General features: G+C 71.4%; 55 protein-coding genes, 1 tRNA gene and 1 pseudogene (1 of these 57 running past the window's edge). 17 read left to right on the top strand and 40 right to left on the bottom strand.

What is annotated here, in order from left to right; all coding sequences use genetic code 11:
- The 3 genes from AB0N03_RS08800 to AB0N03_RS08790 form a co-directional block, all read left to right on the top strand.
- Positions 1–2,556: the 3' portion of a DEAD/DEAH box helicase gene (locus AB0N03_RS08800; RefSeq protein ID WP_364367549.1), read on the top strand. 30 nt of this gene lie to the left of the window's left edge; the window shows 2,556 of its 2,586 coding nt (coding positions 31–2,586); the start codon falls outside the window, past its left edge; it ends in the stop codon at positions 2,554–2,556.
- A 214-nt stretch (positions 2,557–2,770) separates the two neighbouring features.
- A complete protein-coding gene (locus tag AB0N03_RS08795) occupies positions 2,771–3,019 on the top strand; it encodes a hypothetical protein (protein ID WP_364367546.1) in 249 nt (82 codons plus the stop codon).
- A 289-nt stretch (positions 3,020–3,308) separates the two neighbouring features.
- Entirely contained in the window at positions 3,309–3,596 is a 288-nt protein-coding gene (locus tag AB0N03_RS08790; RefSeq protein ID WP_364367543.1) for a hypothetical protein, read from the top strand.
- A gap of 191 nt (positions 3,597–3,787) precedes the next feature.
- On the opposite strand, the gene AB0N03_RS08785 is transcribed toward AB0N03_RS08790, so the two are convergent.
- From AB0N03_RS08785 to AB0N03_RS08745, 9 genes are all read right to left on the bottom strand, one after another.
- Positions 3,788–4,378, bottom strand: coding sequence for a DUF2637 domain-containing protein (locus AB0N03_RS08785; RefSeq protein ID WP_364367540.1), 591 nt, complete (start codon positions 4,376–4,378; stop codon positions 3,788–3,790).
- A gap of 515 nt (positions 4,379–4,893) precedes the next feature.
- Positions 4,894–5,766 carry a hypothetical protein gene (locus AB0N03_RS08780; RefSeq protein ID WP_364367537.1) on the bottom strand — a complete coding sequence of 291 codons (873 nt, stop codon included), beginning with the start codon at positions 5,764–5,766 and terminating at the stop codon, positions 4,894–4,896.
- Positions 5,767–6,155: 389 nt separating this feature from the next.
- Complete coding sequence (locus AB0N03_RS08775) at positions 6,156–6,833, bottom strand: DUF2637 domain-containing protein (RefSeq protein ID WP_364367534.1); 678 nt, start codon at positions 6,831–6,833, stop codon at positions 6,156–6,158.
- Positions 6,830–7,864 (bottom strand): site-specific integrase, encoded by a 1,035-nt coding sequence (locus AB0N03_RS08770; RefSeq protein ID WP_364367531.1) that lies wholly within the window; start codon positions 7,862–7,864, stop codon positions 6,830–6,832. Before AB0N03_RS08770 ends, AB0N03_RS08775 begins: the two co-directional genes overlap by 4 nt.
- Positions 7,854–8,321: an AbrB/MazE/SpoVT family DNA-binding domain-containing protein gene (locus tag AB0N03_RS08765; protein WP_364367528.1), complete on the bottom strand. Its 468-nt coding sequence runs from the start codon at positions 8,319–8,321 to the stop codon at positions 7,854–7,856. The genes AB0N03_RS08770 and AB0N03_RS08765 overlap by 11 nt, the downstream gene beginning before the upstream one ends.
- A 98-nt stretch (positions 8,322–8,419) precedes the next feature.
- Positions 8,420–8,506: transfer RNA gene (locus AB0N03_RS08760), tRNA-Leu, on the bottom strand.
- A gap of 325 nt (positions 8,507–8,831) precedes the next feature.
- Complete coding sequence (locus AB0N03_RS08755; protein ID WP_364367525.1) at positions 8,832–9,431, bottom strand: hypothetical protein; 600 nt, start codon at positions 9,429–9,431, stop codon at positions 8,832–8,834.
- Positions 9,428–10,243, bottom strand: coding sequence for a BTAD domain-containing putative transcriptional regulator (locus AB0N03_RS08750; RefSeq protein WP_364367522.1), 816 nt, complete (start codon positions 10,241–10,243; stop codon positions 9,428–9,430). The genes AB0N03_RS08755 and AB0N03_RS08750 overlap by 4 nt, the downstream gene beginning before the upstream one ends.
- Positions 10,240–11,220, bottom strand: coding sequence for an NmrA/HSCARG family protein (locus AB0N03_RS08745; RefSeq protein ID WP_364367520.1), 981 nt, complete (start codon positions 11,218–11,220; stop codon positions 10,240–10,242). The genes AB0N03_RS08750 and AB0N03_RS08745 overlap by 4 nt, the downstream gene beginning before the upstream one ends.
- Positions 11,221–11,386: 166 nt before the next feature.
- Here AB0N03_RS08745 and AB0N03_RS08740 point away from each other — a divergent pair, with 166 nt between their 5' ends.
- On the top strand, positions 11,387–12,160 hold the full coding sequence (locus tag AB0N03_RS08740; protein ID WP_364367517.1) for a cellulose binding domain-containing protein: 774 nt from the start codon (positions 11,387–11,389) through the stop codon (positions 12,158–12,160).
- Here the strand turns inward: AB0N03_RS08740 and AB0N03_RS08735 are convergent.
- A complete protein-coding gene (locus tag AB0N03_RS08735; RefSeq protein ID WP_364367515.1) occupies positions 12,157–13,050 on the bottom strand; it encodes a LysR family transcriptional regulator in 894 nt (297 codons plus the stop codon). The genes AB0N03_RS08740 and AB0N03_RS08735 overlap by 4 nt on opposite strands.
- A 94-nt stretch (positions 13,051–13,144) precedes the next feature.
- Between AB0N03_RS08735 and mdlC the strand changes: the two genes are divergently transcribed.
- From mdlC to AB0N03_RS08720, 3 genes are read left to right on the top strand one after another with little or no spacing between them, the layout of a single operon-like run.
- Positions 13,145–14,719 carry a benzoylformate decarboxylase gene (mdlC, locus tag AB0N03_RS08730; RefSeq protein ID WP_364367512.1) on the top strand — a complete coding sequence of 525 codons (1,575 nt, stop codon included), beginning with the start codon at positions 13,145–13,147 and terminating at the stop codon, positions 14,717–14,719.
- Positions 14,720–14,721: 2 nt separating this feature from the next.
- Positions 14,722–16,149 (top strand): benzaldehyde dehydrogenase, encoded by a 1,428-nt coding sequence (locus AB0N03_RS08725; protein WP_364367509.1) that lies wholly within the window; start codon positions 14,722–14,724, stop codon positions 16,147–16,149.
- Between the two features lie 11 nt (positions 16,150–16,160).
- Positions 16,161–17,375, top strand: coding sequence for an aromatic acid/H+ symport family MFS transporter (locus tag AB0N03_RS08720; protein ID WP_364367506.1), 1,215 nt, complete (start codon positions 16,161–16,163; stop codon positions 17,373–17,375).
- Here AB0N03_RS08720 and AB0N03_RS08715 read toward each other — a convergent pair whose 3' ends face one another.
- The 3 genes from AB0N03_RS08715 to AB0N03_RS08705 all read right to left on the bottom strand — a co-directional run bounded on the left by AB0N03_RS08715 (position 17,376) and on the right by AB0N03_RS08705 (position 18,663).
- Complete coding sequence (locus AB0N03_RS08715) at positions 17,376–17,549, bottom strand: hypothetical protein (RefSeq protein WP_284742728.1); 174 nt, start codon at positions 17,547–17,549, stop codon at positions 17,376–17,378. It abuts the gene before it with no gap.
- A gap of 29 nt (positions 17,550–17,578) precedes the next feature.
- Entirely contained in the window at positions 17,579–17,812 is a 234-nt protein-coding gene (locus AB0N03_RS08710) for a DUF6480 family protein (protein WP_364367504.1), read from the bottom strand.
- Positions 17,813–18,054: 242 nt separating this feature from the next.
- Complete coding sequence (locus AB0N03_RS08705; protein WP_364368112.1) at positions 18,055–18,663, bottom strand: HSP18 transcriptional regulator; 609 nt, start codon at positions 18,661–18,663, stop codon at positions 18,055–18,057.
- Positions 18,664–18,834: 171 nt separating this feature from the next.
- On the opposite strand from AB0N03_RS08705, the gene AB0N03_RS08700 reads away from it, so the two are divergent.
- The gene (locus tag AB0N03_RS08700; protein WP_364367501.1) at positions 18,835–19,629 is read left to right on the top strand and encodes an ANTAR domain-containing protein; all 795 of its coding nucleotides are present in this window, start codon (positions 18,835–18,837) and stop codon (positions 19,627–19,629) included.
- Positions 19,630–19,667: 38 nt separating this feature from the next.
- Here the strand turns inward: AB0N03_RS08700 and AB0N03_RS08695 are convergent, their stop codons facing one another.
- Entirely contained in the window at positions 19,668–20,114 is a 447-nt protein-coding gene (locus AB0N03_RS08695; RefSeq protein ID WP_364367498.1) for a nitroreductase family deazaflavin-dependent oxidoreductase, read from the bottom strand.
- 52 nt (positions 20,115–20,166) lie between these two features.
- Positions 20,167–20,346 (bottom strand): hypothetical protein, encoded by a 180-nt coding sequence (locus tag AB0N03_RS08690; RefSeq protein WP_364367495.1) that lies wholly within the window; start codon positions 20,344–20,346, stop codon positions 20,167–20,169.
- 246 nt (positions 20,347–20,592) lie between these two features.
- On the opposite strand from AB0N03_RS08690, the gene AB0N03_RS08685 reads away from it, so the two are divergent.
- Both AB0N03_RS08685 and AB0N03_RS08680 read left to right on the top strand, forming a co-directional pair.
- A complete protein-coding gene (locus AB0N03_RS08685; protein WP_364367492.1) occupies positions 20,593–21,852 on the top strand; it encodes an amidase family protein in 1,260 nt (419 codons plus the stop codon).
- Positions 21,853–21,859: 7 nt separating this feature from the next.
- Entirely contained in the window at positions 21,860–22,663 is an 804-nt protein-coding gene (locus tag AB0N03_RS08680; protein WP_364367489.1) for a MerR family transcriptional regulator, read from the top strand.
- Here the strand turns inward: AB0N03_RS08680 and AB0N03_RS08675 are convergent.
- Positions 22,660–23,010, bottom strand: coding sequence for a metalloregulator ArsR/SmtB family transcription factor (locus tag AB0N03_RS08675; RefSeq protein WP_364367487.1), 351 nt, complete (start codon positions 23,008–23,010; stop codon positions 22,660–22,662). The genes AB0N03_RS08680 and AB0N03_RS08675 overlap by 4 nt on opposite strands.
- Before the next feature lie 54 nt (positions 23,011–23,064).
- Between AB0N03_RS08675 and AB0N03_RS08670 the strand changes: the two genes are divergently transcribed.
- Positions 23,065–23,988: a cation diffusion facilitator family transporter gene (locus tag AB0N03_RS08670; RefSeq protein WP_364367484.1), complete on the top strand. Its 924-nt coding sequence runs from the start codon at positions 23,065–23,067 to the stop codon at positions 23,986–23,988.
- Here the strand turns inward: AB0N03_RS08670 and AB0N03_RS08665 are convergent.
- The 7 genes from AB0N03_RS08665 to AB0N03_RS08635 are packed head-to-tail and all read right to left on the bottom strand — an operon-like array spanning position 23,985 to position 31,444.
- Positions 23,985–25,322, bottom strand: a complete 1,338-nt coding sequence (locus AB0N03_RS08665; protein WP_364367481.1) for a solute carrier family 23 protein — start codon at positions 25,320–25,322, stop codon at positions 23,985–23,987. The genes AB0N03_RS08670 and AB0N03_RS08665 overlap by 4 nt on opposite strands.
- Positions 25,323–25,343: 21 nt before the next feature.
- Positions 25,344–25,976 carry an SRPBCC family protein gene (locus AB0N03_RS08660; protein ID WP_364367478.1) on the bottom strand — a complete coding sequence of 211 codons (633 nt, stop codon included), beginning with the start codon at positions 25,974–25,976 and terminating at the stop codon, positions 25,344–25,346.
- Positions 25,976–28,336: a xanthine dehydrogenase family protein molybdopterin-binding subunit gene (locus tag AB0N03_RS08655; RefSeq protein ID WP_364367475.1), complete on the bottom strand. Its 2,361-nt coding sequence runs from the start codon at positions 28,334–28,336 to the stop codon at positions 25,976–25,978. Before AB0N03_RS08655 ends, AB0N03_RS08660 begins: the two co-directional genes overlap by 1 nt.
- On the bottom strand, positions 28,329–28,814 hold the full coding sequence (locus AB0N03_RS08650) for a (2Fe-2S)-binding protein (protein WP_364367473.1): 486 nt from the start codon (positions 28,812–28,814) through the stop codon (positions 28,329–28,331). The genes AB0N03_RS08655 and AB0N03_RS08650 overlap by 8 nt, the downstream gene beginning before the upstream one ends.
- Positions 28,807–29,676 (bottom strand): xanthine dehydrogenase family protein subunit M, encoded by an 870-nt coding sequence (locus AB0N03_RS08645; protein ID WP_364367470.1) that lies wholly within the window; start codon positions 29,674–29,676, stop codon positions 28,807–28,809. The genes AB0N03_RS08650 and AB0N03_RS08645 overlap by 8 nt, the downstream gene beginning before the upstream one ends.
- On the bottom strand, positions 29,673–30,449 hold the full coding sequence (locus tag AB0N03_RS08640) for an alpha/beta fold hydrolase (RefSeq protein ID WP_364367467.1): 777 nt from the start codon (positions 30,447–30,449) through the stop codon (positions 29,673–29,675). Before AB0N03_RS08640 ends, AB0N03_RS08645 begins: the two co-directional genes overlap by 4 nt.
- On the bottom strand, positions 30,446–31,444 hold the full coding sequence (locus AB0N03_RS08635; protein ID WP_364367464.1) for an amidohydrolase family protein: 999 nt from the start codon (positions 31,442–31,444) through the stop codon (positions 30,446–30,448). The genes AB0N03_RS08640 and AB0N03_RS08635 overlap by 4 nt, the downstream gene beginning before the upstream one ends.
- Positions 31,445–31,608: 164 nt before the next feature.
- Here AB0N03_RS08635 and AB0N03_RS08630 point away from each other — a divergent pair, with 164 nt between their 5' ends.
- From AB0N03_RS08630 to AB0N03_RS08620, 3 genes are read left to right on the top strand one after another with little or no spacing between them, the layout of a single operon-like run.
- Positions 31,609–32,217, top strand: a complete 609-nt coding sequence (locus AB0N03_RS08630) for a UbiX family flavin prenyltransferase (protein WP_364367461.1) — start codon at positions 31,609–31,611, stop codon at positions 32,215–32,217.
- Positions 32,214–33,146: a LysR family transcriptional regulator gene (locus AB0N03_RS08625; protein ID WP_364367458.1), complete on the top strand. Its 933-nt coding sequence runs from the start codon at positions 32,214–32,216 to the stop codon at positions 33,144–33,146. Before AB0N03_RS08630 ends, AB0N03_RS08625 begins: the two co-directional genes overlap by 4 nt.
- Positions 33,143–33,841 carry a GntR family transcriptional regulator gene (locus tag AB0N03_RS08620; protein ID WP_364367456.1) on the top strand — a complete coding sequence of 233 codons (699 nt, stop codon included), beginning with the start codon at positions 33,143–33,145 and terminating at the stop codon, positions 33,839–33,841. The genes AB0N03_RS08625 and AB0N03_RS08620 overlap by 4 nt, the downstream gene beginning before the upstream one ends.
- Position 33,842: 1 nt before the next feature.
- On the opposite strand, the gene AB0N03_RS08615 is transcribed toward AB0N03_RS08620, so the two are convergent.
- The 8 genes from AB0N03_RS08615 to AB0N03_RS08580 all read right to left on the bottom strand — a co-directional run bounded on the left by AB0N03_RS08615 (position 33,843) and on the right by AB0N03_RS08580 (position 41,498).
- Entirely contained in the window at positions 33,843–34,547 is a 705-nt protein-coding gene (locus AB0N03_RS08615; protein ID WP_364367453.1) for a GntR family transcriptional regulator, read from the bottom strand.
- A complete protein-coding gene (locus tag AB0N03_RS08610) occupies positions 34,547–35,971 on the bottom strand; it encodes a UbiD family decarboxylase (RefSeq protein WP_364367451.1) in 1,425 nt (474 codons plus the stop codon). Before AB0N03_RS08610 ends, AB0N03_RS08615 begins: the two co-directional genes overlap by 1 nt.
- Positions 35,968–36,672, bottom strand: a complete 705-nt coding sequence (locus AB0N03_RS08605; RefSeq protein ID WP_364367448.1) for an isochorismatase family protein — start codon at positions 36,670–36,672, stop codon at positions 35,968–35,970. Before AB0N03_RS08605 ends, AB0N03_RS08610 begins: the two co-directional genes overlap by 4 nt.
- Entirely contained in the window at positions 36,669–37,637 is a 969-nt protein-coding gene (locus tag AB0N03_RS08600) for an ABC transporter substrate-binding protein (RefSeq protein WP_364367445.1), read from the bottom strand. The genes AB0N03_RS08605 and AB0N03_RS08600 overlap by 4 nt, the downstream gene beginning before the upstream one ends.
- Positions 37,634–38,407 (bottom strand): ABC transporter permease, encoded by a 774-nt coding sequence (locus AB0N03_RS08595; RefSeq protein ID WP_364367442.1) that lies wholly within the window; start codon positions 38,405–38,407, stop codon positions 37,634–37,636. The genes AB0N03_RS08600 and AB0N03_RS08595 overlap by 4 nt, the downstream gene beginning before the upstream one ends.
- Complete coding sequence (locus tag AB0N03_RS08590; protein WP_364367439.1) at positions 38,376–39,269, bottom strand: ABC transporter ATP-binding protein; 894 nt, start codon at positions 39,267–39,269, stop codon at positions 38,376–38,378. Before AB0N03_RS08590 ends, AB0N03_RS08595 begins: the two co-directional genes overlap by 32 nt.
- A 262-nt stretch (positions 39,270–39,531) precedes the next feature.
- Positions 39,532–40,725, bottom strand: a complete 1,194-nt coding sequence (locus AB0N03_RS08585; RefSeq protein WP_364367436.1) for an MFS transporter — start codon at positions 40,723–40,725, stop codon at positions 39,532–39,534.
- Positions 40,722–41,498 carry a DeoR/GlpR family DNA-binding transcription regulator gene (locus AB0N03_RS08580; RefSeq protein WP_364367433.1) on the bottom strand — a complete coding sequence of 259 codons (777 nt, stop codon included), beginning with the start codon at positions 41,496–41,498 and terminating at the stop codon, positions 40,722–40,724. The genes AB0N03_RS08585 and AB0N03_RS08580 overlap by 4 nt, the downstream gene beginning before the upstream one ends.
- Before the next feature lie 123 nt (positions 41,499–41,621).
- On the opposite strand from AB0N03_RS08580, the gene AB0N03_RS08575 reads away from it, so the two are divergent.
- Positions 41,622–42,209, top strand: a complete 588-nt coding sequence (locus AB0N03_RS08575; RefSeq protein WP_364367430.1) for a TetR/AcrR family transcriptional regulator — start codon at positions 41,622–41,624, stop codon at positions 42,207–42,209.
- Here the strand turns inward: AB0N03_RS08575 and AB0N03_RS08570 are convergent.
- Both AB0N03_RS08570 and AB0N03_RS08565 read right to left on the bottom strand, forming a co-directional pair.
- Positions 42,206–43,309, bottom strand: coding sequence for a Gfo/Idh/MocA family oxidoreductase (locus tag AB0N03_RS08570; protein ID WP_364367427.1), 1,104 nt, complete (start codon positions 43,307–43,309; stop codon positions 42,206–42,208). The genes AB0N03_RS08575 and AB0N03_RS08570 overlap by 4 nt on opposite strands.
- Positions 43,306–44,040: a TIM barrel protein gene (locus AB0N03_RS08565; RefSeq protein WP_364367424.1), complete on the bottom strand. Its 735-nt coding sequence runs from the start codon at positions 44,038–44,040 to the stop codon at positions 43,306–43,308. The genes AB0N03_RS08570 and AB0N03_RS08565 overlap by 4 nt, the downstream gene beginning before the upstream one ends.
- 198 nt (positions 44,041–44,238) lie before the next feature.
- Here AB0N03_RS08565 and AB0N03_RS08560 point away from each other — a divergent pair, with 198 nt between their 5' ends.
- Both AB0N03_RS08560 and AB0N03_RS08555 read left to right on the top strand, forming a co-directional pair.
- The gene (locus AB0N03_RS08560) at positions 44,239–44,421 is read left to right on the top strand and encodes a hypothetical protein (RefSeq protein ID WP_364367421.1); all 183 of its coding nucleotides are present in this window, start codon (positions 44,239–44,241) and stop codon (positions 44,419–44,421) included.
- 77 nt (positions 44,422–44,498) lie between these two features.
- Positions 44,499–45,344: an SAM-dependent methyltransferase gene (locus AB0N03_RS08555; RefSeq protein ID WP_364367418.1), complete on the top strand. Its 846-nt coding sequence runs from the start codon at positions 44,499–44,501 to the stop codon at positions 45,342–45,344.
- Here the strand turns inward: AB0N03_RS08555 and AB0N03_RS08550 are convergent.
- The 7 genes and pseudogenes from AB0N03_RS08550 to AB0N03_RS08520 form a co-directional block, all read right to left on the bottom strand.
- Complete coding sequence (locus AB0N03_RS08550; protein WP_364367415.1) at positions 45,341–48,196, bottom strand: RICIN domain-containing protein; 2,856 nt, start codon at positions 48,194–48,196, stop codon at positions 45,341–45,343. The genes AB0N03_RS08555 and AB0N03_RS08550 overlap by 4 nt on opposite strands.
- Positions 48,197–48,415: 219 nt before the next feature.
- Positions 48,416–48,877 (bottom strand): CU044_2847 family protein, encoded by a 462-nt coding sequence (locus tag AB0N03_RS08545; RefSeq protein WP_364367412.1) that lies wholly within the window; start codon positions 48,875–48,877, stop codon positions 48,416–48,418.
- A 21-nt stretch (positions 48,878–48,898) separates the two neighbouring features.
- A complete protein-coding gene (locus tag AB0N03_RS08540; RefSeq protein WP_364367409.1) occupies positions 48,899–50,197 on the bottom strand; it encodes an ABC transporter substrate-binding protein in 1,299 nt (432 codons plus the stop codon).
- Positions 50,194–51,309 (bottom strand): hypothetical protein, encoded by a 1,116-nt coding sequence (locus AB0N03_RS08535; RefSeq protein WP_364367406.1) that lies wholly within the window; start codon positions 51,307–51,309, stop codon positions 50,194–50,196. The genes AB0N03_RS08540 and AB0N03_RS08535 overlap by 4 nt, the downstream gene beginning before the upstream one ends.
- Positions 51,306–52,730, bottom strand: coding sequence for a vWA domain-containing protein (locus AB0N03_RS08530; protein ID WP_364367403.1), 1,425 nt, complete (start codon positions 52,728–52,730; stop codon positions 51,306–51,308). Before AB0N03_RS08530 ends, AB0N03_RS08535 begins: the two co-directional genes overlap by 4 nt.
- A 4-nt stretch (positions 52,731–52,734) precedes the next feature.
- Positions 52,735–54,930, bottom strand: coding sequence for a tetratricopeptide repeat protein (locus AB0N03_RS08525; protein WP_364367400.1), 2,196 nt, complete (start codon positions 54,928–54,930; stop codon positions 52,735–52,737).
- Positions 54,927–55,263: pseudogene (locus AB0N03_RS08520) on the bottom strand (serine protease); the annotation flags it as partial. The gene AB0N03_RS08525 and the pseudogene AB0N03_RS08520, both read right to left, overlap by 4 nt.

The raw sequence follows: 55,263 nt of genomic DNA, 5'->3' as shown, positions 1-55,263 counted from the left end.
CCCCCACCCGCGTCGCCAGAGGCGCTGTACAGCGAGTTGATCCACACCCCTCTAGGCATCCCCGGACTATGGGGGCACCAAGTCGACATTCTGCGTGAGTACGAGGGCAAGCACGTCAACACGCCGGACCTGGCCTTGGAGTTGCCGACAGGCACCGGCAAAACCGTCACGGGACTGCTCATCGCCGACTGGGTACGGCGATATCGCCAGGTCCGCACGGCCTACGCATGTCCCACCCGGCAACTCGCCCGCTACGTCTCGCATACAGCGGGGAAAGAGGGCATCCCGGTCGCGCTCTTGATCGGCTCGCACCATGACTGGCCGTTGGAAGCCCAGATGAGCTACACGGGCGCAGAGGCCGTTGCGGTGACAACGTACAGCACCGTCTTCAACAGCAACCCCAAGCTGCCCCTCGCCGACCTGTTGCTGTTTGACGACGCTCACGCCGGTGAACAGTACGTCGGCGAGCAGTACGCGGTCACCGTGAAAAGGTCGAAAGACGAGGCGACGTACTTCGCCCTGCTGGATGCGGTGGCGTCGGCGTTGGACGGGATGCTCCTTCAGCGGCTGCGCGACCCGTCTCCCGATCCTGGTGCTCATCATCAGGTTCGAGTTGCTGTTCCCCTGGGCCAGCCGGGCATGGTAGAGGCAGTGGATGCCGCCCTCACCACGCTGGTCGGCAGCCAAGCATTCCGCCACTCGATGATCCGCCACGCCCTGAAGTCGTGCCTAGTCTACGTGACCTACAGCGGCATCTTGATCCGCCCGGTTGCGCCACCTACGGACCGCAATCCATTGTTCTCCAATGCAAGACAGCGCCTCTACCTATCGGCGACGTTGGGTAACGGCGGGGAACTGGAGCGCTCCTTCGGCCGTAGTGCCATCGCTCGGTTGGCACTACCCGCAGCGACGCCGTCACCACGCTCAGGACGCCGGTACTTCGTTTTCCCAGAGTTGGTGGGCAAAGCTGACCCCGTCGCATTGACCCGGGCGATCGTGCAGATGGCTGGGAAGGCTCTCGTGCTGGCTCCTGACGGGGACACCGCAGAAAGCCGGGCCACCGAACTCGCCACCGCGGGATGGCCCGTGATGACGATCGATCACGTCGAAGAGGGAATGGACCCGTTCGTCCAGGTCGCACATGCAACATGTGGTCTGGCCAATCGATACGACGGCCTCGACCTGCCGAACGACGCTTGTCGTGCTGTCGTCCTCGAAGGTGTACCCGACCACGACAGCCTACAGGAACGGTTTCTGTCGGAACGTGTGCGCGCGGGAACCGCTCTGGCTGAACGGATCAGAACTCGAGTCGTGCAGGGAGCTGGCAGGTGCACTCGCGGTCCCAATGACTGGGCACTGGTTGTTGTTCTCGGTACTGACCTGACTAAGTATTTGATGTTGCCTGAGACCCGTCGGGCGTTGGCTCCGGAGCTGCAAGCGGAGATCAGCTTCGGCTTGGTGAACAGCCGGGAGACCACTGAGGCGGACTTCCTAGAGAATGTGCGCGTCTTCCTCGAACAGGGCGATGCGTGGCGGAATAACGCCGAACCGTTGCTCGCCGAGCAACGCAAGTCGGCAGTGCGCAAGTTGCCCGATGGAACCGATGCGCTGTCGAAGGCTGTGGACGCTGAAATCGAGGCGTGCGAATCGGCCGCCCAGGAACGGTGGGCTGACGCTGCGCGGCGTGGCCAGGATGCTGCTCGCGATCTCGGCGGCGGAGGCGATGCGACTCGCGGCTATCGGGCGTTCTGGTTGTACCTCGCCGGCGTGTGGATGGACCAGGCTGCTGACGACAGCGGGGATGCCGCCACGCGCCGGACATCTCGGGCATTGATCACGCAGGCTGAAGCGGCGGCCAAGCCAGGAACATGGACCCGCGAACTCGCCTCCCTGCCTGACGCGCCCCGCGAAGCGCTTCCTCCGGAGGACGCCGTTGCCGTGCGAGTGATTGCTACCAAGCTCGCTGGCGGCGTCGCGAAAGGCAGGCATGACAAAGCTGTCGAGCAAATGGTCACTGGACTGGCTCAACGGAAGGCGGGCGCTTACGAGCCGGCACTCACTCAACTGGGCGGTCTCATCGGTGCAGAGTCGTACAAGCCAGACGGTAAAGGCCGCAGCGACTCCGTATGGTGCTGGGGCAACACCTTGTGGATCGCGGTCGAGGCCAAGAGTGACCATGAACCGACCGGAGAGATCGCGCACAAGGAGATCCGTCAGGCGAATGATCAGCTGCGTGTGCTGGCAAGCGACCGCGGTGAACCTGCACCTCCTGCAGGGAGCGTGACGGTGATGGTGTCACCGAAACCCGCTGTCAACGAAACAGGCATCGCGGGCGCAGAGCGTCATGTCCATGTTGTCGAACCACACGTAGTGACTGACTTGGCGCACGCCGCGAGAGCAGGTTGGGAAGATCTCCTCGCGATTCGCGCTGGCAACACGGCGGACGAATTGCGCGCGATCGTGGCGACGACGATGTTGCGCCACGGCCTGTTGCCGACCCAGATTCGGGAAAGGTTGACCGTGGCCCCGGTGTTCAATCTGCTGATCCATCGGTAATGACTGAGCAGAGCGCTGCGGTCACGTGAACAGGCTGGCATTCTATGATTACCTATCGGTCTGGCTAGTAGAGTGTCGCTATTTAGTTCTGGCATGCGTGGCTGGGATGCTGTTGCGTGCCGGTTCGTTCCCCTGCCGGATAAGGACGGCTGTGGTGCCCTAGCAGAAAAAGACCTGTCAGGTTGGCCGCGCGGATCGTGACGAGTTGGTCCGGGTGACCACGACGGGTGTTCATCCGGCGTCGATGGTGATGCGGGCGCGGGTGCTGCTCGCGCTGGACACCTCGGCCGGTGAGGTGGACACGAAAGAGGTGATCGCGGCCCGGTGCGAGGTCTCGGGTAAGGCGCTGCGGCTGGTCGCCAAGCGCTTCGCCGAGACTGGCGGCGGCATCTGGGCCACGATCGAGCGCAAGCAGCGCGAGTATCCACCGGTGCCGTCGCCGGTGAGATCGGGGCGCGGCTGATCGCCCTGGCGTGCTCGCAGCCGCCAGCGGGGTATGCCTGGTGGTCGTTGCGACTACTGGAGAGGCACGTCGCGCTCATCGAAGACATCCCCGACCTGGACCACTCCACCATCGGCCGGGTCCGAAAATGGAACTGCGTCCTCATCTGAAGAAATGCTGGATAACCCACCACGTCACCGCGGTCGTGCCCTTCACCAGTGCCGGACAGACGGACGCTGCCGAGCGACAACACTGGCCCGGTCGTGCGAGAAGACGGCGCCCAGAGTGCGCGCGTGGCGAAACAGTAGTCATGCCCCTGGAACTCGTCCTGATCTCGCTGGGAATCGCCGCTGCAGGCGCGCTACTCCTCTTCGCCTCCTTGGCGCGCGGCGGTCGAGACTGGACTGGTTCCGAGACGACATTCACCATGTCCGCTGCGGCCGCGGAATGGACAGTGCTGGCCGGCGTGTTCGCGGTCTGGTTGTCACGGCGGACGCGTAGCCGAACGATCTGGCTCGCCGGCTTGTCCTGCGTCGCGCTCGGCGCAGTTCCTACCGTCATCGTGGCGGTAGACCTTCTCTTCCTGCTCCCCCGCTGACGCTGTCAGAGATGAGGTCCAGACCGAGTCCCTGAACTCTACGCCGCGTCACCTACCGGGAAGACCAGCCACCAACCGGGGCGCATCAGGAACGACATTCTCACGCCCGAGGATCCGGCCGGGGGCCACGGACGGATCGCCGAGCCCGGTCGCTCGCGACCGCCTGACGGTAGTCAATCCAAGCTGGCCTATCACTCGGCGAGCCTCATCCCGACGGCCGCGTTGCAGGGAGTCCGCCGGTCTTGCTCAGCCCTCCACCTCCGGAGTACCCGCCGCCCGTAGTTGTGTGTACCAGCCACTCGATCCAGTTCGGCCCCCGTCGGCGTACGACCACAGGTCCGCTCACTGACGTAGTACTCCCACATCCGCTCTTCAGCTGTCCGATCAGCGTTCGCCGTGCCCAGCGACGAGACCGTCACCAAATCGACCGGCGCCACCGTCTCGCCGCCCGGCCCCGTCTCGGAAGCCTGACCGCTCGTCTCGGCAACCGCAGCGGCGGTCTCGGAGCCGGTCTCGCGAGACCGGTGCTTCAGCGCACCGTTCAGCAGCTCGACCGCCAGCAGCAAGACCAACGGGGGACACGCCGCCACCGTCACCTGCAGCACGCTCAACACCGGCGCCGAGCCGATGTTCGCCACCAACGACAGGCAGATGCCGAACACGAACGCCAGCCACGCCACCCACCGGCCCGACGCGGCACCGCTTCGGTGGGTCTTCCACAACTCGACCGTCGCGATCGTCAGCAGGTCGTCAACCAACAGGGGCCAGATCGACGCCGTCACCGCGTCGCGCCGAAACGCAGCGCGAACTCACGTCCATGGCGATACGACGCGTACGCCGCCCCGAGGGCGACCAGGCCGGTGCAGACGCACTGGATCGACAGAGCAAGGTCCTGAGCAAGCCGGTCCCTGAGCCGCGTCACCACCGGACCGCCGTGCTCGCCCGCTCGGCAGCCTCCGCGGTCTGGTCCGCCGGTCGATCAACTGGCGTTGGCGAGGGACTCGGACCGGGTGACACTGCCCGGCAGTTGCGAGCCCGAGGGGAGCCCGAGAACGCACGGACGCGACGACACCGAGCGGCATTTCCCGACACGCCCCGCCGCCATCGATCGAGGAAAACGACCTTGAACGGCATCACTCGACACAGGCAGGTGGGCACTCTTAATCAGCGGGTTGCCGGCCCGACGATGCCGTGGCACCTGCGACTCGCAACGCAGACGACTCGGGCGAGGACCGGTGCCGCCTCCTACTCCTAATGCTCCTTCGCCGCAGGTGGGAGGTGAGTTGTCCCGTGCTGTTCAGCTGGCCCAGCGTGACATACAGCCGGGGAATTCCGGTGCCGCCTTGGTGAGCTGCTCGAGTGCGCGTCGGCGGTGGCGGGTGATCGTCGGCTGGCTGAGGCCGATCAGTGTGCCGATCTGACGGTCGGTGGTGACGCCATCTCGGCCGATCGGGTCGCCGAAGTAGCGGGCGGTCAAGATGGTGGCGGCGTGCTCGTCGAGCCGCTCGTTTTCCACCGCCCACGCCAGCAGGGTCAGCAGCTCCTCGGATGCGTCCGGCTCGACCGGCGCCGCGGCCGGTGGTCGGTGGGTTACGTCGTCGTCCATGCTGATCACCTCGGCTGCCGCCTGGCTGTGGTCGATGCCGAAGTCTCGTTGGGCTGCTCGCTGGGTCTCGCGCATCAGGTTCGCTGCCACGTGGTGACGGCGTCGTAGGGGGTAGCAGCAAGACTGCTCCCACAGGTGACCGAGCACCGAGACCTGGATGTCTCGGCTGTCTTCCGCGGCCGAGACCCCGCCGCCGGTGACGCCGCGGCGGGCCCCGATGCTGCCGGCCGCGGTGCGGGCTGCGCGGACGATCCGGCCGACGATGCCCGGGACCACCGGCAGCATCGCGTTGACCACCATCTCGGCAGCGGTGATCCCCGAGGTCCCCGATGCCGCAGCTCGAGTGAGGAGTGCGTGAAGCACGTCGTCGTGGCGGTTGTAGTCCCGAGTGGACAACACCATGACCAGGTCCTCGTGGCATGCCACCTCTGACAGCGCCGAGTCTTCCGCCGACCAAGCGAGCAAAGCACGGTCGAATCGGGCAACGCAGTGTGGCTGCGCGAACTGCTGCTGCAGCAGGGTCAGTGGGCTGTTCGCAGTGGATCGACTCCGTGTTTCGGACATGGCGGCTTCCTTCGCTCGGCCGGCAGGACTGCAGGTCAGCGTCGGAGGTGCGGCTCGTTCTCTTGCTGTGTCCGATCCTTGCCCCGCCGCAGGAGCAAGCCAAGATCCACTCTTCGGAGTGATACCGACCCGCGACAAGCCCCTTGTCCAGGAGGCAGGAAGCAACGCTCGAGCTGTGTCTCAGCAGCTTGCGGTTGATTCACTGTGCGGTCTCGAGGGAGCGAGCCGCTGAATTCATTTCGATCGCAGCGCCGGTGTCAGTCGACGTGCGGGACCGCCGTGGGCTCGGCATGCCGAGCCCAGTTGCCCGACTTCGAACACTTGTTCTAGACTGTGAGGTGTCGGGCGGAGTGGGGAAGACTCCGCCCGACATCTCACAGCAGACCTGTCTAGGAGACGTCCCCGTCCGAAGTCAGGTCGCCTACCGAGACCAGACTTCGAGGCGGGGGCGGGTTTCCGAGGTCGTCGAGCCGGCCGGTCGCCTTCCACGTGCGCAAGACGCGGCGGCCGTAATTGCTGGTCTCAGCGATGCGGTCGAGCTCGGCGCCGCTGGGGATGCGGCCACGGGCGTGCTCGCCCAGGTAGTGCTCCCACATCCGCTGCTCGGCCGTAGGCTCAGTCGCGTCCGAGACTGGCTCCTCAGCTGGTATCGAGGGTGTCTCAGTGGTCTCGCCGGGGTCCCGGCTGCGACGCAGGGACCGGTTGAGCAACTCCACCGCCAAAAGCAACGCCAGGGGCGGGCTGGCCGCGACGATCACGCTGAAGACGGTGTGGTGTTCCGCAGAGCCGATGTTGCCGCACAGCGACAGGCAGATCCCGAACCCGAACGCCAGCCACGCAACCCGCCGGCCCGTGCCGTGACCGGTCCTCCACAACTCCACCGTCGCGATCGTCAACAGGCCGTCGACGATCAGCGGCCAGATCGCCGCCGTCGTCACGTCGCTGCCAAACCGCAGCGCGAAGACCCGGCCATGCCGGTAGGACGCATACGCCGCGCCGAGGGCGACCAACGCTGTACAGGCGCACTGCACCACCAAGCCCGGAGTCCATCGGTTCGCGCCGGTCATGACACACCTCCGCGGGCATGGTTGTGAGCAAGGGGATGCGGTTCCGCGGTCAGAGCGGCGAGGGCGGTGGCTACGTCGTGGACCGAGGCTTTGACGTAGGTGACCGTGGCGCTGTCGGACGCGTCGGAGTGGCCCGCGTAGGCATGGGCCACGCCGTAGCCGAAACGCCGCTCCACCCACGTCAAAGTCGTGTGGCGGAGCCAGTGGGTGGAGATGTTCTGCGTCCGCACCGCCGAAACCTGCCGGCCGATGCGGTCCCACAGGTGGTCGTAGCGGCGCTTGGTGATCGGCTCCCCCGACCGGTAGCGCAGCAACGGGGCGTCCGGGTGGGTGCCGCCGCGCTCGGTGGCATGGGCCAGCAGCAGGCCCATCAGTGTGGGCGAGACGGGTTGGAAGCGGCTGGTGCCGTCCTTCTCCCGGAGGTAGACGAGACACTGGGTCTCCTCCAGGTCTCGCCGCCGCAACCCCAGCGCTCCCCCACGCCGGCACGCGGTCTCGGTGTGCAACCGCAGCAACAGCGTGTCCAAGTGCGGGTCGTCGCCGGTGGTAGCAGCTGCGGTGTTGATGTCCACCATTTCGTGGTCGGCGAGTGCGCGGCGTGGGGACGGAAGCCGGCGGGGTTTGGCCACCTTCAGCGCCGGGTTCTGGGCCTCGGTCAGGAGTTCGTCAGCGACCGCGTGCCGGTACAGGCACCGGACCGCGGCGATGAAGTTCTCCGCCGCATTCCGCCCGCCGCGGGAGTTGCGGCGCACCACCGCGCTCGCCTTGCTCACCTCGGCCAGCTGCTTGATCTCCGATGACGACGGCTCATCCAGTCGCCGGTCGCCCCATGCTTCTTCCACGCGCCGCCAGTACGAACGGTAGGACCGCGCAGTGGCCGGGGACACCGCCTGCGCCACCACGGGGATGTACTCCGCGAACGTCGGCACTACTCGACGCCCGTGGGTCTCGGCGAGCAGATCGGCCGGGGCGATGCCCATCTTCGACAGCAGCAACCGCGCCGCATCCAGCTCCATCGGGTCAGCGGTCATCACGATCACCCGCCAGCGATGCGTGATAGCGCAGCACCATCTGATCCACGGCTTGCGCAGGGTGCACCACCAGGACTCCGCCGACAGGATCGGCCACCAGCAGCACTGCATCGCCAGTGGACATGCCGCACCGGCGCCGCAACGCGATCGGCAACACGACCATCCGTCGCTTGCCCAGGGTGAAGACGCCGCCGGGGTCCGGCCGCAGCAGAACTGACGACCCGATCACCGACGCGGTAAGGCGAACGGTGTCCGGCCAACCGAGCCGATCCAGCAACGGCCAGACACACACCCGGCCCGAGGAACTGATCCTGGCGACCGCGTACTCCAGGCCGCATCGAGCCTGGTCAGGCGGCGGTTTCGGCAACGGCAAAGCAGCAACGGGAGACTGGCTCTGGCCGAGGAGACCGTCCATAGCCGTGGCGGGGATGACAGGGGACACGATCACGCCGACCACCGCCCCGATCGGGCGATGTGGCTACAGAACGCAAAGTGCCGACCACCATGATCGGTGACCGGCTTGCTGTGAGAGAGTTGGTGAAAGTTCACCACGTTTGGTGTCCGAGGGGGGACTTGAACCCCCACGCCCGTTAAGGGCACTAGCACCTCAAGCTAGCGCGTCTGCCATTCCGCCACTCGGACCTGCTGAAGAAAGAGTATACGGCTGCCCCGCGCCCGGCTTCAGGGGGGTCTGGGTCCGCGCCGGTGTGGGCTCTGGCATGATCGGCGAGTTTTGGACCCTCTGCATCGATTCAGCGAAGATGCGGACCGGCTCTTGATAGCTGTAACGCTCCGGACCTGCCGGGTCCAGTAAGTGCACGTCCACTAGGGACTCCAGCAACGCCGACGTGTCGGCGAACCGTAGGTCCAGGACCTCGGACGCCGCCGTTGTCGAGAACGTCGGGAACGCTGACAGCCCGGGCCTGCCATCGGGACAGCTCGGCCAGCGCCGACTCGTACGGCTTCTCTATCGCCTTGCACTCCGGGGCGTTGCCGGGGAGCCCGGCGCTGGGCGGCCCACGCGGCGCAGGGCCTCCGCCATGGTCCACGCCGGGCGAGCCGCCATACGGGCGCCAATCGCCTGCAGCACCTGCGGGAGACCCGCCGTCCGGAACGCCAGCTCCCGGGCCTCCGCCGGCTGATGGCTGACGCGTTCCGGGCCCAGCAGGCGCGAGAGCAACGCCACCGAGTCCGCGAGACTCAAGCCGCCCAGTTTGGTCCAATGGGCGTGGACCACGTCGTACAGGCGCTGGCGCGCCGTGATCATCAGCGCCGGGCCGTCCGTGCCCGGGAGCAGGGCGCTGATGTCGTCGGACGGCCTCGCGTTGTCCAGGACCACCAGCAAGCGACGGCCCGTCGTCCGGGTTCGCCACAGGGAAGCGCGCTCGCTGGGTGACGGCGGGAGGTCCTTGACGCCGATGCCGCGCAGCAGCTCGGACAGTGGGTCCGCCGATGCCGACATGTCCAGGAACAGCCGGCCGTCCGGGAAGTTCGGGGTCATGGTGTGCCCTAAGTGGACCGCCAATGTCGTCTTGCCGATCGCCGCCAGGCCCTCGATGCCGATCACCGGCACCGAACCGTTCGACCGGGTGAGCGCTTCGGACAGCGTCGCGGTCTCAGCCGTGCGGCCGACGAATTCCGGGAGGTCCGGGGGCAGTGGGGAGGGGCGCGACACCGGCGCCAGCGACGGGTCCGACGCGAGGATTCGGCGCTGCATTCCTGCAGCTCGGGGCCGGGGTCGAGGCCGAGCTCGGCCTCGAGAAGGCGCTGCGTCCGGGCGTAGACGTCCAGGGCCTCGGCCTGGCGGCCCGAGCGGTACAGCGCCAGCATCTGCAGCTCGCGCGGCCGCTCGCGCAGCGGCTCCTCGGCGATCAGGTCCGTCAGGGCCGCCACCGCCTGGGCGGCCCGGCCGGCGGCGATGTCGGCCGCAGCCAGGTCTTCGCGGGCGGTCAGGTGCAGCTGCACCAGGCGGACGCGCGCCGCCTCCGCATAATCGCCGTTCACCCCCGCGAGGGGCGTGCTGTGCCATAAAAGAAGCGCCGCGCCCAAGGCATCCGGGCGGACCGACGACTGCAGGCGCTGGAACTCCGTGAGGTCCAAGGACACCGGCCGGATCGCGTAGCCGCCGCCGGTCGACTCGATCGGGACGCCCGCGTGCCGCAGGCGGGACACGTACGAGCGCACCACGCCGACCGCCGCCCTCGGCTCCGCGCCGCCCCACAACGCCGAGACCAGCTGGGACGGCGACAGCGGCGTGCCTTCCTGCAGGAGGAGCACCGCCAGGGCCGTCCGCTGCTGGGGCGGCCCCAGCTCGATCTCGACGTCGCCGCGCCACGCCCGGACCGGGCCGAGGACTTCGAACCGCATCGCATCGGTCACGCAGAGCGCAAGCGGCGGCCGTAGAGCGGTATTCCGTCACAGCCCCGGAAGGCTTCGCGGTGCCCGGCGAGCCAGGTGGCGAAGTCCTGCAGCCGCGGGTTCAGCTGCCGCACCGCTTCCGGGTCGCGCGCGCCGGCGAACGCGCTTTCGTGCTCGGCGTAGTAGAAGAACATGTTCGCCAGGTCGTCGGCGCCGGGGACGCCCGACGTCCGCAGCGCCTCGACGCTCATCGGCCGGTAGGCGACGACCGCGTCGAGCTCCTTCGCGAACGCCGCCGCGTACTCCTCGCCGGTCAGGTTCTCGCCGGAGATACTGATGGTCTCCCCCGCCAGTTCGGGGCCGCGCGCGAAGACGCCGAACGCCGTCCGGCCGCTGTCCTCCGCCGCGATGCCCGGCAGCCGTCCTTCGGCCATCGGCAGGTGCAGCGCGAGGATGCCGTCGTCGTCGCGGACCGGGCGGAAGAAGTCGACGAACGCCTCGAAGTAGAAGGTCGTCGAGAGGAACATCGTCGGCACGCCCGCCTCGACGAAGTGCTTCTCCGCCTCGGCCTTTCTGTCGAAATGCGGGACTTTGTACCGCTCGTGGAGCGTCGGCACGCGGTCGTCGCGCAGGTGCAGGCGTGTGTCCGGCAGCGTCGACCAGATCACGTGCCGCAGCCCGGTGGCCTTCGCGGCCGCCGCCATCGCGCGGGCCTGCCGCTGCTCGCGGTCGACCGAGTGGTACTCCCAGAACGCGGTGACCAGGTAGGCGCCGTACGCGCCGTCGAGGGCCCTGGTCAGGCTCGATTCGTCGTCGAGGTCGGCGGCGGCGACTTCGGCGCCACGCGCGGCCAGTGCCTGCGCGACCGCGGAGTCCGGGTTGCGCGTGAGCGCGCGCAGGGCGAATCGCTGCTCCGGGTCGTCGAGGATCGCGCGGGCCAGGCCGCCGCCCTGCTGGCCGGTCGCGCCGACGACGGCGATGATCTTCTTTTCGGACATCGGAAACCTCCCGGGATCGGGCCGGGGTGGTCCGGCCACCGGTCCAGGGAACCGCCGCGGCATCAGCGTCTCGTGCACGGCGGGTGCACGCGGCGTGCACCCGGTTTACAAGGTCGCCGCGGCTTCCTAGGATTCGCCGGTCGGGCCGCAGAACGGGAGGTTCCGGATGGCGCGCGCCGATCGGCGGCGGGACGACGACGAGATCTCCGTCGCCGAACTGCTCCGGGAGACCGGGGCGACGCCGCGCTCGCTCGGCGGGCCTCACCCGGCAGCGCCGGCTCGCGAGGAGGACACCGGCGACGGCTACCGCGAGCGGCTCGAACAGCGGGCGCGCGAGGCCGCCGCGGACCAGCAGCGGGCCGGGCGGCGGATCCGGTGGATCTCCGCGATCGTCGGCGCCGTCGTAGTGCTCGGCAGCCTGGTGGTCATCGCCGTCACGTCCGAAAGCCCGCCCCAGCGGCAGGCGGCCGCGCCGCCCGGCCCGCTCGCGCCGGCGACGACGCCGCGTCCGGCGACGCCGACTCCGGCGAAACCGAGCCCCACGCCGATCCCGACCGTGCTGCGGCAAACCGCGACGTCGTCAGCCGAGCCCAAGCCGCCGCCTCCGGTCGAAGCGGCGGCGACGTGCGTCGTGCGCTTTTCCGTGACGGACCAGTGGAACGACGGCTTCACCGCGGACGTCGCGATCACCAACAAGGGCGGTGAGACGCTCTCGCCGTGGACGCTCGGCTGGACGTTCACCGCCGGGCAGCGGGTCACCCATGGTTGGGACGGCAAGTACAGCCAGAGCGGGAGCCGGGTGACGGTGAACGCGGAGTCGTGGAACACCACCCTCGCACCGGGCGCGACCGTCAGCACCGGCTTGAACGGCGCCTTCGATCACGGAAACCCGGCGCCCACGGCGTTCACCCTCAACGGCGCCCGCTGCGACGTGGGCTAACCCAACACCTCGCGCATGAAGTCCACCAGCCAGTGCTGCGCCGGGCTGCGGGCGTGCGTGTGGCGCGTGTACACCGACACCTGCGCCGGCTCGACGTCCATGGGCAGCTCGAACAGGCGGACGCGGTGCTCGGCCGCGAACATCTCCGCCACCAGGCGGGGCACCATCGCCACCAGCTCGCCGTCCTGGACCAGGTACGGCAGGGCCGCGAACCGGGTCACCTCCAGGACCACCCGGTCGAGCAGCCCGCACGCCTCCAGTGCGCGGCGGGGGCCGTCGTGGCCGGTCGGGCCGAACACCGTCACGTGGCGCTCCGCGGCCAGCTGCTCGAACTCGACCGACGCACCCAAGCGCGGGTGGTCGCGGGACACCATGCCCAGGTAGCCCTCGGAGAACAGCGGGACCCGCGCCACGCGCTGGGAGCTGAGCAGCGGCGACGCGATGAACGCGTCGATCTCGCCGCGGCCGAGCTGGTCGGCGGCGCCCTCGACGTCGAGCGGGCGGACCGTCAGCGTCACTCCGGGCGCGCGCAAAGGCAGCGCCGCCATCAGGCGCGGCAGCAGCGAGATCTCGCCCAGGTCCGACAGGCAGAGCGTGAACGCCGCCCGGGTCGTCGACGGCGAGAACGACCACGCGCCGCTGACCGCCGTCTCGATGCCGGACAGCGCGCTGTGCAGCGGTTCGTAGAGCGCGCGGGCGGTCGTCGTCGGCACCAGGCCGCCGCCGGTGCGGCGGAACAGCTCGTCGGAGAAGCGGCGCCGCAGCTTCTGCAGGCTGTAGCTGATCGTCGGCTGCGTGACGTGCAGGGACTCGGCCGTCGCAGTCACGCTGCGGGTTTCGTAGAGCAGCACGAACGTGCGCACCAGGTTGAGGTCGAAATCCCGCATCATCGATCCCGTCTATATGAGTGGCAGACAACATTTATTGGAACACGGCCCGGGGCCTCCATAGGGTCTGGGCCAACCGTTCGAGGAGGACCCGCGCATGCCCACCGCCCGCCGGCTCGCCCACGAGTTCCTGCACCGCCGCGGCTTGACCACGATCTTCGGCAACCCCGGCTCCAACGAACTGCCGTTCCTCGCCGGGCTGCCGGACGACTTCAGCTACGTCCTCGGCCTGCACGAAGGCGCCGTCGTCGGGATGGCCGACGGCTACGCCCAGGCCACCGGCCGCCCGGTGCTGGTCAACCTGCACGCCGCCGCCGGCTCGGGCAACGCGATGGGCGCGCTGACCAACGCCGTCTACTCGCGCTCTCCCCTGGTGCTCACCGCGGGCCAGCAGGTGCGCGCGGCCATCGGCATGGAGGCGATGCTCGCCAACGTCGACGCCACGCAGCTGATGCGCCCCCTCGTCGGGTGGGCCGGCGAGCCGAGCTGCGCCGAGGACGTCCCGCGCTCGCTCGCGCAGGCGGTGTTCGAGGCCGAGCTGCACCGGCGGCCGACCTACCTCTCGGTGCCCTACGACGACTGGACCGTCGAGCTGGACGCGAACGCCGCCGTGACGCTGGACCGAAGTGTCCGAAGAGGACTCGCTCCGAGCGAGACCCAGCTCGACGACCTCGCCACGAGCGTCGCCACCGCGAAGAACCCCGCCCTCGTCCTGGGCGGCGACCTCGACGCGACCGGCCTGTTCGACGGGGCCGTCGCGCTCGCCGAGCACCTCGACCTCCCGACCTGGGTGGCGCCGTCGCCGCACCGGCTGCCCTTCCCCAACCGGCACCGGCTCTTCCGCGGCGTGCTGCCGGCCGGCATCGCGCCGGTCTCGGACGCGCTGACCGGGCACGATCTCGTGCTCGTCCTCGGCGCGCCGGTGTTCCGCTACCACCAGTACGTGCCGGGCGCGTACCTGCCGGCGGGCACGCGGCTGATCCAGGTGACCGACGACTTCGGCGCCGCGGCCCGCGCGCCGATGGGCGAAGCGCTGGTCGCCGACCCCGCGCCGGTGATCGAGGCTCTGCTGGCCAAGGTGCCGGGACGCAGGTCGAGCGGCGACTTCGTCGCGAACCCGGAGCCCAAAACGGGCGAGAAGGCGCTGCACCCGGAGCAGGTCTTCGCGGCGCTGCGCGAAACCCAGGCCGCGGACACCCGCTACGTCGTCGAATCGACATCGACGAACTCCGCCTGGTGGCGGCAGATGGACCTGCGCCGCGCGGGCTCGTACTTCTTCCCCGCCGCCGGAGGCCTCGGGTTCGGCCTGCCCGCCGCGGTCGGCGTCGCCATGGGCAGCCCGGACCGCCAGGTCGTCGGCGTCATCGGCGACGGCTCGGCGAACTACGGCATCACGGCGCTGTGGACCGCCGCGCACTACCGCGTCCCGGTCACGTTCGTGATCCTGCGCAACGGCGTCTACGGCGCGCTGCGGTGGTTCGGCGAGCTGCTCGGGACGCCGGACGTGCCCGGCACCGAAATCCCCGGCCTGGACTTCACCGCCATCGCCGCCGGCTACGGCGTCCCCGCCACCACCGTCACCGGCCTCGACGACCTGTACGCCCAGCTCAAGACGACCCCGGACGGCCCGCGGCTGATCCAGGTCGACACCGAACCGACCTCCCCGGAGTGATCATGACCTTGCTCGACGACGACTTCGTCCGAGGTACCGGCGGGACCCATCCGGTCGTCGAACCGGCCACCGGGGACATCCTCGGCAACGTGGGCATCGCGACGCCGGACGACGTCGCGAAGGCCGCTTCGACCGCCGCCGCGGCTCAGCGCGACTGGGCCCGGCGCAAGCCCGCCGAGCGCGCCGCGGTGCTGCGCCGCGCCGGGGAGCTGTGGGAGACGCACGCCGCCGAGGTGCAGGACTGGATCGTCCGCGAAGCCGGTTCGACGCGGCCCAAGGCCGCGATCGAGACGGAGATGGCGGCCGGGATCTGCTTCGAGGCCGCGGCCCTGCCCACCCATCCGCGCGGTGAGGTGCTGAGCACCGGCGAACCCCGCTGGTCGCTGGCCCGGCGCGTCCCGGCCGGCGTGGTTTCGGTGATCTCGCCGTTCAACTTCCCGCTGATCCTGGCGATCCGCTCGGTCGCGCCCGCGCTCGCGCTCGGCAACGCCGTGCTGCTCAAGCCGGACCTGCGGACCGCGGTGTCCGGCGGGGTGAGCATCGTGCGCGTCTTCGAGGAGGCCGGACTGCCCGAAGGACTGCTGCACCTGCTGCCCGGCGACGCCGCCGTCGGCGCGGCGGTGGTCGACGCGCCCGAGGTGTCGGTGGTGTCGTTCACCGGCTCCACCGCCGCCGGCCGCAAGGTCGGCGAGGCCGCCGCGCGGGCGCTCAAGCGCGTGCACCTGGAACTGGGCGGGAACAACGCGCTCGTCGTGCTGCCGGGCGCCGACGTCGCCAAGGCCGCGTCCGCCGGCGCGTTCGGCTCGTTCCTGCACCAGGGCCAGATCTGCATGACGACCGGGCGTCACCTCGTGCACGAGACCCAAGTGGACGAATACGTCGAGGCCCTCTCCGAGAAGGCACGGCGGCTGCCGGTCGGGAACCCCGCCGCCGGCGACGTCGCGCTCGGCCCGATCATCGACGGCCGCCAGCTCGCGCACGTCACCGACGTCGTCGACCGCAGTGTCGCGGCCGGTGCTCGCGTGCTGGCCGGCGGCAAGCCGGACGCGCCGTTCTACCCGCCGACCGTCCTCTTCGGACTTTCCGGCTCGACACCGGCGTGGCGCGAGGAAATCTTCGGCCCGGTCGCGCCGGTGCGCGCCTACCGCGACCTCGACGAGGCCGCGCGGATCGTCAACGACTCCGAGTACGGCCTGTCGGTCGGCATCCTCGGCGACGTCGGCACCGCGATGACGCTGGCCGACGAGGTCCGCTCGGGCAAGGTGCACATCAACGAGCAGACCGTCGGCGACGAGCCGACCGCGCCGTTCGGCGGCGTCGGCGACTCCGGCAACGGCTCCCGCTTCGGCGGCGCCCAGGCCAACATCGAGGCCTTCACCGAAACCCAGTGGCTGACCGTCCGCGCGGACATCGCGGGCTACCCGTTCTAAGGAGCACGACGATGACGACGTCTCCCGCCCGTACCGTGTGGACGGCGGTCCTCTGCTGGCTGACCGTCCTGCTCGAGGGCTACGACCTGGTCGCGCTCGGCGCCACCATCCCGACCCTGCTGAAGAGCGGCTACCTCGGCTTCACCGCGGCCGGCGCGACCGCGGTCGCGACCGTGTCGCTGGTCGGCGTCGCGGTCGGCGCGGCCTTCCTCGGCCCGCTCACCGACCGCTTCGGCCGCCGCGGCATGCTCATCGGCTCGGTGCTGCTGTTCTCGCTGTTCACCCTGCTGACGCCGGTGGCGCCGAACGTCGCGACGTTCGGGATCTTCCGGTTCGTCGCCGGGCTCGGCCTCGGCGCGTGCATGCCGGTGGCGCTGACCGTCATGTCGGAGAACCTGCCGGCGCGGCGGCGGGCCAGCGCGAGCACGTTCACGATGACCGGCTACCACGTCGGCGCGGTGCTGACGTCGATCCTCGCGCTGTACGCGAAGGAGGACTGGCACGTGCTGTTCTACGGCGGCGGGATCGTCGGCCTGCTGGCCGTGCCGCTGATGTGGTGGAAGCTGCCGGAATCCGCGGCGTACCTGGCGTCCCGGGAGGACGCGGCGGCCGAGCGCGTCGGGCTGCGCGACCTGCTCGGCGCGCGGTTCCGGCGGATCAGCATCGCCGTGTGGACCGGTTCGTTCATGGGATTGCTGCTGGTCTACGGGCTCAACACGTGGCTGCCGCAGCTGATGCGCACGGCCGGTTACCCGATCTCGACGTCTATCACGCTGCTGCTGGTGCTCAACATCGGCGCGGTGCTCGGGCTGGTGCTGGCGGGCACGATCGCCGACCGGTTCGGCATCCGGCCGATCGCCCGGATCTGGTTCGGCGCGGGCGCGGTGCTGCTCGCGGCGCTGAGCCTGCGCATCGGGAACGCGTTCGTGCTCAACGCGGTCGTGCTGCTGACCGGCGTGTTCGTGTTCTCCGCGCAGGTGCTGATCTACGGGTACGTCGCGCAGGTGTTCCCGGCCCGGCTGCGGGGCACGGCGCTCGGGCTGACGTCGGCGGTCGGGCGGCTCGGGTCGATCCTCGGGCCGTTCGTGACCGGCGCGCTCGTCACGGCCGGGGTCGCGTACCCGTGGGGGTTCTACTTCTTCGCCGTCGTGGCCGCGTTCGGGCTGGTCGCGGTGCTGATGCTGCGCGGCGAGGCGCGTGCTCCCGCGGAGCTGACGGCAGTGTAGTCAGGCCGTTTCCTCGGGGCGTCGGCGCATGGTGGGCTCGGGATCCTCGGTACGGCGGTCGGAGTCTTTCAGCACCTCCCGGGCCTGCGCTTCGGGGTCGGCGCTGTCGGCGGCTTGTTCCTCCGGCAGCAGCTCGGCGCGGGTTTCCGTCCGGTCGGGGATCTTGTCGTCCATGCCGGGGTGGTACCCGCTGCGGTCCGGGCTCAGACATTCAGCCAGCCGACGGCGAGCGAGACGATCAGCGCGGCGACCATCAGCACGAGGACGCCGGTGACGACCAGCCAGAGCACCGGCATGGTCTTCGACGGCATGGGCTGCGGGTGCGAGAGCCCGGAGGTCTGCGCGGAGTCGGGCGGCGTGCTGCCCGGCGGCACCCCGCCCCCAGGTTCGAGGTCCGGGGTGCGACTCGGGTCCGGATCCGGGGGCTGGGCGGTCATGGTCGGTCCTTCCGTCGCGGTCGGTTCGGCTTGGGCGGCGGGTGCCCGGCGGGGAGGCGGACAAACTTGGCGCGGGACGGCGGGCGGGGCGCTCGGCTGTCGGGCGCGGCCCGGCCGGGTGGGTTGCTCGGAGCGGTCCGGCTCGGCTCGCGCCGGAGACGGTGGGCCGTTCCCCCGGCCGGGGTCGGGTCGGGCACAGTCTCGCGTCGGCAGGTGGGCTGCCGGCTCGCCCCGCCCCGGTTTCAGTCCTTCGCCCGCCGGTTCCCCGCCGCGTCGCGGCGGAGGCGGTTCGCCTCCGCCGAGATCTCTCCCAGCTGCTCCGCCAGCCCCGCGTGCTCGGCGGCCAGGTGCGGCTGGGCCGCGGCCAGCGGGGGCAACAGCGTCGCCGGGTCGTCGTCGCCCAATGCCGCCCCCAGGCGGTCCGCGCTCTCCTGCGCCGCCGGCCCGAGACCGTCCAAGGCGCTCACCCGGCCGGCCAGCTGGCGCAGGATCACCGAGTTGCGGCGCGCCCAGTCGGCGACCGCCCGGTCGCCCGCCCGGCGGTCGCGCTCCGCGCCCACCCGGGCCTCCCCCGTCTTCTCCCCGGTGTTCGACGGCTGGAGCCGCAGGTAGCGCCGTTCCGCGGCCTGGCGGCTCGCCACGCCCAACGCCGGCGCCAGCGCCACCCAGCTGGCGCCCACCGCCCGGGCCGCGGTGATCAGCTCCGGCTCCCAGCCGGCCAGCTCCTCGCGCAGCACGCGCAGGCCGGCCAGCGCGGACAGCACCCGGTCCTGATCCACCGAGCCGGCGCGGGAGGCTGCGACCACCTCGTGGATCCGGCTCAGCGCGCCCGCGGGATCACTCGCGTCCATCGTCATCGTTTCGACGACTCCCATCTTGTCATCGTTTTGACGACATGATAGAACAAAAGCGCGTATTGACGCCAGCGTCGTCGAGTTCCCGGAGGTGGACCGATGGTGATGCGCGACACCCCGGTTCCCCAGCCTTGCCGAAGTCTGACCTCCTCACGTCGAAAAACTCGCGTGATCACCGAAAAGCAGGACGAGCGCGCGCCCGTGACCGCCCTGCTCGAGGAGCTCCTGGCGCGGATCGCCGCCGACGTGCCGGGCGCCCTCGGCGCCGCGCTTTCCGCGCACCACCACGGAATGCCGCTGCACGTGGCCGCCACCCGCGAGCTGGCGACCGCCTTCGTCCCGGCCCAGCTGGACCGGTTCGGCGGCCCGGTGGCGACGGCCTGCCACACGGGCGAGCCGGTCGTCACCGCCGACGTCTTCGCCGATGAACGCTGGCCGTCGCTCACCCTCAGCGGCCTGATCGAGCTCCATCCCGACCTGGCGACGGACTGGACGCGCGTCCGCGGCGTCGCGGCGCTGCCCGCCCCCTGGGACGACGAGGGCCGCCTGGTGCTGTCGGTGACGCTCGATCGGCCCGCCACCGAAGAGACGCTGAAGGTGTTGCGGCGCAACGAAAAGTTCACGGCGATGGTGCTGGCCGTCGCCGAGGCGGCCCGGCCGGACCGGACCGAGCAGATGCTGGATCTCCTGCAGTCGCGGGCCGCGCTGGAGGAGGCGAAAGGCATCGTCATCGCGCTGCGGCGCTGCGACCCCGACGAGGCCTGGGCGACCCTGCGGCGGGCGAGCCGGCAGTTCAACGTCAAGGTGCGCGAACTCGCCGTCGCGCTGGTGGAACTGCTGGCCGGTGCCCCGGCGCCGCAGCCCGACGGCCACCGCACGATCCACCCCGGTCCCGCCGCCCGCGCCGCCGCCGCGCAGGTGTTGCGAGCGTTCGAGAGCGACGTCGAGCTGACCGGCTTGTAACGCTGCGGCCGGCCACCCCGGCCAATCCGGCCTCCGACTCAGGCCGGCTCGATGCGGAACACCGCGATGCGCTCCGCCGCCGCAGCAGCCGCGTCGGGAGTTGCCGCCTCCGCGAGACCCGTGGTCACCAGCCGCTTCCCCACGCTCGCCGGGCTGTTCGCCACCAGCTCGCGCAGCAGCGGGCGCCGCTCCTCGACCGGGACCTCCCTCAGGCGAGCGGCCGAGGTGCGGCGGCCGCGGGTGAGCGTCACCTCGGCCGCCGCACGGGCGTTCGCCACCCAGGCCGCCTTCGGGTAGGCCTGGAAGATGTAGCGGTCGCCGTCGATCGGGATGACCGCGATCGGGAACGTGCGCGGCACCCCCGTGCGCCGGCCGGGGACGGTGAGCAGCTGCATCGGGCCGAACGCGACACCCAGCCGCTGCAACCCCACGACGATCTTGTTCCCGGCGTTGACCATCCGCCGGTAGTTCTGCGCTGTTGTCATGACACGAGCGTACACGAGATCATATGACACTCATATCATCTGTGACTCGTATTCAGCGAGGGTCCGGACCGGGCTCGGATTCCGGGGGCAACGGATCCGGCACGGGCGTGCCCGGCTCCGGAGCCGGCCGGTCCGGATCCGGGCCCGGCAGCGACGGGTCCGGCGAGACGGGATCGGGCGGCATCGGCTCGGGCGGGGCCGGGGGTGCGGTCAGGCGAACTGCAGTCGGCATCGGATTTCCCTCCGCCAGTGCGCCGTCCGCGAGTCGGACGGCGATCACCGGTGGTTACCACCGCGGCTCGCAGTGGAAACCACCCGCGCCCACTAGCACCGCGTCGAACCCGTCCCTCGCGCGCCGGCACAAGTCCATCGTGTCCATGTCGGTCCTTCGTCGAAGTGTCCTGTCCCCCGAGGACGAACGGGCGCGGCCGGACCTGACCGTTGACCCTGACACCGTGTCAGCCGCTATCCCGGACCCATGACGTTCTTCCGCACCGCCACCGACGTGGCCGCCGACATCCGCCGGGGCGCGCTCTCGTCCCGTGAACTGACCGAACAGCTCTTCGCGCGCATCGACGCCTCCGACGTCAACGCCGTCGTCGCGACCCGCCGCGACTTCGCGCTCGAAGCAGCTTCGAAGGCCGACGCGACGACCGGCGGGCCGCTGCACGGCGTCCCGATGACGATCAAGGACGCCTTCGCCGTCGCCGGAATGGCCACGACCTGGGGCGAGCCGGCGTTCGCCGACGCCGTGGCGGACCGGGACGCCGTGGTCGTCGAACGGTTGCAAGCGGCGGGCGCGATCGTCGTCGGCAAATCGAACGTGCACCGCATGCTCGCCGACTTCGGCCGGACCGAGAACCCGGTCTACGGGCGGACGCTGAACCCGTGGGACCCCGCGCGGACGCCGGGCGGGTCGAGCGGTGGCGCGGCGGCCGCGCTCGCGGCCGGACTGTCCTTTTTGGAGTACGGCTCCGACCTGGCCGGGTCGATCCGGATCCCGGCGGCGTACTGCGGCGTCTACGGCCTCAAGCCGACCCCGGGAACGGTGCCGCTGCGGGGTTTCCAGCCGCCCGGGCCGCCCGCCGATCTCGTCCGGGAGTTCCCTTCGGCGGTCGGTCCCCTGGCCCGCTCGGCCGCCGACCTGCGGCTCGCGCTGAACGTCACCGGCCGGCCGGGAGCGCGTTCGCGCCGGTCGAAGCTGCCGGACTTCCGCGTCGGTGTCGTGCTCGACGACCCGAGCTGCCCGGTGACCGAAGAGGTCGGCCAGGTCCTGTCGGACGCCGTCGACGCACTCGCCAAGGCGGGTGTCCCCCTGCGCGAAGGCTGGCCGGACGGCGTCGATCCGGTCGTCCAGGCGGCGGCGTTCGGCTTCCAGGTCGAGTGGTTCTTCGCCGCCCAGGAAGGCCGCGAACTCGCCGGCACGGACGAGCGGGAGCGGCAGCGGGCGGCGCTGGGAGCGGCGTGGGCGCGGTACTTCGCCGACGTCGACGTCTTCCTCTGCCCGACCGTGTTCACGACGGCGTTCCCGCACGACGACCGGCACCGCTACGACGACCAGGTGTTCTGGGTCGCGCAGGCGTCGCTGCCCGGACTGCCCGCGGTGAGCGCGCCGGCCGGGGGCGCGCTGCCGGTCGGGCTGCAGGTCATCGGACCGGCGCACGAGGACGACACCGCGATCACGTTCGCGGAACTCGCCGCGGACGTCGTCGGCGGGTTCGTCCCGCCTGCGGAATGATCGGGAGGTGTTCTCGATCGGCGATTTCGCCCGCCACGGCCGGGTGTCGGTCCGGATGCTGCGCCACTACGACGCGCTCGGGCTGCTGCGGCCGGCGCGCGTCGACCCCGCGACCGGCTACCGCAGCTACACGGCGGGGCAGCTGGCGCGGCTCAACCGGATCGTCGCGCTGAAGGACCTCGGGTTCACCCTCGAGCAGGTGGCGACGCTGCTGGCCGAGGACGTCTCGGCCGAGCAGGTGCGCGGCATGCTCACGTTGCGGCGAGCGGAACTGGAGTCCGCCTTGGCGGCAGGCGCGGCGCGGCTCACGCAGGTCGAGGCGCGGCTGCGGACGATCGAAGAGGAAGGTCACGCACCCGACGTCGTCGTCAAGGAGCTGCCGGCGATGCGCGTGGTCGAGCTGACGGGCGTGGCGGCGGGGTTCGCGCCGGAGGCGATCGGCCCGGTGGTGCGGCCACTGTGCGCGGAGCTGGGCCGCCGCCTCCCCGCGGCGGACGTCACCCCGGCCGGGCGGCTGACGTGCTACTACGAGCAGCACGCGGAGGACGAGGTCGTCGTGCACGCGGCGGTTCCGGCGTCGGTCGGCTCGGGTGACCTCAACGGCTTGGCCGTGGCGGACCTCGCACCGGTCCGCGCGGCGACGCTGGTCCACCGCGGCGCGATCGACGGCGTGCTGCCGAGCTGGCAGGCGGTGGTCCACTGGATCGCCGACCACGGGTTCGCCTCGGCCGGGCCGCAGCGGGAGCTGTACCTCGACTGCCCGGACGATCCGGCGGACTGGGTGACGGAGCTGCAGGAGCCGATCCGCTAAGGCCGGTGGGCGTGCTCGGCCGGCAGGTCGCGGTCCAGGTGGTCCGCGTGGTGCAGCGCCTGGGCCAGCAGGCCGCGCACGTGGTCGTCGGCCGCCGAGTAGTAGACGAACGTGCCCTCGCGCCGGCCCTTGACCAGGCCGGCCAGCCGGAGCTTCGCCAGGTGCTGGCTGACCGCCGTCGGGGCCGCCCCCGCCAGCTCCGCCAGGCAGGCGACCGACGACTCGCCCTGCAGCAGCGCCCACAGCACCTTGATGCGAGTGGGGTCGGCGAGCAGGCGGAACGACTCCGCGGCCAGGTGGACCTGCTCGTCGGCAGGCATGTCGAACTCCGGCAGCGACGCGTGCATGCCGCGAACCTTACTACTTGCGTATCTGCGTGCATGCGCAGATAGACTCCCACCATGGGACACGGACATGGGCACGGCCACGACCGCGTCGACGACGCCCTCGAAACCAGCCGGCGTGGGCTGCGCACGCTGACGTGGTCGTTCGCCGCGCTGTTCGTGACCGCCGTCGCGCAGCTGGCGCTCGTGCTCGTCACCGGGTCGGTCGCGCTGCTCGGCGATACGATCCACAACTTCGCCGACGCGCTGACCGCCGTCCCGCTCGGCATCGCGTTCGTGCTGGGCCGGCGGGCGGCGACGCGCCGCTACACCTACGGCCTCGGCCGCGCCGAGGATCTGGCCGGGATGGTCGTCGTGCTGGTCGTCGCCGCTTCGGCGGTGCTCGTCGGGTACGAGTCCGTCCTGCGGCTGCTCGATCCACGGCCGGTCGGCCATCCGTGGGTGGTCGCGGCGGCGGGCGTGATCGGCTTCGCCGGCAACGAGCTCGTCGCGCGGTACCGGATCAAGGTCGGACGGGAGATCGGCTCGGCCGCGCTGGTCGCCGACGGGGTCCACGCCCGTACGGACGGCTTCACGTCGCTGGCCGTCGTCGCGGGCGCTGCCGGAGTGGCGTTCGGCTTCCCCGCGGCGGACCCGATCGTCGGGCTGGGTATCACGGTCGCGATCGTGTTCGTGCTGCGCGACGCGGCGAAGGAGGTGTTCCGGCGGCTGCTGGACGCCGTCGACCCGGCGTCGGTCGAGCTGGCCGAGCGGACAGCGCTCGACGTCGAGGGCGTGCTCGGCGCGCGTGACCTGCGGATGCGGTGGATCGGGCACCACCTGCGGGCCGAGCTGGCGGTGACGGTCGCGGCGGACCTGAGCGTCCGGGAAGCCCACGCGCTCGCGCACGTCGTGGAGCACCGGCTGGTGCACACGATCCCGCGGCTGGCCGCGGTGGTCGTCCACACCGAACCGGCGGTCGGCGCGGAACTCGCGCACTAGCTCCGCCGCAGCCCGAACGCCAGCTTCAGGAGGACCAGCAGCACCGTGCCGAGGATCAGCGGCTGCGCGAGGATCAGCTGGACGACCTGCGGCATCGCCTTCAGCGTCGGCGCGGGGACGAACAGGCCGCCGATCGCCGTGATGAACGGGAAGCCGGCCAGCATCAGGTTGTCGCGGGACCAGTGCACGCCCGAGAGGACGTCGATCGCGCTGGCGAACAGCACGCCGAACAGCACCGTGCCCGCCGCGGCCAGCACCGGCAGCGGGACCGCCTGCAGCAGCCGGTCGAACGGGCCGAGGCCGCCCAGCACCAGCAGGATCACGCCGGTGGCCAGCGTGACGTACCGCGAGCCCACCTTCGTCACGCGCAGCAGGCCGATGTTGTCCGGATAGGCCAAAGTGGACAGTCCGCCGAACACCGCCCCGACCGTGCTGCCGAGGACTTCGCCGAACACGCCCTGGGACACGCGGTGGCCGGACAGCTCCTGCCCGCCCCAGTCGGCCACGATGTCGTAGGTGGCGATGCTTTCGGCGATCGCGGGCAGCAGCGTGATGAAGAAGATCAGCACGAGGTCGCCCTGCACGGCGAAGCCGAACGGGAAGATCCGCGGCACCGTGACGCCGAGGTTCTCCCCCACCGCGCCGAAACTCGTCGGCGCGAGCAGCGCGTAGACGACCGTCCCGGCCACCACCGCGACCAGGACCGCGCCCCGGCGCAACAGCTTTCCCCGACGCAGCAACGTCAACGCGATGACCAGCGCCGCCGCGACGCCGCCCGCGAGCAGGTTCACCCACGGGAAGCCCGGGCTCGCAGGCGTGCCCAGCCAGTTGGGCAGGGCGGTGCTCGTCAGCTGGGTCGCGAGGATGAGCACGAGCACGCCGGAGATGACCGGGTCGCGCACGAACTTCGCCAGGTACGTGATCGGGCCGAACCGCTTGAGCGGGATTGCGATGACGCACCAGATCAGCCCGGCGACGACCATCGACCCGAACGCGGCGCCGAGACCGCCGCGCCCGTGCCCGACGGCCAGCAGCGCGGCGAGCGAACCCGCGTACGGCCCCTGGATGATCGGCAGCCGCAGCAGCAGTACCGACTGCAGGATCACGACCAGCCCGGACGTCATGAAGGTGACGCCGTAGAGGTAGGCGGTGTCCGCGGCGGACAGCTTGAACGCCGTGCCGATCAACGCGGGGAAGATCAGCAGGCCCGCCATGCCGAGGATGTTCTGGATCCCGAGCCCGACCGCGCTCGAGACCCGGACCTTGTCGTCGATGCCGACGTCGAAGACGGGTACGTGACCGGCCGGCGCGTCGACGGTGATGCGAGTGGCCATGGGGACTCCTGGGGAGCGGGGTCAGCGGACGGGACGGGGAGCACGCAGCCGGGCGGCCCAGCGTTCGAGCATCCCGGCGAGCACGATGCGGATCAGCTCGGCCGCCTTCATCGGCGGAGCTTCGTCCCGCGGCTCGCCGCTGGGAGGTACGGCGGTGGGTGCGGGCTGTGCCACCGAAGCAGCAGCCGGAGCGGGCGCCGCGGGTTCGCCCTGCTCGATGCGCTGCCGCACCCGGGACGCGAGCTCTCCCACCATCCGGCCCGAGACGTCGGCCATGATCCCGCGCCCGAACTGCGCCAGCTTGCCCGAGATCGTCAGATCCGTGGCCAGCACGACGTTCGCGCCCTCGCCCGACGGCGTCACGCGCATCGTCGCGCGCGCCTTGGCGGTGCCGGAGCCGCGCGAGTCCTTGCCGTCGGCCAGCAGCACCGCCGTGCGCGCGACCGCGTCGCGCTCCACCACCTTCGCCACGCCCTGGTAGGCCGCGGTCACCGGACCGACCTTGATCTTCACCTTGCCCTGGTAGGCGTCGTCACCGAGGTCCTCGGTCAGCTCGGCGCCCGGGAAGCACGCGGCGACGTTGTGGGCGTCCTGCAGGAAGCGGTACACCTCGTCGGGGTCGGCGGCGACCTCGAAGGAGTTCTCGATGAGCATCAGGAGACCTTCTTCTTTTCGGCAACTGAGTCGGCGACTGAGGCGGCGGCCAGCAGGGCGTCGACGATGCGGGCGGGGGTGACCGGCGCCCGGGTCACGCGGGCGCCGAGCGGGCGCAGGGCGTCCTCGACGGCGTTGGCGATCGCGGCCGGGGGCGGGACCGTGCCGCCCTCCCCCGCGCCCTTCACCCCGAGCGGGTTGAGCGGGCTGGACGAATGGATGTGGAACAGCTCGACCGGCGGCACCTCGGCCGAGGACACCAGCGCGTAGTCGAGGTAGCTCGTGGCCTGCGGGGTGGCCTCGTCGTCGTAGACGGCTTCTTCGTACATCGCGTTGCCGAGGCCGTGGGCGAACCCGCCGAGCACCTGACCGTCGACGAGCAGGGGGTTGATCACGGTCCCGCAGTCGTGGCCGATGACGTACTTGAGGATGGTGATCCCGCCGGTCTCGGGGTCCACCTCGACCAGCGCGGCGTGCGCGCCGCTGGCGTAAGCCGCTCGCTCCGGCGAGAAGTAGCTCGCCGTCTCGAGCCCGGCGGTGATCCCGCGGGGCAGCGTGATGCCGTGCTTGCCGATGTTCGCGACCTGCGCGAGCTGTTGCAGCGAAACGGACTTCTCGCGGTCACCACCCAGGCACGCGTGGTTGCCGTCGAAGTCCACTTCGGACACATCGCAGCCGAGCAGCACCGCCGCCGTGTCGAGCAGCCGGGCTCGCATCTGCTTCGCCGCTTCGAACACCGCCGGCCCGCAGGTGGCCGTGATGCGCGAGGCGAACGTGCCCTGGCCGAACGGGATCCGCGCGGTGTCGCCGGTCGTGACGTCGATGTAGGCCATGTCCAGGCCGAGGCCGTCGGCGGCGATCTGGGCGTAGATCGTCTCGTAGCCCTGCCCCTGGCCGGCCGCGGCGAGCGTCACGAGGAGCCGGCCTCGGTTGGTGAGGCGGATCTTCGCGCCTTCGTACGGGCCGAGCCCGCAGCCTTCGACGTACACGGCGAGCCCGATGCCGAGGTACCGGCCTTGCTCGCGCAGGCGAACCTGCTCCCGCCGGGCCTCGTCGTACCCGATGCGCTCGACCGCGCCTTCCAGCAATGCCGGGAAGTTGCCACTGTCGTAGGTCAGCGGGCTGCCGTCGCGGAACATGATGCCGACCTGGTACGGGAACTCGTCGGCCTGGATGAGGTTGCGCCGCCGCACTTCCGCGGGGTCGAGGCCGAGGTGCGCCGCGATCCGGTCCATCATGCGTTCCATCACGAACACCGCCTGCGGCCGGCCCGCGCCCCGCACCGACGAGGTCGGGACCATGTTGGTGTAACAGGCCCGCAGCTCGATGTCGATGTTGGGCACCTTGTACGGGCCCGGCACCGTCGACGTCGTGATCGACGGGACCTGCAGTCCGGCACAGTACGCGCCCTGGTCGTGCTCGATCACGTCCTTGACGGCCAGGAGCCGGCCGTCGGCGTCGAAGCCGACCTCGACCTGGTGCGTCTGCGAGCGTTCCATCATCGCCGAGACGAAGTTCTCCTGCCGGTCCTCGACCCACTTCACCGCGCGGCGCAGCCGTTTCGCGACCCACGGGATCACGACTTCTTCGCCGTAGAACTGGGCTTTGGGGCCGAAGCCGCCGCCGACGTCCGGCGGGGCGATCACGCGCAGGTCGTCCTCGGCCATCTCGTAGATCATCGACAGCTGCTGGCGCGCGTAGTGCGGCGACTGGGTGGTGTCCCAGATGGTCAGCTGCCCGGTCGCCGGCTCGAAGCGCGCGGCCACGGCGCGCGGTTCCATCGAGTGGCCGCCGCCGCGCATGACGAAGAACTCTTCGCTCAGCGTGTGCGGTGCGGTGCTGAGCGCTTCCGCCGCGTTGCCGGCGCTCTGGGTGAGCAGCACGGCCACATTGGACTCGTCGCCGGTGTGGACCAGCGGGCCGCCGGGGCGCAGCGCGGCGGCGGTGGAGCCGACGGCGGGCAGCACCTCGTAGTCGACGTCGATCAGTTCCAGCGCGTCTTCGGCGATGTACCGCGACTCCGCGATCACGACAGCGAGGGCCTCGCCGACGTAGTGCAGCTCCTCCGGCGGCATCGGCAGCCGCGGGTAATCGCGCAGCTGCGGGTGCTGCACCTTGGGCGCCAAGGGTTTCTGGATCTCCATCAGGTCCGCGCCGGAGAACACCGCGACGACGCCGGGCAGCGCGAGGGCTTCGCTCGCGTCGAACGCCGTGATCCGCGCGTGCGCGTGCGGCGAGCGCAGGAAGGCCGCCGCGAGAGCGTCGGGGAGGTCGAGGTCGTCGAGGTAGCGGCCCTGGCCCGTGAGCAGCCGCTGGTCCTCGCGGCGCGGCAGCCGGGCGCCGATCATCGCCTCAGGCATCGGACCGTCCATTCGCGACGTCCAAGACGGACTGGACGAGCCCGGTGTAGCCGGTGCAGCGGCAGATGTTCCCGCTCAGCACCTCGCGCGCCTGGGCCTCGTCGCGGACGGTGTCCTCGCGCAGCGCGGCCGTGACGCTCATCAGGAACCCCGGCGTGCAGAACCCGCACTGCAGGGCGTGGTTGCGCTTGAACGCCTGCTGCAGCGGCGCCAGTTCGCCGTCGGTGGCCAGGCCTTCGACCGTCTCGACGGCCGCGCCGTCCACCTGGACGGCGAGCATCAGGCACGCGCGCGTCGCGGCGCCGTCGACGATCACCGTGCACGCGCCGCAGACGCCGTGCTCGCAGCCGAGGTGCGTGCCGGTCAGCCGCAGCTTCTCGCGCAGGAAGTCCGCCAGGGTCAGGCGCGGGTCGACGGCCTCGTCGAACGGGTCGCCGTTGACCGTGCCCCGGACCCGCCGGGTGGCTTGCTCAAGCATGGGCCTTCTCCGTGATGTCGGCGAGCGCGCGCTTGACCAGCACGCCGGTGAGCCGGGCGCGGTATTCGGCGCTCGCGTGGATGTCGCCGGTGGGGTCGACCTGGGCGCGGGCGGTGGCCTCAGCGGCCGCGCCCAGGTCGGGTCCGAGGGGCTGCCCGATGACGAGCAGTTCGGCGTCGGTGAGCCGTTGCGGGGTCGGCGCGACGCCGGCCGCCGCGATCCGGCACGCCGTGACGACGCCGTCATCCACTTCGCACACCGCCGCGACACCGGCCAGCGCGAAGTCGCCGCGCCGGGTGGCGAACTCGCGGAACGCGGAGAACTGGTTCGTCCCCGGTCGGTCGACGCTCACCTCCAGCAGCAGTTCGTCCGGCTCGAGGGCGGTGGTGAGGTGGAACAGGAAGAAGTCCGCCGCGGACACGGTCCGGACGCCCCGGGCCGAGGCGACGGTGAACTTCGCGTCCAGCGCGGTGAGCACGCTCGGCAGCTCGGCGGCCGGGTCGGCGTGGGCCAGGCTGCCGCAGATCGTGCCGCGGTTGCGGATCTGCGGGTGGGCGACCTGGTGCAGGGCCTCGGTGAGCACCGGCAGCAGCCGCGCGGCCTCGGCCGAGCGTTCGAGCTGCCGCTGGCGGACCAGGGCGGGGATCGTGATCGTGTCCTCGCCGAACGCCGGCGTCCCCCACTGCTGCCCGATGCGGTTGATGTCGACGAGGTGCTCGACGTGGGCCAGGCGGAAGTTGAGCATCGGCATCAGGCTCTGGCCGCCGGCCAGGACCTTGGCGTCGTCGCCGAGATCGCGCAGCAGGTCGAGGGCTTCGTCGAGCTCGCGAGGCGCGTGGTAGGTGAAGCGGGCGGGTTTCATCGGGTCTCCGTGACGCGGCGCAGGTGCTGCCGGACGCGGCCGGCGAGCAACGGGCGTTCGACGAGCGACAGGTGCCGCAGGTCGGGCAGGATGTCGAGCTCGGCGCCGTCGATGCCCTCGGCGAGCTGCCGGGCCATCGTCGGCGGGGTCGCGTAGTCGTGCCGCCCCACCAGCACCAGCGTCGGCGCGGTGACCGACGGCAGCAGCGGCCGGGAGTCCATGGCGCCCATGGCGATCGACGCCGCGGCGTGGGCCTCGCTGTTGGTGCGCAGGAAGATCTTGACGACGCGGTCGGCTTCTTCCGGGTGCCGGTCGCGGAACTCCGGGGAGAACCAGCGGTCGAGCTGGAAGGTCACCTGCTTCGCCCGCGGCGCGGCGACGGCCTTCTGCGCGCGTTCGGCCCAGGCGGTGACGGCGTCTTCGCCGTACCAGGCCGTGGTGTCGGCCAGCACGAGCGAGCGGACGCGCTCGGGGTAGCGGCCGGCGAAGTTCACCGCGACGCTGCCGCCCATCGACAGGCCGAGCAGGCTCGCCGACGGGAGGTCGAGGGCGTCGAGGGTGCGGGCGACGTCGTCGGCGAGGTCTTCGATGCTGAACGGCTTGCCGTCCCAGGCGCTGTCGCCGTGGCCGCGCAGGTCGAGGGCGAAGACCTGGAACTCGTCGGAAAGGGCTTCGGCCAGTGGCGTCCACAGTTCGCCGGAGAGCGCGAGCGGGTGCAGCAGGACCAGGGGTTCTCCCGCGCCGCGGCGGCGCACGGCCAAGGGCTTGCTCATGCGGGCCTCCGGAAGAGCGTGTCGGCGTTGGTGTGCAGGACCGCTTCGACGGCCGCCGGGTCGAGGCCGCTTTCGCGGACGGTCCGGACCGGCTCGGGGTCGCCGAGCGCGAACGGGTAGTCGCTGCCCAGCACCAGCTTTTCGGAACCGACGAGCCCGGCCAGGAACGCGATCGACGAACCGGACAGCCCGACGGTGTCGTAGTGGAAGTCGCCGAGGTACGCGGACGGCTTCTCGCGCCGCAGCTCGCCGGCGAAGGCTTCCTTGGTGCGGTAGCCGCCGTCGAGGCGATGCGCCTGGTACGGCAGGAACCCGCCGCCGTGCACGAGGACCAGCCGCAGGTCCGGATGGCGGTCGAGGACGCCGGCGAGGATGAGCTTGGTGACCGCGACGGTGTTGTCGATCAGCCGGCCGTGGACGTTGCCCATCGTGCCCAGCGAGGCGAGGTCTCCCGACGGCCCGCACGTCGGCGGGTGCAGGACCACCGGGATCCCTTCGGCCGCGGCGAGCGTCCACAGTGGATCGAACGACGGCTCGTGCGGCGCGGGGCCCGCGGGCGGGTCGGTGTTGAGGATCAGCCCGGCGAACTCGGGTCGTTTCCAGGCCTCGAGCAGGTCGTCGGCGGCCCGGTCGCCGTCGTCGGTGGCCACCGAAGCCAGCGCGACGGTGCCGGCCGCGGACTCGGCCATCGCGTCGTTGACCGTGCGCGCCCAGTCCCGGGCGCGGGCCGGGTTGAGCGGAGCCGACTGGATGTCCAGCCACGGCGAAAGGATCTGCCGCGTGACGCCGGCCTGCCGCCGCCAGCCGGCCTGGGCGCCGGGCTCGGTCATCCGTGCGCCGATGGGCCGGGTCTCGCCGGTGCCGGGCACCGCCACCACCCAGCCCGCCTCGGTGCGCCGCGCCGAGAACCCCGCGACGGGGGCCTGCTCCAGCGCGGTCAGCAGCGAGGGCGGCACGATGTGCGCGTGCGTGTCGAGGACTTCCGTCCGACTCACCTCCACCGGTCGGGTTGGTGCCCTGACGCTAAGCGGGGTCGTGGTGCTGGGACCAGCGCGCTTTCCTGGCAGCAGGCATAAGGAGAACTGACAGCCGGGGCCTCGCTTCCGGCGGGCGTTCGTGATGCGATGGTCGGACGAGTCCACAGAGGAAGGCGGCGGTCGTGACGGAAACCCGGAACGTGGTCGTGGCGATCACCGGCGCCAGCGGAGCGTGCTTGGGCGTGCGCGTCCTGCAACTGTTGCGGGAACAGCCCGGGTTCCGGACGCACCTGGTGCTGTCCAAGGCCGGGATCCTCACCCTGCGCCACGAATGCGACCTCACGGTGGCCGACGTCCGCGCGCTCGCCGACGTCACCTACCGGCCGGGCGAGATCGGGGCGACGATCGCGTCCGGCTCGTTCCCGGTCGCGGCGATGCTCGTCGTGCCGTGCTCGGTCAAGACGCTCTCGGCGATCGCCACCGGCTACACCGACGACCTGGTCAGCCGCGCCGCCGACGTCTGCCTCAAGGAGGGCCGGCCGCTGCTGCTGATGGTCCGCGAAACCCCGCTGCACCTGGGGCACCTGAAGTCGATGGTCGCGGTGACCGAGGCCGGCGCGATCATCGCGCCGCCGGTGCCCGCGTTCTACCCGCGTCCGCGGACCGTCGGGGACCTCGTGGACTACACGGCTCGCCGCGCGCTCGCCCGGGTGGGACTATGGGAGCTGGCGCCGGAACCGTGGGACGGCGAACTGACCAGGGCCGACCCGGCCGACCTGCTGGGGCGGTGACGAAAGGGACCGGGGTGCTGGAGGCGCGGCGGCTGCAGATCTTCTCCGCGGTGGCCGAGCACGGCTCGTTCACCGCGGCGGCCGAGGCCCTGTTCATGACCCACTCCGCGGTCTCGCAGCAGATGGCGCTGCTCGAACGGCAGCTGGGCGTCCCCCTGATGATCCGCGGGCCGCGCGGGATCGAGCTCACCGAAGCGGGCAAACTGCTGTCCGAACGCAGCACCGGGCTGCTCGGCACGATCGCCCACATCGAGCAGGAGATGTCCGACCTCAAGGCGCAGCACGCGTCGGTGCGGCTCGGCGCGTTCCCGACGGCCGGGGCCGACCTCATCCCCCGCGTCGTGCGCGAGTACCAGCGCCGGTACCCGGAGACGAAGATCGTGTTGCGCTCGGCGCACGCGTCCGACATGACGGCGGCCCTGCGCGACGGCTCGATCCACCTGGGCCTGGTCTGGGACTACGACTTCGACCCGCGGTCGGTGCCCGCCGACGTCGAGTGGGTCCACCTGGCCGACGACCCGCTGTGCGTGCTGGTGCCGCTGGACCACCCGGTCGCCGGGGAGTCCGAAGTGGAGCTGCGGGAGCTGGCCGGCGAGACGTGGGTGGTGCGCAGCCACCGGCCGCCGTACGACGAGGCGTTCACGACGTTGTGCCGGTTGTCCGGTTTCGAGCCGCGGATCGGCTTCGCGACCGAGGACTACCTGTCGGTGCAGGGCCTGGTCGCGGCGGGGATCGGCATCGGCGCGGCCCCGCGGCTGGCGCTGGTCGCGCAACGCCCCGACGTCGTCGCGGTGGCGATCGCCCCGGCGGCCCCGCGGCGGCGGATCGCGGCCGTGCGCCTGCTGGAGGCGAGTCATCCCCCCGCGGCGCGGCAGATGCTGGAAGTATTGCGGGTCGTGGCGACGACCGACCCGGAGGAACACGCGTGACCGAACCGCCCGATGTCCTGCGCCGGATGCTGCTCGACGGGCGCGCGGACGTCTCGTTGGTCGACCGGATCGTCGAGGACCTGGCCCGCCGGATCATCGACGGTTCCCTGCCCCCGGGCGCGGACGTCAACTCGGTGGACCTGGCCCGCCGGTTCAGCACGTCGCGCACGCCGATCCGGGAGGCGCTGCTGACGTTGCAGCGCGAGGGGCTGGTGGACATCCCGGCCCGCCGCCGGCCGCGGGTCGCGCCGGTGACGCTCGCCCAGGCGCGGGAGCTGTACGAGATCCGGGCATCGCTGCACGCGCTGGTGAGCGAGCTGATCGTCGCTCGTTCTCCGGATTTGTCGGTGCTCGCTTCTTGGCAGGCACATTTGCGTGACGACGCTGCTAGCGGGGACGTCGATGCGTACTTCTGGCACAACGTTTCCTTCCGCCAGGCCGAGGCGGAGGTGGCCGGGAACCGGCAGTTGACGCGGTTGCTGGGGTCGCTGGGGTTGCGGACTTTGCAGCTGCGGCACGTAAGTTTGTCGTTGCCGGGGCGGTTGGACCGGTCGGTGGCGGACCATGAGCGGTTGCTGGCGGCTTATGCCGACGGGGACGCGGCTTTGGCGGTGGCGTTGACGCGGTCGATCATCATGACCGGGTTGCATTCGATCGAGGCTTCGGGGTGGTCGGGGCTCGAGGTCGCGGAGTGAGTCAGACGCCGCCGGCGCGTTCGATCGCCCGGTAGCCGCGCATCACCAGTGACCGGCTCACCGCCGCCGCCATGGCGGCGTCGCGGTCCGCGTACGCGTTCACCAATCTCTCGTGGTCCGCCACCGAATGCAGCAGGCGACCCGGCAGCGAGAGACTCAAGTGCCGGAACCGATGCATCTGCAGGCCCAGCGAACTCAACCGCCGCTGCAGCTCGCCGTTCTTCGACAAACTCGCCTCCGCGTTGCGAAACCCGACGTTGTGCCAGAAGTACGCATCGACGTCACCCGCCGAAGCATCCGCCGAAAGCAGCCCCTGCCAGCGCCGCAACCCGAAGATCTCCGCGTCCGACGCCCGCGCCACCAGCAATTCGCTCACCAGCGCGTAGAGCGAAGCCCGGATCTCGTAGATCTCCCGCACCTGCGCCATGTCCACCGGGGAGACGTAGGGCCGTCGCCGGGGCGGGATGATCACCAGGGACTCCCGCTCCAGCAACAACAATGCCTCCCGCACCGGCGTGCGCGAAGTGCTGAACCGGCGGGCCAGCTCGGCGGAGTTCACCTCGTGGCCCGGCGGCAGCCGCCCCTCGACGATGCCCACCGCGATCTCCTGGAAGATCGTGAACGCCAGCGACGAGCTGCCCTCCACCCCGCGCAGCGCGGTGAAGAGCAGCTCCCGCCGGAGGTCCGGGAGATCGACGGCGGTCACTAGCCGAGGACCTCGGGCCAGCGCCGGCTCACGTCGGCGATCAGCGAGGGGCTCGACTCCGCCACCGCCGGGAAGTCGCCCAGCCGCTCGAACGGACGGCACGCGTCGATGATCGCGCGGCTGTTGAACGCCACCGCGCCGGGCAGCGTCAGCGGGTCGACCCGGCTGCCCCACGTCCGCTTCATCACCTCGATGTCGATGGACGGGTCCGTCCGCCCGCACATCGCCCAGACGACCTCGCCGAGGTCGCGCGGGTTGACGTCGTGGTCGACGACCACCGTGAACCGGTTCATGTACGCCGCGCTCGGCAGCTGCGAAGTCAGGTACGCCGCCTGGCGCGCGTGCCCCGCGTAACGCTGTTCGATCGCGACGATCAGCAGCGAGCGGCCGCCGCCCGCCTCGTGCGCCCAGACGCCGCGCAGCCCCGGCAGGCCCGTCTTGCGCAGCGAGTCCGTGATGATCGCGGACTTCATCACCGTCCGCATGTACGAATAGTCGTGCGGCGGCTTGCCCGGCGGCGCGCCGAGCAGGATCGGGTCGTCGCGGTAGTACACCTTTTCGACGTCGATGGTGAGGATCGGGTCGCGCGAGCCGGAGTAGTAGCCGGTCCACTCGCCGAACGGGCCTTCCGGGCGCTTGTCGTCCGGCCGCACCCACCCTTCGATGGCGATCTCGGCGTCGTGCGGCAGCGGCAGCCCGGTCGCGAGCCCGGCGATCGTGCGCACCGGGGCGCCGGCCATCGCACCGACGTAGTCGTACTCCGAGACGTCGCCGGGCACCTCGACGCCGGCCGCCACCAGGTACGCCGGGTGGTGACCCAGCGACGCCGCGATCGGCGCCCGCCCCTCGGCTTCGAACCAGCGGCGCAGGTGCTGGGCGCCGTGCTTGCCCGCCTCTATGTTGACGCTCACCGCGCGGCCGTCGTCCTGCACCTGCATCCGGTACGCGCCCAGGTTGATCCGGCCGGTGTCGTAGTCGCGCGTGACCACGGCGCAGCCCGTGCCGATGTACCGGCCGCCGTCACCCTCGTGCCAGCGCGGCACCGGGAACTTCAGCAGGTCGACCTCGTCGTCCACATGGGACAGTAGCGGGCCGTCGGCCACGGTGACCGCGCGGAAGTCGCCCGACCGGTCGATCCACTCCCCCGGCTTGACGGCGAGCTTCTCGACGAGGTCCTCGTCGGTGTTGTCCCAGCCGAGCCCGAGCACCGAACCGAGCAGCCGCGGATTGCTGACCGAGCCGGACAGCACGCGCGAACCGGCAGCGTAGTCCTTGATCGAGTCGAACATCAGGGCTTTGGGGTGCGAACGCCGGTAGTTGACCTGGGAGAGCGCGCCGATCTCGAGCTCCCAATGGGCGCCTTCGACGGTCTGCACCTCCCCGGCCGCCTCGGCTTCGGCGAGCCACTTCCGCAGGTCGGTCATGCCGGAATCCTTCGCGAGTTCTGGCGGAGGTGGCCGATCGCCGCCTCGGCGGTGAGCACGTCCGCGTACTTCTGGTCCAGGTCGAACAGGCTCAGCCAGTGCGAAGCCTCGAAGCGGTCGAAACAGCAGTCGCCGACGACGCCGACCCGGTAGCCGCGGCTGCAGGCGTCGACGACGGTCGAGCGCACGCACCCGCTGGTGGCTTCGCCGACGACGAGCAGGGTGTCGTGGCCGCCCATCCGCAGCATCGTGTCCAGCGGGGTGTCGTGGAAGCAGCTGGGGCCGATCTTCTCCAGCACGACGTCACCGGCCCACGGTTCCACTTCGGACACGATCGCGTTCGGATCCACTGTGGACTTCGGGGCGAGTGCCGAGCCCGGCTTCCGGTTCCACCGGCCGTACCGCGCCGGCGTCGCGTGGAAGTAGATCACCGGCGCCCCGGCGTCGCGGGCCGCGCGCAGCACCGGGGCGGTGCGGTCGACAGCCGCCCAGCCCTCGGCGCCGCACGCGCTGGGCCAGTCCGCGACCGCGCCGAGGATGTCCTGGCGAGGCAGGCCCAGCGCCGCGTAGTACAGGTCGACGACGAGGACGGCCGGGTTGGTCCCCAGACCGAACGGGGCCCGCTTCGCCCACGACGTCGCCGCGAGCACCGCGCGGTCCCGTTCGGTCAGGTACTTCGTCCACTCGGCTTCGAAGTTCATGGCGCCGTGAGGCTGTTGTCGATGTACTTCGCGATGTCCGATGGAGCAGTGGTTTTGGCGTTCTCCGCGGCTTCGTCGAAGGCCTGCTTGATCACCTTCTCGTCCACCGCGGGGGTCTTCGCCCAGACGTCGAGGAAGAAGTCGTAGGCGTAGGCGGCGAGTTCGGGGCTCTTCACGCCGCTGTACTTCTGGATGCTCGCGACCGTCTCGTTCTTGTGGGCGCGGATGTACTGCAGCGCCTCGGTTTCCGCCGCGATGAACCGCTTGACGACCTCGCGGTTGTTCTGCAGGTACTTCGACTGCACGGTGTAGGCGCCGAGCGGGAACGGCATGTTCGACAGCGCGGCCAGCCGGTGCGCGCCCTTCTCCCGGCTCTCGGTGCCGTTGGGCGGCTGCGTGAGGATCGCCGACACGGCACCGCTGCCGAGCGCGGCCACCTCGGCCGGGACGCCCTTGACGAACACCGCGGTGACGTCTTCGCGCTTGAGGCCGTTCGCTTCCAGCAGCGCGGTCAGCCCGAAGTCGCTTTCCGAGCCGGGCGAGGTGATCGCGACCTTCTTGCCCTTGAGCCCGGCGACCGACTTGACGTCCGGGCTCGCCCACATCTCGAGGTTGTAGTGCGGTTCGGACATTGCCACGTACTTGAGATCGGCGCCCTTCATGATGGCGGCCGCGGTGTCGGCCGCGACGCCGACGCCGATCTGGACGCTGTCGCTGGCCAGCCCGGCGACCAGCTGGGAGCTGTCGTTGAGCCGGCTGAGCTTCACGTTGAGGCCGTGCTTGGTGAAGATGCCGTAGTCCTGCGCGGTGTAGAGGTCGGAGTAGCCCGCGCCGAGCGCGGTGTAGCCGATGGTGACCGGCAGCGCGCCGCTGGCGTCGGCGGTGACCTTGCCACCGGCCCCGCCCCCGCACGCGGTGAGGCCGAGCAGCAGGCTCGCTGCGATGAGTGTCGTCCGGATCTTCATTCTGCACCTGCCCAGTGGGTGAAACGGCGTTCGACCAGCCGGACGGCCCAGTTCAGCAGCAGGGCGACCACGGCCAGGAGGACGATCCCGGCCATCGCCGAGTCCATGTTGAAGTTGGAGGTCTGCGTCTGCACGAAGTAGCCGAGGCCCTGGCTGGCCAGGAACAGCTCGGCGACGATCGCGCCGACCAGCGCGCGGCCGACGGCCAGGCGCACGCCCGCGAGGATGTACGGCAGCGTCGCGGGCAACGCGATGGTGTAGAAGAACTTCAGCCGCGGCGTGCAGAACACCGTCGCGACGCGGGTGTAGTCGCTGTCGAGGTTCCGCACGCCCGCGGTGATGTTGATGATCAGCGGCAGGATCGCGGCCCACACGATGACGATCACGCGCGAGGTGTTGTCGATGCCGAACCAGAAGATGATGATCGGCAGGAACATCACGTACGGCACCGAGTAGAGGATGTTGACCATCGGCTCGGTCATGTCGTGCAGGATCTTGCTGCGGCCCAGCACGAGCCCGATCGGGATGCCCAGGACGAACGTGATGCCGAGGCCCCACAGCAGTTCCAGGCCGGTCGCCCCGAGCGCCGGGTAGATTTCGCCGGAGCCGAAGAGCTTCGTCTCGGCCGCGGCGATGCGCAGCGGGTTGCTGCTGAAGGAGACGTCGACGAGGCCGAGCGCCGTCGCGAGTTGCCACAGCACCAGGACGATCGCCATCCCGGCCGTGCCGAGCAGCCCGCTACGGTGTCGCCGCGCCCAGCCGGAGCTCACCGACAGAGCCGGCGGTGGGGTCGGTGCTGGCGTCGTGCGCGGGAGAGACGCTGTTGTCATGGTTCGGCTCCGAAGCTGCGGGTTCGTGGTGAAGGGCCGAGAGGATCTTGTCGCCGTAGGCCAGGAACTCGGCGCTGCGCCGCCAGGCGGCGTCGCGCGGGCGGGGCACGTCGATGACCACTTCCAGCGCGACGTGCGCGGGTGACGGGGAGAAGACGAGCACGCGGTCGGCGAGCAGCACGGCCTCGTTGACGTCGTGGGTCACGAACATCGCGGTCTTCTTCGTGACGGCGTCCGCCTGCCAAATCCGCAGGAGCTCGTCCTGCAGGTTCTCGCGGGTCTGCGCGTCGAGCGCCCCGAAGGGCTCGTCGAGCAGCAGCAACGTCGGATCGGTGGCCAGGGCGCGCGCGAGGTTGACGCGCTGTCGCATCCCGCCCGAAAGTTCGTGCGGGTACTTCTTCGCGACCTTGGCCAGGCCGACGATGTCGAGGAGCTCTTCGGCGCGTTTCCGGGTCTGGGCGTTGAGCCTGCCCTGGACCTGGGGTCCGAAGAGGACGTTGTCGAGGACGGTCCGCCACGGGTAGAGCGAGGCGTGCTGGAAGACCAGCGACCGCTCCGGCCCGGGGCCGGTGATCGGCCGGCCGGCCAGTTCCAGTGCCCCGCCGGCGACGGGCACGAGCCCGGCGACGGCCTCGAGGAAGGTGGTCTTGCCGCACCCGCTGGGGCCGACGATGACCACGAACTCCTCGTCGCGGATCTGCAGGTTCAGGTCCAGGCACGCGGTGGAGAATCCGCTGCCGCGCCGGGCGCGGTGCCCGAGCAGCAGGTCCCGGGCGTCCAGGCAGATGTTCGGGACGGACATCAGCACGCCCCCGGGGTTTCTGGGTGGTTCACTACCGCTCCTCCTTGCCGATGGCTGCACTGCGGACCGCAAGGTGTCGACACTTCGGGAGAGTCTGCGTCCGCGCTGGCGACAAAGTCAAGGATTCAGAATCGAGTAAGACAAGGTTCTGTCGCTAACTGTCGACACTAGCCACTTCGTGACAGCTCACCCCGGCCCAAAGCCGTGAAGGCCTCCTTACCGGCCTTAAGAGCCGGTAAGGAGGCCTTCACGGACTACGGGGTCAGGCGACGGGCTCCGCCACCGGTTCCGGCTTCGGGCTCAGCACTCCCGCGAACACCGCCGCCAGCACGCACAGCACCACCGGGAACGCGAAGGTGACGTTCAGCGGCATCCACCGCGTCAACCCGCCGATCAACGCCGGCCCGGCCAGCAGACCCACGTACCCCAGCCCGACCACCCGGGCCATCAGCGCGCCCGACGCCCGCGTGTCGAGATTTCCCGCCGCGGTGAACAGCTGCGGGACCCCGCCCGACAGCCCCAGCCCGAACAGCGCCCAGCCGACGAGCGACAGCGGCACCCACGGGGCCGCCGCGGCGATCGACAGGCCGACCGCCGCCAACGCCGCTCCGTACCGGACGATCGCCGCCGGGCCCGCCCAGGCCGCCACCCGGTCGGTCAGGAACCGGCCCGTCGTCATCGCCACCGCGAACGCGCCGTACGCCAGCGCCGCCGTCGAAGCCGACGTGCCCAGGACCTTCTCCATGTGCAGGGCCGCCCAGTCGTTCGCCACGCCCTCCGACAGCATCAGCGCGAGCGCCAGCAACCCGAGCAGCCACACCACGCGGCCCGGCGTCCTGCGGCGCACGGCCGGCGATGGCTCGGCCGGAGAATCCATCGAGGGCGCGTCCGACGGCTCTATCAAGAACCGCGCCGCAGCCAGGGAAAGCACCACGCACACCACGCCGGTGCCGATGAGCGTGACGCCGGTCGGCACGCCCGCGCCGAGCGTCGCCGCGCCGATGACCGCCGCGAACGCTCCGCCGATCGACCACATCGCGTGGAACGCCGCCATGATCGGGCGCGGGTAGGCGCGCTCCACCACCACCGCGTGCGCGTTCATCCCGACGTCGATCGCGCCGTTGCCGAAGCCGAACAGCATCAGCGAAAGTCCCAGCGTCCACCACGAGTCCGCGAACCCCGGGGCGCACAGGGCCAGCCCGAGCAGCACCCCGGCCGCCGGGACCAGCCGGCGGTGGCCGAGCCGGTCGACGAGCGGCCCGGCGACCTGCATGCCCACGAACGCCGCGCCGCCGAGCACCAGCAGCAGCGCGCCCAGCGTGCTGTGCGAGATGCCGGTCGCGCGCTCGACGTTCGGGATGTGCACCACCCACATGCCCATCCCGAACCCGTTGAGGCCGAAGAACATGAAGGTCGCGAACCGGGCGGCGCGCGGGCGGGGCGGGGCGGTCGTCATCGGTTCTCCCAGGGGACGGCGACGTGCACGAGCACGCCGAGGCCGGCCAGCGCCGCGCGCTGGTCCTCGGGCGCACCCGGGTCGGTGATCACTACGTCCGCGCGGTCGGCGGGACAGACGTGGGCGAGCGCGGCGCGGCCCCACTTGGCGCCGTCGGCGAGCACGATCACCCGGGAGGCGACGTCGAGGGCCGCTCGCTTGACCTCGGCGTCGTCCAGGTCGAACGCGGTGAGCCCGGCGTCCAGGCCGAACGCGCAGGGGCTCAGCACGGCGACGTCGAACCGCAGGGACCGCAGCGAAGCCAGGGTCAGCGGGCCCACCAGGGCCTGCTCCCCCGGCCTCGGCTCACCACCCGGCAGGAGCAGGCGGACGTCCGCGTCGTCGGCCAGCTCCCGGGCCGCGTGCAGGGAAAGCGGCATCACGGTGACCGCGCGTCCGCGCAGCAGCCGCGCGAGTTCCAGCGCGGTCGTGCCGCTGTCCAGGACGATCGTTTCGCCGTCGCGGATCAGTTCGGCCGCGGCGGCCGCGATGGCCCGCTTCGCCTCGACCGCGGTCGTCGCGCGGGCCGCGAACGGCGGCTCGATCCCGGACGGCGACGCCGGTACGGCTCCGCCGTGCACCCGCCGCAGCACGCCGCGCGAGGCCAGGTGGTCGAGGTCGCGGCGCACGGTCATCTCCGACGCGCCGGTCGCCGACGCCAGGTCCGCGACGGCGACCTGGTCGGCGTCGCGCAGCCGCTCCACGATGATCCGTTGCCGCTCCGCGCTCTTCACGCCGCGATGCTCGCAATCTCCGAGTATTCGCACAACCGATTTGTTCGTCCGCTCACGTCGCTTGTGCGAAACACCGCTGCGGCATGATGGTGCCGTGCACGCCGCCGAGACCACCGCGACCCCGTGACCGGGGGCTACCTGAAGGGCCGGATCCGCCGCGAGGACATCATCACGGCGGCGGCCGCGGCGTACGGCGAACTCGGCTACCAGGGCTCGTCGCTGCGGGAAATCGCCAAGCGCGTCGGGATCTCGCACGCCGGGCTCCTGTACTACTTCCCGACCAAGGAAGCCCTGCTCGCCGCCGTGCTCGAACGGCGCGACACCGAGGACTCCGAGCGCGAGCGGCTGACGGTGCCGCCCGGCCTCGAGATCCTGCGCCACTTCGTCGCGCTCGCCGAGCACAACGTCCGCCACCCCGGGATCGTCGACCTCTACTCCCGGCTCGCCGCCGAAGCCGTCGCCCCGGACCACCCCGCGCACGAATACTTCGTGCGCCACTACCGGGCCGCGCGCGAAGGCGTGCACGAGTCGTTCGCGGTCCTGGCCGCCCGCGGCGAACTGCGTGACGGCGTCGACCCCGGGCTGGCGACGCTGACGTTCATCGCGCTGATGGACGGCCTTCAGGTGCAGTGGCTGACGGTCCCCGGCGAGGTGGACCTGGTCGGATCGCTGCGCTTCTACCTGCAGAACCTGCTCACCGTCCCGCTCTAGAGGGTCTTCGCGTACGGGTCCCAGCCGACCGGCAGCGCGGGCGGGACCTCGACGGTGCTCGCGACCTCGACGGTCTGCCCGCGAGTCAGGGACTCGTCGATCGCCAGCATCGCGTCGAGCACGTGGTAGGCCAGCTCGCCGGACGCGCGTTCCGGCACGCCGGCGCGGATCGCCCGCGCCAGCTCGAGCGCGCCGGTACCCCGCGAAGCCGCGTGCCCGTGCGAGGTCAGCTCTTCCGGTTCGGCGTGCCCCAGCAGGTGCAACGCCGTCGAGCCGTCGAACCGGTTGGGGTCCGGCAGCACGGCCGTGCCGAGCGTGCCGGTGAGCTCGACGAACCCCACCCGCTTGAGCGCCGAGTCGAAGCTCAGCACGAGCTGGGCGGAGCCGCCCGCCTCGAACTCGACGAGCGCGGTGACCGTCGTCGGGACCGTCACCGGGAACTCCGTGCCGGCCCGCGGCCCGGACCCGATGACGCGGGTGCCGCGCGCCCGCCCGCCGGCGCCGGTGACGCGCCGGATCGGGCCGAGCAGGTGCACCAGCGTCGTCAGGTAGTACGGGCCCATGTCCAGCAGCGGCCCGCCGCCGGCCTGGAAGAGGAACTCCGGCGCCGGGTGCCAGCTTTCCGGCCCCGGTACCTGGAAGAGGGCGAGCGCCGTCAGGGGCTGCCCGATCCGCCCCGCGTCGAGAGCGTGGCGCGCGGTCTGCAGGCCCGCGCCGAGGACTGTGTCGGGTGCGCTGGCGACGCGCAGGTTCTTCTCCCGTGCGCGATCCAGGAGCTTGCGGCCCGTCTGGCGGTCCAGGGCGAGGGGCTTCTCCGCCCAGACGTGCTTGCCCGCTTCAAGAGCCGCGAGCCCGACGTCGACGTGCGAAGCGGGGATGGTCAGGTTGACGACGAGCTCGATCTCGGCGTCGTCGAGCAGCTCGGTCACCGCGCCCGAGCGCGGCACGCCGTACTCGGCCGCGCGGGCCGCGGCACGCCCGGTGTCGAGGTCGGCGATCCGCAGCACGCGGACGTCCGGGAAGCTCGTCAGGTTTTCGAGGTAGGTGCCGCTGATGACGCCGGCGCCGACGATGCCGACGCCGACCGGGCCCCCGGTCACCGGCCGGCGCCGGTCAGGAAGGCGTGGCTGGCGGCGATGGCTTCGAAGAGGTCGCCGTCGTAGGCGTCGAACTCGACCACGCGCAGCGCGTCCGGCGCCGCGGCGAGCACCTCGGCGACGGGCACCCGGCCCTGCCCGGCGGGCACCTGGCCGCTGGCGTCGGTGGCCAGGCCGCCGTCCTTGACGTGGATCGCGCGGACGCGGTCGCCGAGCCGGCGCAGCAGGGCGGGCGCGTCCTCGCCGCCCGCGGTGGCCCAGTAGGTGTCGACCTCGAGCCCGACGGCCGGGTCGAGCTGGTCCGCGAACACCTCGAACGCGCTGCGGCCGTCGATCCGGGCCTGGAGCTCCCACCAGTGGTTGTGGTAGCCGACCGAGACGCCGTGCTCGGCCGCGACCTTGGCGGCGGCGTTCAGCGCGTCCGCCGTGGCGGCGATGCCGGCCGGGTCCTGCCACTGCTCCGGCTTGACGAGCGGGTCGATGACCAGGCCGATGCCCAGCTCGGCCGCCGCGGCGAAGACGGCCGCCTGATCGGCGCCGATCAGCCGGGCGTGCGCGGTCGGGGCGGTCAGGCCGTTCGCCGGCAGCCCGGCGCGCAGCGCTTCGACGTTCTCGACGACGCCGTAGGGCTCCACCTGCGTGAAGCCGAGGGCGGCGAGCCGCCGCAGGGTCTCGGCGGGATCGGCCGCGAAGGCGTCGCGGACCGAATACAGCTGCACGGAAAGCTCGCTCATCACCGGCTCCTGGAGGTCACGGGGTTCCTTGAATTTCTACCACCTGGTCAAAATTGGCACCAGGGATTTGGCGGCCGGTCCACCGGACGGCCGCACCGGCGTGCCGAGGGTCACTGCCGCGGTTGTTTTGGCGGGAGCCGGTTGGGGCAGTAACGCTTTGACGAGGTCAGGGCCGATCCGATCGTGGAGGTGCCGCCAGTGGACAGGGCAGGGGACGAAGTGGCCACGGGGGTCGTCGGGCACCCGGCGTCCCGTCGCGACCTGACGGAACTGTCCGAGGCCGCCCGCGACCTCGACCGCCGGATCGAGCAGCACCTCGCCCGGCTGCGCCGCGAACGCGCCGACGACATCCCCGACCAGCGGCTACGCCCGAGCGGCTGACCTCGGGTTCACCGCGCGGACGCGACCTACTACGCTGGGTGGTGCAACGCCACCCGCCGAAGTCCTGCGAGGTCGCCATGTCCGACACCCCGTCCCCGAGCCAGACGCCCGTGGGAGTCCACCCCGAGCGCCCGAGCATCGCGCGGATCTACGACGGGTTCCTCGGCGGCAACAACTTCTACGAAGTCGACCGCGTGGTCATGGAGAAGATCCGCACCGCGGTCCCGGAAGCGGTCGACATCGCCCGCGGCAACCGCGGTTTCCACAACCGCGCGCTGCGGATGCTGGCGAACCAGACCCGCATCCGGCAGTACCTGGACTGCGGGTCCGGGCTGCCGACGGCGGAAAACACGCACCAGATCGTCCAGCGCATCGACAAGGACCACACGGTCGTCTACGTCGACAACGACCCGGTGGTCCTCGCGCACGGCCGGGCGCTGCTCGTGGAGAACGACTTCACGCACATGGTCGAAGCGGACATCTTCAAGCCGGAAGCGGTGCTCGGCAACGACGAGGTGCGTGGTCACATCGACTTCTCGGAGCCGGTCGCGCTGCTGCACGTCGGCACGATGCACCACTTCGAGGGCGACGGCGCGGTCGAGGTCATGCGCGAGTACATCGACGCGCTGGCCCCGGGCTCGTACGTCGTGCTGTCGCACTTCTTCGACCCCGAGGTGCCGGAGCTGACCGCGATCGCCAAGCGCATCGAGAACATCCTGACCCAGGGCCCGCTCGGCGCCGGCCGGTTCCGCACGCGGGCGGAGATCGAAGCCATGCTGCCGGGACTGGAATTCCTCCAGCCGAACGCGACCTCCGCACCGGGCCTGGCGGTGTGCGACGAGTGGTGGCCGGACGGCCCCCGGCTCACGCCCCTGTCGGGTTCGGCGAGGTGCGTGGCCGGGATCGTCGGCGTCAAGCGCTAGCGCAACCGCCAGGAGTGGTCCGCGGTCCCGGTGTCGCCGAACTGCACCACCTGCGCGCTGTCGGCCGTGGACATGCCGGCCACCCCGAGCACCTTGCCCGAGTTGCGGTTGACGATCCGGAACCAGCCGCTGCCGTCGTCACGCAGCCGCCACAGGTGATCCGCTGAGCCGTTGTCGGTGAGCTGCACGATGTTCACACTGTCCGCTGTGGACATTCCGGCCACGCCCAGCACCTTGCCCGAGTGGACGTTGCGGATCAGGAACCAGCCGTCGGCCGCGGCCTCGAACGTCCACAAGTGGTCGTCGGTGCCGTTGTCGGTGAACTGCACGACCCGCGCATTGTCCGCAGTGGACATCTGATCGACCCCGAGGACCTTGCCGGAGTTGCGGTTCTCGACCCGCAGCCGGCCGTCCGGGACGAGCCGCCACACGTGGTCCGCCGTCCCGCTGTCGGCGAACTGCACCACCTGCGCACTGTCCGCAGTGGACATCTGATCGACGCCGAGGACCTTGCCGGAGTTGCGGTTCTTCAGCCGCCACCAGCCATCACCGTTGTCGACCAGCTGCCAGAGGTGGTCCGCGGTGCCGTTGTCGGTGAACTGCACGACCTTCGCACTGTCTGCGGTGGACATCTGGTCGACCCCGAGGACCTTGCCGGAGTGGTGGTTGCGGATCCGGTACCAGCCGTCGCCGTTGGCGACGAGGTGCCAGACGTGGTCGTCGGTGCCGTTGTCCGCGAACTGGACGACCCGCGCACTGTCCGCAGTGGACATCTGATCGACTCCGAGCACCTTGCCCGAGTTGCGGTTCACGATCCGGAGGCCCGCTCCCCCGCCGCCCGGCGACCACGGGTGACCGTCCGGGTCGGCCGTCGGGAACGACGTCACGCGCAGGCGTGCGGCTCCCATCGGGATCAGCGTGACCGTCTCGACCGCCGCGTCGCTGCGCGCCGGTGACGCCTGCAGCGGCGTGACGACGTTCTGATCGTCCGCGGTCCACTCGGCGATCTTCCGGGCAGGCGCGGTGATCTTGACCGGCGCGGTGTCCGGGGTGAACGGGTTGGCGGGCAGCGCGCCACCGGCCGCGGAGAACGTCAGCGCGGCACCGGGGGCGAGGCCGTAGTTCCACGGCGTCGTCGCGTGCACCGCGTACTCCGGGAACTGCGCGTTCCCGCCGATCTGCTGGTAGCTCTCGCCGACCTTCAGCGAGTAGGTCAGCGGGCCGTGGTCGACGGACACGGAGTCGTGGTTCGCCGACCAGGTCCGCGTCGTCGTGCGCTGCGGCAGGGTGAGCGTGACGACGTCGCCGTTCGCCCAGGTCCGGTCGACCTTGACGAACGACGGCCCGGCCGTCGCCGCGACCACCGCCCCGGCCACGACCAGCCGCGGCGCGACGCACCACGCGGGAATCCGGAAGTACAGCGGGAACGCCAGCCGCTTCGGCGTCCGGACGGTGAAGGTGACCTGCTCGGAGAACGGGTACGTCGTGTCCTCGGTGATGGTCACGGAGGTGCCGTCGCCGACCTTCGCCGTGACGCTGCTGGCGGAGTACATCGCGGCGGCGAGGCCGTTGTCCGGCGTGGCCAGCCACAGTTCTTCGGTGAAGTACGGCCAGCCCATGCCGTAGTTGTGCGGGCAGCAGCGGTACTGGTCGACGCCCGGCAGGTAGGCCTGCATCGCGAAGCCGTTCTGGAACTGGCCTTCGCTCTTGGGCACGTTGTCGAGGTCGACGCTGTTGGCGCTGGTGATGTAGTGGACGGCGCGCCCGGCCGGGTCGAGCGACGCGGGCAGGGAATTGAAGGCGAGGTCCTCGCAGCGGTCGGCCCAGACGGGGTCGCCGGTCAGCCGGGTGAGCAGCTGGTGGCTGGCCATGAACTCGACTATCCCGCAGGTCTCGAAGCCCTGCCGCGGATCGCCGAAGCCGGGGCGCGCGTTCTCGTCGCCGGCGAAACCGCCGCCGGCGAACTGGCCATAGGTGGCCATGACCGTGTCGTAGTCCTGGTAGGTGGCCTGGGTCAGGCTCGCACTACCGGAGCGCAGCGCGTACTGCGCCGGTTCCCGGAAGCCCTGGGCGATGTTGACGTTGTGCAGGCTCGGCAGGTTGCCGACCCAGTTGGCGCCGTAAGCGTGGATCTTGTCGGCGAGGTCGAGCAGGAAGGCGTCGCCGGTGCGGTTGAAGAGCCAGAAGACGCTGTCGAGGCCGTCGCCCCAGCGGACGGAGACCCAGCTGGAGTCGAACGCGCTCTTGCCCTGGGCGTTCATGTAGCGGAGGAAGCGGGTGAGGAACGGGACGACGCGGGCGTCGCCGGTGTACTCCTGCCAGGAGCGCAACGCCTGAAGCAGCGGGAGGTACGGCCAGAAGTCGGGGCCGTTGTTGAGCGCGGTGCGCAGGGCGGACGGGCCGAAGAAGCCGTCGGACTGCTGGGTGGCGAGGATGGCGTCGATCCACTTGGCGGCGGTGTTCCGTGCGGCGGCGTCCCCGGTGACGGCGGCGAGGTCGACGTAGCCGCGCAGCCAGTAGGGCACTTCCTCCCAGCCGGCGCGCTCGGGGTGGACCCAGCCGCTGGTGGCGAAGTCGAGGAAGTGCGAGGTCTCGGGGTAGTGGCCGCAGAGGCCGTCGAGCTGCAGTTTCAGCTGGCCGGCGAGCCACCCCTTGGCGGTGACGGCCCCGGGAGGGAGCTTCAGGAAGGCGGCGGGTTTCAGTGGGGCGGCGTTAGGGGTGTAGAAGCCGCCCTTGGCGGGGACGACCTTCCGGCAGCGGAGGCTTCCGGCGTGCGCCGGATCCGCGCCGACCAGCACGGTGGCGGCGGCGACTCCGGCTCCGGTGACGAACTGCCTGCGGCTCAGCGACACGGGATGGCCTCCGCTCGTCTTTACAACGTTGTAAAAGTACGTTGTACCGGGTGGATACAACGTTGTAAATCCGCCGTTCGTCGGAGAGGTGAGTTGAGGCTGGTCACGGGCATGGCCGGGCGTAGGCACCCGCCGAGATGTCTTGAATGAGTTATTCAGGGCTTCGGAGGTGCTGAATGACTCATTCAAGACGTCCGGGGGCCGGATCACGCGGCCGGGCTACGGCACGTGCGGCGAAACCGGGTCGCCACCCGCCGCCGGGTCGCCCGCGGAACCGCCCGCCGCGACGGGACCGCTTCCCGCCGACCCAGCCCCGGTGCCCGCGCTCGCCCCCGGCGCTTCCTCCGCACCGTCCTCAGTGGACGCCGCCGCCTCGCCGCGTACCCACTTCAGCTTCACCTCGAACTGGCCCTGCAACCCCGTGCGCGCGATCACCGCGCCGGCCTGGGCGTCGAGCTTGACGCCGAACTTCAGCTCCACCTCGTCCGGGCCCAGGTCGCGGAACTGGGCCAAGGCCGCGCCCGCCGCCGCGCGGACCTCGCTCAGCGCGTGCTCGAACGTCGTCGTCGCCTTGCGCAGCACCCCCGATGGCGCCGACGCGCGCTCCAGGCCCGGCTCCACCTCCACCTCGACGACCACCGATCCGCCGTCGGCCAGCGGGAAACGCACGAAATCCGGCAAGTAGTCCTCCCAAGACAGCAATCAACAAGCCAAATCCAGCCGCTGCTCGCGGCCGATGCTGAGGCGCACCTGCTCCAGCTCCTTCAGCAGCGTTTCCAGCCGGTCCGGGTGGGCCAGGTACTCCAGCACCGCCTGGTAGAACGCGCTGCTCATGGCCGACGGCATCAGGTCCGACGCGTCGAAGCACAGCTCGGTGCCCTGCGCCAGGGTCGTCGCGATGCGCCGGGTCACGTCGCTGCCGTAGACGCCCTGGTCGACGAGCCGCTTGTGCACCGAGAACGTCGTTCCGCCCGAGGGCCAGATGCGCTGGCCCGCCTCACCGGCCAGGTACACCATGAGCCGGCGCGCGGCCGGGGTGTCGTGGAACAGCCCGGCCAGGTCGGCCGAGACCTCGGACGGGCCGCCCGCACCCGCGCCCGGGAACGGGAAGAACCGGAAGTCGCGGTCGGGCACGGGTGGTCCGCCCGGCCGCACGACCGCGCCGTACCCGCCGATCGCGAACGAGCCGAGGTGCTCCCACGCGCACCCCGGCGGCTCGGCGAACATCGCCTTGCCGGCGTCGGCGAACGACGTCAGCAACGCCGCCGTGCTGCCGCCGCGGACCGCGTCCGGCGCCAGTACCAGCTCGCCCCAGCTCTGCCACGCGGCCCGCACCGCCGGGTCGGTCCACGGCAGCGTGCCCGCCGCCCAGGCTCTGTAGACCCGCGAGCCGGCGCGGTGCAGCAGGATGTCCTCGATCCAGTCGGTGCCCGGGAACCCGGAGTTCGGCGGGGCGCCCATGCCGAGGCACCACGGCCGTTGCCCGGCCGCCGCGAGCTGCCGCGACGTCGCCAGGAGCTGGTCCCACGTCGCCGGTTCCGGCCCGGTGAACGTCTTCGGCGAGTACCAGACGATGCTCTTCAGGTCGGCCTTGACCGCGACCGCGTACATCGCGCCGAGCCCGAGCTGCTGCAGCTTCAGCCACTGCGCGCTGTACGTCTGCGCCGCCTCCGCCCCGAGGACGGCGTCGAGCGGCTTCAGGTCGCCCGAGCGCGCGTACCCGGCGAGCTCGGCCGGGTTGGACAGCACCGCCACGTCGGGCGGGGTGCCCTGCTGCAGGTCGCCGCGCAGCACCTGGTTCTGCGCGCGGGTGCCCTGGTACCGCGTCGCGATCCCGGTCTCGCGGGTGAAACCGTCGAGCACGCGCTGGAACGCCACCTGCTCGTCGCCGGTCCACGAGCCGAGCACGGTCACGACCTCGGCGCCGGGCTCGGCGGCGCAGCCGGGCACTCCGGCCGCCACGGCGGCGGCCAGCACGAGGGCGGCGAAGCGTTTCCTCATCGGCTTCTCGCTCCCCGGAACCGGTATTCGTCGAGCCGGGGTTGCAGGCCGGCGACGACCAGCACTCCGATTCCCGCGGCCAGCACCGGGATCCCGTAGCCGAGGAAGCCGTTCCAGCCCGGTTCGGTGAGTCCCGGACCCAGCAGCGCCGCCTCGTCGACGTCGGCCTGTGCCGCGGGCGCGACGGCGGGCGGCGAGGCCGTCGCCGTGGCGAACGCGGCCACCGTGTCGCCGCAGGCGGCCGCTCCCCCGGTACCGCACGAGGCGACCAGCACCCGGGCGAGCGTCCGCTGGGCGCCGTCCGCGGTGGCCGCCGTCGCGGCGGAGCGCGCGTCCACCGTGTGTTCGAGCGCGGCACCGCTGTCCCGGGCGTCGGACTGGACGCCGAGCAGCAGCGCCGTTCCCGCGCCCAGCAGCACCAGGGCCGCCGTCGCGGCGAACAGGGCCGAGTTCACCGCCCGCCGGAAGCGCCGGGTGAGGAACCGCTGCGTCCACACCAGCACCACGAGCAGGAGCAGCAGCGGCAGCGCCCACAGGAGCGTGATCGCGGGGTCGAGCCAGTCGGTGCCGAGCTGCTGGTCGAGCGCGGCGCGCTGGGCGGCCGCCAGGGTGTCGAGCCGCGCGAGGATGCCGTTCTCCTTCGCCGTCAGCAAGTCGGACGCGGACTGCAGGTAACTCGCGGCGAGCGGGCCGCCGTCGTCCTGCCGGAAGTGGGCGTCGGCCTGCCCGATGAAGCTGTTGTACGCGGGCAGCAGCCCTTCGATGAGCTGCAGGGTCTGGCTGCCCTGCTCGCCGGCCGCGTTGTGCTCGGCGACCTGGGCGAGTTGCTGGCCGGCCCGCGCGATCTCGTCCTCGTACTGCTCGCTGGGCCCGGTCAGGCGCGCCTGGCCGTGCTCGAAAGCGCCCACCGCGGCGTCGTGGGCGGCCACGAGCGCCTCCTTGGCCAGCGACACCTCGAGCACGGCGGGCGCGGTCCGCTCGCGCACCTCGGCGATGCTGGCCCGTACCCCGAGGAAGGTCGCCAGCGCCGTCACCAGGACCAGCGCGCTGCCGGCCACCAGCCCGAGCCGCAGCCACCACAGGGTCTTGCGCGTGGTGCTCGTCGCGCTCACGAAGGCGCTCCCGCCGGGTCCTCGAACAGTTCGCCGCATCGCCCGCAGCGTTTCGCCGCCGGTCGTGCCTTGTGTCCACAGTGGACGCATTCGCGCGGCGCGCCGCCGACGACGGGCCGGGCCGGCGCGGCGACGGGTTCGGCGGTGTAGGTGGAGATGGTCGACCCGAGCACGAGCGAGAACCCGTCGCGCGGACGGACGCCGTCCTTGATCGCGACGGCGCCGTCTTCGCGGACGTCGATCAGGCGGGTCAGGCGCTTGAGGATCTCCGCGTTGCCGAGGTCCGTCGCCAGCCGGTACGCGACGCCCCATTCGCGCGCCGCCTCCGCCCGGTCTTCGCGCTCGAAGGCGTCCCAGCCCGCGCGGACCGCCCGGCCCAGCTCGGCCTGCCCGGTGATGCGGGCGACGTTCTCGTCCGGCACGCTCGAGAGCGCCAGGTCGTCGGTCAGGTAGCCGACGACCGGGAGCCGCTCGCTCACCACGGTGTCCGCGCCCTCGAGCAGGGCGACCGTGCCCAGCAGCCGGTCTTCGTGCCGGGTCAGCTCCGCCGCGTCGACGTCGAGGCAGAGGTGGTACTCGCGCTGCTCGTCGCCCCACGCGCCGGTGGGCAGCTCGAGCACGCGGCCGTCGGACCGGCACTGCGCGGTGAGGTCCACCTCGGTCGGGAACACCTGCTTGACGAACCGCAGCCGGGTGTAGGGCATCGTGGTCAGCCGCAGCCGCAGGTCGGGCACCGTCCGGCCCATCGCCTGCTCGACCAGCCGCCGGAAGTCCCCGGCCAGCTCGGTGTCCTCCAGCACCGCGTCGGCGCTGCCGCGCAGCGCGGACGCGATGCGCTGCAGGTCCCGCGGCTCCCAGTCGTCGCCGATTCCCCTGGCGTCGCAGGCGAACTCGCCCCGGCAGCGGTCGAGGGCGGCGTCCAGCGCACCCATGCGGTCGGACTCGTTCTTGCCGTCGGTGAGCAGCACGGCGTGCCGGATCGCCGCCGGATTCCGGGCGAACAGCTCCCGGGCGAGGTCCAGCCACTGGCTCATCGCGGTGCCGCCGCCGGCGATGAGGCCGGAGACCGCGGCCCTCGCCTCGTGCCGGGTCCGGTCGCCGGCCACGGCCAGCTCCGGAGTCGCCGGGTAGACCAGCTCGGCGTGCGCGGTGCACTCCACCACCCCGAACAGCACGCCGTCGCGCAGGGAGTCGACGGCGACCCGGCAGGCGTGCCGCGCCGCCTCGATCTTCGTGGGCGGCCAGTCCATCGAGCTGGAGCAGTCCACCAGCAGCAGTTCGGCGGTCCGCGGCGGATCGGCCACCGCCGTCGTCCCGGCGTCGCCCACCCGCACGGTGAGGACGGCGTCCATCCGCTCGTCTGCCGGCGCCAGGTACTTGTTCTGGCTCAGCTGGAGGGTGAACGACGGGGTCTCGGGCATCCGATCACCTTCTCGTCTTCGGCCGGACGGAGTTGGCGAGGTCGACGAGCACGCCGTGTTCGTCGCGATCCCGGGCGCGCTCGGCGAGCCGGCGCAAGGACTGCTCCAGCAGCGTCCGCAACCCGCGGTCGGTGACGCGCTCGCCGAGCAGGGCACCGCCGTTCCAGCCCGGTTCGGCGCCGTCGTCGAGGGCGTCCAGCGCGGCTTCGCGGACAAGCGTCTCCAGCCGGTCCTGGGACTCGCCGTCGAGGTAGAGCTCGGGCAGCCGCCGCGCCGCGTCGGCCAGGTCGGTGCGGCTCGGCGGGACGGATCGCAGGCGGCCCGCCCGGATCCGCACGGCGGCGATGCGGGCGGCGTCGTAGTGGCGGGAGATCGGCGGGACGGCGTCCAGCAGGGCGACCGCGCCGTCGCGGCCCCGATCCCGCAGGTGGCAGCGGGCCAGGCCGAAGGCGGCGCTGACCTGGCCGTGGTCGCGGTGCCACACCGAGCGGTAGCAGCGCTCGGCGTGGCGGGTGTCCCCGCGCAGTTCCGCGCAGAAGCCGAGCGCGAGCTTCGGTGCGAGCTCGCCTGGCCAGGCGCGGTGCACCCGGTCGAACGCGGCCGCGGCCGGCTCGGTGTCGCCGCGGACCAGCGCCAGCAAGCCGTGGTGCCAGGCCGCCCGCCAGTCGCGCGCGGCCTCGGCGCCGAGCAACTCCTCGGCGGCCGACAAGGTCGCGGCCGCGCGGTCGGAGTCCCCCACCGCGACGAGCGCCCGGGTCCGGGCGAACTCGATCTCGACCGAGCGTTCGCCGAAGAACGCGAGCTTGTCCAGCCAGCGGTGCGGTCCGGGCGCGCCCGCGGCGGCGATGAACTCCGCCGCCGGGTCGTCCGGCGCGACCCGCGGGAGCGGCAGCCGGCCGGCCCCGTCGGCGGCGCGTGGCAGCCCGGGGTCCAGCTCTTCGCCGCGGGGCGCGGCGCTGATCCAGCGGTCGAGGCCGGGCACCGCGCCGAGGCCGTCGTCGAGCAGTTCGGCGGTGTCCTCGAACAGCGCCGACGGCACCGGGCGCGGCCGTTCGTCGCGCAGTGAAAGGATTTCCCGGCGGACGCCGTCGAGCTGCTCGGCCATCTCCGACGCGGTGGCGAACCGCCGTTCGAACGGCGCGACCGCGCGCTCGAGGACCCGGCGCAGGGAATCGACCCCACCGGCGACCCGGTCCGGGTCGGTGGCCTCGCCCGCGGCGTCCAGCAGCACCTGCAGTGTCTTGCCCACGGTGTGCAGGTCGGACCGGACGGTCAGGCCGTGCCGGGTGAGCTCGTGCGCCGGCACCTGAAAGCCCTCGGTCCCGACGCTCGGGCTCGCCGAGTCGTCGATCGCGCGCGCCGCGCCGAGGTCGATGACCTTGACGCGCTTGTCGCCGTGGATCACGTTCTCCGGCTTCATGTCGCAGTACAGCAGGCCTTCTCCGTGCAGGTAGTCCAGCGCGCCCAGGATCGCCCGTCCGTAGACGATGACGTGCTCGACGCGCGGCGGCGGCCCGTGAGCGAGCAGGTCGCGCAACGACCGGCCGCCGACGTACTCCATCACCAGGTAGGTGTCCGGCTCGCCGCCGCCGGGCGGGACGTGCTCGACGAAGTCGCTGATCCGCACGATGTTCGGGTGGTCGAGCCGGATGAGCACGTCCCGCTCGACCCGCGCGAGCGCGCGCAGGACCGCGCTCCCGCTGTTGATCACGCCCTTGAGCACGACGTGCTGGCCGCCGAGCGCGGTGTCGGCGGCCAGGTACACCCAGCCGAGGCCGCCGCGGGCGAAGCAGCCGAGAACCTCGTAGCGGTCGCCGACGCGCTCCTCGCGCGAAAGCTTGGGCAGGAAGGAGAACGGCTCGCCGCAGTTCTCGCCCTCGCAGAACCCTTCGGCGAACCCGGGTTCGCCGGCGTACGCGCGGCCCACCGGTTCCCCGCAGCGGCCGCAGAACCGGTGCTGCTCGGGGTAGTCCGGGTCGGCGAGGACGAGCTTCTCGGGATCCGGCACCTCGACCGCGGGCAGCGACTGGAAGTCGGTCTCGCCGCCCCACAGCTCGACACTGCGCCGAGTGCTCTCGGGAGCGGGCGTGCTCAGCGCGACCGACGGCGCTTCGACCGGCATCCGGCGGTGGCCGCACACCTCGCAGAACCCCGTCGGCCCGACGGGCTGTCCGTGACACCACACCGGCCCGGCGGTCATGCGCCCGCCAACCGGCGCCGCACCGCGCGCACGTACCGCTCGACCAGCTCCGCCGCGGCTTCCAGGTCGCCCGGCAGCTCCAGAAGCGCCGCCATCGCCGGGCGGTACACCTCCGCCAGCTCCTCGTCTTCCATCAAACCCGCGTCGGTCGCCTTCGCGTTGTAGCCGCGCAATCGTCCGTGCAACTCGTCGCGGCGGGCGGCGTGCGCGTCGAGGTCCGCGTGCAGCCGGACGAGCTCCCGGCGGGCCGCTTCGGCGTCGCGCTCGGTCACCGTCAGCGCCCGCCGGACGCGGCCGGGGTCGATGCGCTCGCCCGCCGAACGCAGCGCGGAC

Origin of the sequence: Amycolatopsis sp. NPDC051061 (assembly GCF_040682935.1) — a bacterium.
GTDB lineage: Bacteria > Actinomycetota > Actinomycetes > Mycobacteriales > Pseudonocardiaceae > Amycolatopsis.
This window is presented reverse-complemented; position numbering and strand designations above follow the sequence as displayed.

Bases quoted from the DNA above. Each gene is read 5' to 3' on its own strand.
- AB0N03_RS08790 (WP_364367543.1), top strand. From the start codon at position 3,309: ATGCCCCTGGAACTCGTCCTGATCTCGCTGGGAATCGCCGCTGCAGGC.
- AB0N03_RS08780 (WP_364367537.1), bottom strand. From the start codon at position 5,766: ATGTCCGAAACACGGAGTCGATCCACTGCGAACAGCCCACTGACCCTG.
- AB0N03_RS08775 (WP_364367534.1), bottom strand. From the start codon at position 6,833: ATGACCGGCGCGAACCGATGGACTCCGGGCTTGGTGGTGCAGTGCGCC.
- AB0N03_RS08770 (WP_364367531.1), bottom strand. From the start codon at position 7,864: ATGACCGCTGACCCGATGGAGCTGGATGCGGCGCGGTTGCTGCTGTCG.
- AB0N03_RS08745 (WP_364367520.1), bottom strand. From the start codon at position 11,220: ATGTCCGAAAAGAAGATCATCGCCGTCGTCGGCGCGACCGGCCAGCAG.
- AB0N03_RS08740 (WP_364367517.1), top strand. From the start codon at position 11,387: ATGGCGCGCGCCGATCGGCGGCGGGACGACGACGAGATCTCCGTCGCC.
- AB0N03_RS08735 (WP_364367515.1), bottom strand. From the start codon at position 13,050: ATGATGCGGGATTTCGACCTCAACCTGGTGCGCACGTTCGTGCTGCTC.
- mdlC (WP_364367512.1), top strand. From the start codon at position 13,145: ATGCCCACCGCCCGCCGGCTCGCCCACGAGTTCCTGCACCGCCGCGGC.
- AB0N03_RS08725 (WP_364367509.1), top strand. From the start codon at position 14,722: ATGACCTTGCTCGACGACGACTTCGTCCGAGGTACCGGCGGGACCCAT.
- AB0N03_RS08720 (WP_364367506.1), top strand. From the start codon at position 16,161: ATGACGACGTCTCCCGCCCGTACCGTGTGGACGGCGGTCCTCTGCTGG.
- AB0N03_RS08715 (WP_284742728.1), bottom strand. From the start codon at position 17,549: ATGGACGACAAGATCCCCGACCGGACGGAAACCCGCGCCGAGCTGCTG.
- AB0N03_RS08710 (WP_364367504.1), bottom strand. From the start codon at position 17,812: ATGACCGCCCAGCCCCCGGATCCGGACCCGAGTCGCACCCCGGACCTC.
- AB0N03_RS08705 (WP_364368112.1), bottom strand. From the start codon at position 18,663: ATGGACGCGAGTGATCCCGCGGGCGCGCTGAGCCGGATCCACGAGGTG.
- AB0N03_RS08695 (WP_364367498.1), bottom strand. From the start codon at position 20,114: ATGACAACAGCGCAGAACTACCGGCGGATGGTCAACGCCGGGAACAAG.
- AB0N03_RS08690 (WP_364367495.1), bottom strand. From the start codon at position 20,346: ATGCCGACTGCAGTTCGCCTGACCGCACCCCCGGCCCCGCCCGAGCCG.
- AB0N03_RS08685 (WP_364367492.1), top strand. From the start codon at position 20,593: ATGACGTTCTTCCGCACCGCCACCGACGTGGCCGCCGACATCCGCCGG.
- AB0N03_RS08675 (WP_364367487.1), bottom strand. From the start codon at position 23,010: ATGCACGCGTCGCTGCCGGAGTTCGACATGCCTGCCGACGAGCAGGTC.
- AB0N03_RS08670 (WP_364367484.1), top strand. From the start codon at position 23,065: ATGGGACACGGACATGGGCACGGCCACGACCGCGTCGACGACGCCCTC.
- AB0N03_RS08665 (WP_364367481.1), bottom strand. From the start codon at position 25,322: ATGGCCACTCGCATCACCGTCGACGCGCCGGCCGGTCACGTACCCGTC.
- AB0N03_RS08660 (WP_364367478.1), bottom strand. From the start codon at position 25,976: ATGCTCATCGAGAACTCCTTCGAGGTCGCCGCCGACCCCGACGAGGTG.
- AB0N03_RS08655 (WP_364367475.1), bottom strand. From the start codon at position 28,336: ATGCCTGAGGCGATGATCGGCGCCCGGCTGCCGCGCCGCGAGGACCAG.
- AB0N03_RS08650 (WP_364367473.1), bottom strand. From the start codon at position 28,814: ATGCTTGAGCAAGCCACCCGGCGGGTCCGGGGCACGGTCAACGGCGAC.
- AB0N03_RS08645 (WP_364367470.1), bottom strand. From the start codon at position 29,676: ATGAAACCCGCCCGCTTCACCTACCACGCGCCTCGCGAGCTCGACGAA.
- AB0N03_RS08640 (WP_364367467.1), bottom strand. From the start codon at position 30,449: ATGAGCAAGCCCTTGGCCGTGCGCCGCCGCGGCGCGGGAGAACCCCTG.
- AB0N03_RS08610 (WP_364367451.1), bottom strand. From the start codon at position 35,971: ATGACCGACCTGCGGAAGTGGCTCGCCGAAGCCGAGGCGGCCGGGGAG.
- AB0N03_RS08605 (WP_364367448.1), bottom strand. From the start codon at position 36,672: ATGAACTTCGAAGCCGAGTGGACGAAGTACCTGACCGAACGGGACCGC.
- AB0N03_RS08600 (WP_364367445.1), bottom strand. From the start codon at position 37,637: ATGAAGATCCGGACGACACTCATCGCAGCGAGCCTGCTGCTCGGCCTC.
- AB0N03_RS08590 (WP_364367439.1), bottom strand. From the start codon at position 39,269: ATGTCCGTCCCGAACATCTGCCTGGACGCCCGGGACCTGCTGCTCGGG.
- AB0N03_RS08585 (WP_364367436.1), bottom strand. From the start codon at position 40,725: ATGACGACCGCCCCGCCCCGCCCGCGCGCCGCCCGGTTCGCGACCTTC.
- AB0N03_RS08565 (WP_364367424.1), bottom strand. From the start codon at position 44,040: ATGAGCGAGCTTTCCGTGCAGCTGTATTCGGTCCGCGACGCCTTCGCG.
- AB0N03_RS08555 (WP_364367418.1), top strand. From the start codon at position 44,499: ATGTCCGACACCCCGTCCCCGAGCCAGACGCCCGTGGGAGTCCACCCC.
- AB0N03_RS08540 (WP_364367409.1), bottom strand. From the start codon at position 50,197: ATGAGGAAACGCTTCGCCGCCCTCGTGCTGGCCGCCGCCGTGGCGGCC.
- AB0N03_RS08530 (WP_364367403.1), bottom strand. From the start codon at position 52,730: ATGCCCGAGACCCCGTCGTTCACCCTCCAGCTGAGCCAGAACAAGTAC.
- AB0N03_RS08525 (WP_364367400.1), bottom strand. From the start codon at position 54,930: ATGACCGCCGGGCCGGTGTGGTGTCACGGACAGCCCGTCGGGCCGACG.